Origin of the sequence: Vibrio anguillarum (genome assembly GCF_001989995.2) — a bacterium.
Taxonomy (GTDB): domain Bacteria; phylum Pseudomonadota; class Gammaproteobacteria; order Enterobacterales; family Vibrionaceae; genus Vibrio; species Vibrio anguillarum.
Genome location: NZ_JAHGUP010000040.1, coordinates 57,672 through 105,821, shown reverse-complemented (window position 1 = coordinate 105,821; position 48,150 = coordinate 57,672). Strand labels below are relative to the sequence as shown.

General features: G+C 42.9%; 44 protein-coding genes and 2 pseudogenes (1 of these 46 cut by a window edge). 13 read left to right on the top strand and 33 right to left on the bottom strand.

Annotated features, from left to right (window positions below; translation table 11 throughout):
* A partial coding sequence (locus tag PL85_RS11155) for a transketolase-like TK C-terminal-containing protein (protein ID WP_272871945.1) occupies positions 1 to 273 on the top strand: 273 nt, incomplete at its 5' end.
* Positions 274 to 386: 113 nt separating this feature from the next.
* On the opposite strand, the gene PL85_RS11150 is transcribed toward PL85_RS11155, so the two are convergent.
* Positions 387 to 1,004 (bottom strand): OmpA family protein, encoded by a 618-nt coding sequence (locus PL85_RS11150; RefSeq protein WP_013867846.1) that lies wholly within the window; start codon positions 1,002 to 1,004, stop codon positions 387 to 389.
* Between the two features lie 154 nt (positions 1,005 to 1,158).
* On the opposite strand from PL85_RS11150, the gene PL85_RS11145 reads away from it, so the two are divergent.
* Both PL85_RS11145 and PL85_RS11140 read left to right on the top strand, forming a co-directional pair.
* Positions 1,159 to 1,785, top strand: coding sequence for a thiol:disulfide interchange protein DsbA/DsbL (locus tag PL85_RS11145; protein ID WP_115340221.1), 627 nt, complete (start codon positions 1,159 to 1,161; stop codon positions 1,783 to 1,785).
* 19 nt (positions 1,786 to 1,804) lie between these two features.
* Positions 1,805 to 2,278: an FKBP-type peptidyl-prolyl cis-trans isomerase gene (locus tag PL85_RS11140; protein WP_017046439.1), complete on the top strand. Its 474-nt coding sequence runs from the start codon at positions 1,805 to 1,807 to the stop codon at positions 2,276 to 2,278.
* A 33-nt stretch (positions 2,279 to 2,311) separates the two neighbouring features.
* Here the strand turns inward: PL85_RS11140 and PL85_RS11135 are convergent, their stop codons facing one another.
* Positions 2,312 to 2,911, bottom strand: coding sequence for a beta-phosphoglucomutase family hydrolase (locus PL85_RS11135; RefSeq protein WP_115340222.1), 600 nt, complete (start codon positions 2,909 to 2,911; stop codon positions 2,312 to 2,314).
* A 194-nt stretch (positions 2,912 to 3,105) separates the two neighbouring features.
* Between PL85_RS11135 and PL85_RS11130 the strand changes: the two genes are divergently transcribed.
* Positions 3,106 to 4,878 (top strand): methyl-accepting chemotaxis protein, encoded by a 1,773-nt coding sequence (locus tag PL85_RS11130; RefSeq protein ID WP_174223875.1) that lies wholly within the window; start codon positions 3,106 to 3,108, stop codon positions 4,876 to 4,878.
* Positions 4,879 to 4,974: 96 nt separating this feature from the next.
* On the opposite strand, the gene PL85_RS11125 is transcribed toward PL85_RS11130, so the two are convergent.
* Complete coding sequence (locus PL85_RS11125) at positions 4,975 to 5,544, bottom strand: YceI family protein (protein ID WP_013867851.1); 570 nt, start codon at positions 5,542 to 5,544, stop codon at positions 4,975 to 4,977.
* A complete protein-coding gene (locus PL85_RS11120) occupies positions 5,541 to 6,080 on the bottom strand; it encodes a cytochrome b (protein WP_017047204.1) in 540 nt (179 codons plus the stop codon). The genes PL85_RS11125 and PL85_RS11120 overlap by 4 nt, the downstream gene beginning before the upstream one ends.
* 341 nt (positions 6,081 to 6,421) lie before the next feature.
* Here PL85_RS11120 and PL85_RS11115 point away from each other — a divergent pair, with 341 nt between their 5' ends.
* Together PL85_RS11115 and PL85_RS11110 are read left to right on the top strand one after the other, a co-directional pair.
* Positions 6,422 to 7,057 carry a hypothetical protein gene (locus PL85_RS11115; protein WP_026027861.1) on the top strand — a complete coding sequence of 212 codons (636 nt, stop codon included), beginning with the start codon at positions 6,422 to 6,424 and terminating at the stop codon, positions 7,055 to 7,057.
* A gap of 281 nt (positions 7,058 to 7,338) precedes the next feature.
* The gene (locus PL85_RS11110) at positions 7,339 to 8,130 is read left to right on the top strand and encodes an EAL domain-containing protein (RefSeq protein ID WP_013867855.1); all 792 of its coding nucleotides are present in this window, start codon (positions 7,339 to 7,341) and stop codon (positions 8,128 to 8,130) included.
* A 116-nt stretch (positions 8,131 to 8,246) separates the two neighbouring features.
* On the opposite strand, the gene PL85_RS11105 is transcribed toward PL85_RS11110, so the two are convergent.
* The 15 genes from PL85_RS11105 to PL85_RS11035 all read right to left on the bottom strand — a co-directional run bounded on the left by PL85_RS11105 (position 8,247) and on the right by PL85_RS11035 (position 27,486).
* Positions 8,247 to 9,839: an ABC transporter ATP-binding protein gene (locus PL85_RS11105; RefSeq protein ID WP_115340224.1), complete on the bottom strand. Its 1,593-nt coding sequence runs from the start codon at positions 9,837 to 9,839 to the stop codon at positions 8,247 to 8,249.
* Positions 9,836 to 10,879 (bottom strand): ABC transporter permease, encoded by a 1,044-nt coding sequence (locus PL85_RS11100; RefSeq protein ID WP_017046433.1) that lies wholly within the window; start codon positions 10,877 to 10,879, stop codon positions 9,836 to 9,838. Before PL85_RS11100 ends, PL85_RS11105 begins: the two co-directional genes overlap by 4 nt.
* A complete protein-coding gene (locus tag PL85_RS11095; protein ID WP_013867858.1) occupies positions 10,876 to 11,961 on the bottom strand; it encodes a microcin C ABC transporter permease YejB in 1,086 nt (361 codons plus the stop codon). The genes PL85_RS11100 and PL85_RS11095 overlap by 4 nt, the downstream gene beginning before the upstream one ends.
* 9 nt (positions 11,962 to 11,970) lie before the next feature.
* Positions 11,971 to 13,788, bottom strand: a complete 1,818-nt coding sequence (locus PL85_RS11090; RefSeq protein ID WP_174223876.1) for an extracellular solute-binding protein — start codon at positions 13,786 to 13,788, stop codon at positions 11,971 to 11,973.
* Between the two features lie 251 nt (positions 13,789 to 14,039).
* The gene (locus PL85_RS11085; protein ID WP_038148427.1) at positions 14,040 to 14,987 is read right to left on the bottom strand and encodes a DHH family phosphoesterase; all 948 of its coding nucleotides are present in this window, start codon (positions 14,985 to 14,987) and stop codon (positions 14,040 to 14,042) included.
* A gap of 315 nt (positions 14,988 to 15,302) precedes the next feature.
* Positions 15,303 to 15,923 (bottom strand): ATP-dependent zinc protease family protein, encoded by a 621-nt coding sequence (locus PL85_RS11080; protein ID WP_013867861.1) that lies wholly within the window; start codon positions 15,921 to 15,923, stop codon positions 15,303 to 15,305.
* A 28-nt stretch (positions 15,924 to 15,951) separates the two neighbouring features.
* The gene (locus tag PL85_RS11075) at positions 15,952 to 17,133 is read right to left on the bottom strand and encodes an amino acid aminotransferase (RefSeq protein WP_013867862.1); all 1,182 of its coding nucleotides are present in this window, start codon (positions 17,131 to 17,133) and stop codon (positions 15,952 to 15,954) included.
* 62 nt (positions 17,134 to 17,195) lie between these two features.
* A complete protein-coding gene (nrdG, locus tag PL85_RS11070) occupies positions 17,196 to 17,663 on the bottom strand; it encodes an anaerobic ribonucleoside-triphosphate reductase-activating protein (RefSeq protein ID WP_115340226.1) in 468 nt (155 codons plus the stop codon).
* Between the two features lie 23 nt (positions 17,664 to 17,686).
* Positions 17,687 to 19,807, bottom strand: coding sequence for an anaerobic ribonucleoside-triphosphate reductase (gene nrdD / locus PL85_RS11065; RefSeq protein WP_026028505.1), 2,121 nt, complete (start codon positions 19,805 to 19,807; stop codon positions 17,687 to 17,689).
* Positions 19,808 to 20,351: 544 nt separating this feature from the next.
* A complete protein-coding gene (locus PL85_RS11060; RefSeq protein WP_115340227.1) occupies positions 20,352 to 21,782 on the bottom strand; it encodes a transporter substrate-binding domain-containing diguanylate cyclase in 1,431 nt (476 codons plus the stop codon).
* Positions 21,783 to 22,013: 231 nt separating this feature from the next.
* Complete coding sequence (locus PL85_RS11055; RefSeq protein ID WP_115340228.1) at positions 22,014 to 25,160, bottom strand: efflux RND transporter permease subunit; 3,147 nt, start codon at positions 25,158 to 25,160, stop codon at positions 22,014 to 22,016.
* 1 nt (position 25,161) lies between these two features.
* Positions 25,162 to 26,181: an efflux RND transporter periplasmic adaptor subunit gene (locus PL85_RS11050; RefSeq protein ID WP_411848012.1), complete on the bottom strand. Its 1,020-nt coding sequence runs from the start codon at positions 26,179 to 26,181 to the stop codon at positions 25,162 to 25,164.
* Positions 26,182 to 26,237: 56 nt separating this feature from the next.
* Positions 26,238 to 26,696: a YeeE/YedE family protein gene (locus PL85_RS11045; RefSeq protein WP_013867868.1), complete on the bottom strand. Its 459-nt coding sequence runs from the start codon at positions 26,694 to 26,696 to the stop codon at positions 26,238 to 26,240.
* 10 nt (positions 26,697 to 26,706) lie between these two features.
* Positions 26,707 to 27,126 (bottom strand): YeeE/YedE family protein, encoded by a 420-nt coding sequence (locus PL85_RS11040; protein ID WP_115340229.1) that lies wholly within the window; start codon positions 27,124 to 27,126, stop codon positions 26,707 to 26,709.
* Positions 27,127 to 27,156: 30 nt separating this feature from the next.
* Positions 27,157 to 27,486 (bottom strand): ArsR/SmtB family transcription factor, encoded by a 330-nt coding sequence (locus tag PL85_RS11035; RefSeq protein WP_013867870.1) that lies wholly within the window; start codon positions 27,484 to 27,486, stop codon positions 27,157 to 27,159.
* Between the two features lie 132 nt (positions 27,487 to 27,618).
* On the opposite strand from PL85_RS11035, the gene PL85_RS11030 reads away from it, so the two are divergent.
* Together PL85_RS11030 and PL85_RS11025 are read left to right on the top strand one after the other, a co-directional pair.
* On the top strand, positions 27,619 to 27,804 hold the full coding sequence (locus PL85_RS11030; protein ID WP_017042380.1) for a YgaP family membrane protein: 186 nt from the start codon (positions 27,619 to 27,621) through the stop codon (positions 27,802 to 27,804).
* Positions 27,805 to 27,856: 52 nt separating this feature from the next.
* Positions 27,857 to 29,560 carry an FAD-dependent oxidoreductase gene (locus PL85_RS11025; RefSeq protein ID WP_115340230.1) on the top strand — a complete coding sequence of 568 codons (1,704 nt, stop codon included), beginning with the start codon at positions 27,857 to 27,859 and terminating at the stop codon, positions 29,558 to 29,560.
* A 41-nt stretch (positions 29,561 to 29,601) separates the two neighbouring features.
* Here PL85_RS11025 and PL85_RS11020 read toward each other — a convergent pair whose 3' ends face one another.
* From PL85_RS11020 to PL85_RS10980, 10 genes and pseudogenes are all read right to left on the bottom strand, one after another.
* The gene (locus PL85_RS11020; protein WP_013867873.1) at positions 29,602 to 30,957 is read right to left on the bottom strand and encodes a response regulator c-di-GMP phosphodiesterase, NosR family; all 1,356 of its coding nucleotides are present in this window, start codon (positions 30,955 to 30,957) and stop codon (positions 29,602 to 29,604) included.
* On the bottom strand, positions 30,933 to 32,591 hold the full coding sequence (locus PL85_RS11015; protein ID WP_013867874.1) for an EAL domain-containing protein: 1,659 nt from the start codon (positions 32,589 to 32,591) through the stop codon (positions 30,933 to 30,935). The genes PL85_RS11020 and PL85_RS11015 overlap by 25 nt, the downstream gene beginning before the upstream one ends.
* Positions 32,592 to 32,595: 4 nt before the next feature.
* Positions 32,596 to 33,927, bottom strand: a complete 1,332-nt coding sequence (locus PL85_RS11010) for a sensor histidine kinase (protein WP_115340231.1) — start codon at positions 33,925 to 33,927, stop codon at positions 32,596 to 32,598.
* Between the two features lie 26 nt (positions 33,928 to 33,953).
* Positions 33,954 to 34,553, bottom strand: a pseudogene (locus PL85_RS19090) (sensor histidine kinase); the annotation flags it as partial.
* Between the two features lie 65 nt (positions 34,554 to 34,618).
* Positions 34,619 to 35,261 (bottom strand): annotated as a pseudogene (locus tag PL85_RS19085) (PAS domain-containing protein); the annotation flags it as partial.
* Positions 35,262 to 35,270: 9 nt separating this feature from the next.
* Positions 35,271 to 35,852, bottom strand: coding sequence for a chemotaxis protein CheC (locus tag PL85_RS11000; protein WP_013867877.1), 582 nt, complete (start codon positions 35,850 to 35,852; stop codon positions 35,271 to 35,273).
* Positions 35,849 to 36,214: a response regulator gene (locus tag PL85_RS10995; protein ID WP_019282209.1), complete on the bottom strand. Its 366-nt coding sequence runs from the start codon at positions 36,212 to 36,214 to the stop codon at positions 35,849 to 35,851. The genes PL85_RS11000 and PL85_RS10995 overlap by 4 nt, the downstream gene beginning before the upstream one ends.
* A 36-nt stretch (positions 36,215 to 36,250) precedes the next feature.
* A complete protein-coding gene (locus PL85_RS10990) occupies positions 36,251 to 37,426 on the bottom strand; it encodes an HDOD domain-containing protein (RefSeq protein WP_019282210.1) in 1,176 nt (391 codons plus the stop codon).
* 4 nt (positions 37,427 to 37,430) lie between these two features.
* A complete protein-coding gene (locus PL85_RS10985; protein ID WP_096037108.1) occupies positions 37,431 to 37,736 on the bottom strand; it encodes an Hpt domain-containing protein in 306 nt (101 codons plus the stop codon).
* A gap of 164 nt (positions 37,737 to 37,900) precedes the next feature.
* Positions 37,901 to 38,875 carry a GGDEF domain-containing response regulator gene (locus PL85_RS10980; protein ID WP_094145712.1) on the bottom strand — a complete coding sequence of 325 codons (975 nt, stop codon included), beginning with the start codon at positions 38,873 to 38,875 and terminating at the stop codon, positions 37,901 to 37,903.
* Between the two features lie 138 nt (positions 38,876 to 39,013).
* Between PL85_RS10980 and PL85_RS10975 the strand changes: the two genes are divergently transcribed.
* Positions 39,014 to 39,451, top strand: a complete 438-nt coding sequence (locus tag PL85_RS10975; protein WP_017046416.1) for a DUF3069 domain-containing protein — start codon at positions 39,014 to 39,016, stop codon at positions 39,449 to 39,451.
* A gap of 117 nt (positions 39,452 to 39,568) precedes the next feature.
* Here the strand turns inward: PL85_RS10975 and modC are convergent, their stop codons facing one another.
* The 4 genes from modC to PL85_RS10955 are packed head-to-tail and all read right to left on the bottom strand — an operon-like array spanning position 39,569 to position 43,604.
* Positions 39,569 to 40,675 (bottom strand): molybdenum ABC transporter ATP-binding protein ModC, encoded by a 1,107-nt coding sequence (gene modC, locus PL85_RS10970; RefSeq protein WP_172859078.1) that lies wholly within the window; start codon positions 40,673 to 40,675, stop codon positions 39,569 to 39,571.
* A complete protein-coding gene (modB, locus tag PL85_RS10965; protein WP_017046414.1) occupies positions 40,675 to 41,364 on the bottom strand; it encodes a molybdate ABC transporter permease subunit in 690 nt (229 codons plus the stop codon). The genes modC and modB overlap by 1 nt, the downstream gene beginning before the upstream one ends.
* Positions 41,354 to 42,127: a molybdate ABC transporter substrate-binding protein gene (gene modA, locus PL85_RS10960; RefSeq protein WP_115340232.1), complete on the bottom strand. Its 774-nt coding sequence runs from the start codon at positions 42,125 to 42,127 to the stop codon at positions 41,354 to 41,356. Before modA ends, modB begins: the two co-directional genes overlap by 11 nt.
* Position 42,128: 1 nt before the next feature.
* Positions 42,129 to 43,604: a cobyric acid synthase gene (locus tag PL85_RS10955; protein WP_115340233.1), complete on the bottom strand. Its 1,476-nt coding sequence runs from the start codon at positions 43,602 to 43,604 to the stop codon at positions 42,129 to 42,131.
* A 157-nt stretch (positions 43,605 to 43,761) separates the two neighbouring features.
* Between PL85_RS10955 and PL85_RS10950 the strand changes: the two genes are divergently transcribed.
* The 4 genes from PL85_RS10950 to glgC all read left to right on the top strand — a co-directional run.
* Entirely contained in the window at positions 43,762 to 44,133 is a 372-nt protein-coding gene (locus PL85_RS10950; protein WP_026029118.1) for a YgiW/YdeI family stress tolerance OB fold protein, read from the top strand.
* A 136-nt stretch (positions 44,134 to 44,269) separates the two neighbouring features.
* Complete coding sequence (locus PL85_RS10945) at positions 44,270 to 44,794, top strand: hypothetical protein (protein WP_017046411.1); 525 nt, start codon at positions 44,270 to 44,272, stop codon at positions 44,792 to 44,794.
* 174 nt (positions 44,795 to 44,968) lie between these two features.
* Positions 44,969 to 46,879: a sensor domain-containing diguanylate cyclase gene (locus PL85_RS10940; protein ID WP_115340346.1), complete on the top strand. Its 1,911-nt coding sequence runs from the start codon at positions 44,969 to 44,971 to the stop codon at positions 46,877 to 46,879.
* Between the two features lie 168 nt (positions 46,880 to 47,047).
* Positions 47,048 to 48,150: the 5' portion of a glucose-1-phosphate adenylyltransferase gene (gene glgC, locus PL85_RS10935; RefSeq protein ID WP_115340234.1), read on the top strand. Its footprint extends 112 nt past the window's final position; only the first 1,103 of its 1,215 coding nucleotides appear in the window; its start codon is at positions 47,048 to 47,050; its stop codon lies beyond the right edge, outside the window.

Genomic DNA, 48,150 nt, shown 5'->3' with positions numbered 1-48,150 from the left:
GGTAAGAAAGTGCGCGTAGTTTCGATGCCATCGACCGATGCGTTTGATAAACAAGACGCAGCCTACCGCGAAGCCGTACTACCAGCAGCCGTGACTAAGCGTATTGCAATTGAAGCAGGTATCGCGGATTTCTGGTACAAGTACGTTGGTTTTGGCGGCAAGATCATCGGTATGACTACCTTTGGTGAGTCAGCACCGGCGGATCAACTGTTTAAAATGTTCGGCTTTACAACTGAAAACGTGGTGAAACAAGCACAAGAGTTGCTTGCTTAAGTCGTTTAGTTTTTAATGCAAAAGCCCAGCGAGTCATTCGCTGGGCTTTTTTGAGCTTGTCGCGTGTGAAAAGAGATACATCACTTAAAAGGCATGCCACCAAAAGGCATAACTTAATTATTGGAAACAATAAATAACACTTCCACACGACGGTTACATGCTTTACCTGCATTGGTTTTATTCGTACAAGCCGGAACGTATTCACCATATCCACGGGTAAAAATAGAGTCCATCGCCACATTACTTTTCACTAAAGTGTTCTTTACCGCTTTCGCTCGACGTTCAGACAAACCATCATTAAAAGTTGGCGCTCCACTACTGTCCGTATGGCCATCAATCACAATATCAATACCGGGTTCTGAGGCTAAATAACGTCCCATCATAGTAAGCCAGTCACCAGAACCAGAGGAGACGGTGGACGAGCCCGTTTCAAATTTCACCGTATCTTTCAATTTAACCATAATGTGGTTACCCGGGAGAACCTCGTAATCAACGCCATTCTTCAATAAAAAACTTTGCAAAGAATCATAACTACTCACGCGCTGCTGTCCCATCGGGCCTTGAACACCTGTTGAAGCAATCTTCGGCGCATAGCCCCATTCAGGGTAGAGCACGTCAAAATCACCTTTTGGCGCTGCATCCAATAGATTGTCGCTAAACATCCGATCTGCGGTGGCTAATGTTCCACACCCCGTTAACAACATCAATAACGGTAAGGCTAAATACTTCATTCAAGCATCACTCCATTCTCTTACTACCTAAACTGTATCGGCCAAGACTGTAAAACTTTATATATATTTGGTAGCAATTTCGTGGTTGTTTCTGTTTTCCTTGTCACGGTAAGCCGTTAGAATTCAAGTATTCTTTTTTAACTCAATACTCGTTATGAAAAAAAACACACGCTATTGGTTGACTCTCATCACAACACTACTGATTCTAGCAGGCTGCGGTGACAACACTACGCCACAAAAAGGGAAACAATATGATGAGCTTCCCGTAAGTCTTGCAACATACCGCCTGCCAGCCGTCACGGAAGTGTTTTCGCTGACTTGCGGACACTGTCGTTCAATGGAAAAGGTCATCCCAGAGCTAGAGAAAATAACAGGCGAAACATTTGGTAAACTGCATGTCACCTTTAACGAAGGCGCACAGATTGGAGCCATGATTTACTATTCAGCCGTGATGCAACTGGGAGCAATTCCCGATCATGCCATGATGGAACAGCTATTTTCGGTCGTGCAAATGGATGAAGAAGTAACGTTAAGTGAGCGTAAAGAAGCGATTGATTTGGCCTTCAGCCAACGAGGGCTAATCAGCCCGTATTCGTTAGATGATGAGCAGCAAAAACAGTTATTCCAAGAGATTCAGCTCGCTGATGATATTTCAGTAAAAGGCCAAATCAATGCCGTTCCAACCTTTATTGTGAAAGGCAAATATTTAGTCATCACCTCCGGTCATAAAGATGTAGCAGATATCGCGAATACCATCTCATATTTATTGACTCCCCCCTAATCCACAAGGCTTTAAAAATATGTCTAAATTTGTATTTCCAATTATTATTTTTTTACTGGCTGGCTTTTTTATCTATCGTACGTGGAATAACCACAAAATTGCCGATGAAAATTTTGCTAAAGGCCAAGCGTTTTTGGCTGAAAATACTCAGCAAGATGGCGTGATAACAACCGAAAGTGGCCTACAATATCTCGTACTCCAACAAGGTACTGGCACCGTTCATCCGAAAGCCAACAGTCGTGTAAAAGTGCATTATCACGGAACTTTACTTGACGGTTCGGTGTTTGATAGCTCAGTTGAACGTAACGACCCGATTGTGTTTGGTTTGAAGCAGGTGATTCAAGGCTGGCAGGAAGGCCTACAACTGATGGTGGAAGGACAAAAAATGCGCCTGTTCATACCCAGTAATTTAGGTTATGGCAAAAGTGGCAGCGGCCCTATCCCACCCGCATCCGTACTGATTTTTGATGTGGAATTAATTGAAATCCAGTAAAGCGGTGTTGAGCCGCATTACGCGGCTCTATTCTTAAGAAGGGACTGGATAAAACACCAGTTTTCCTTCCTCTACCATCACACAATCCATTCCTCCAGCGTGAGCGGCTTGTTTACCCAAATGAGTATCTTCAAACACCACACAATGCTTAGGTTCGAGATCCAATAAAAAGGCTGCACGCAAAAATGTATCTGGATTCGGTTTATGGTTTTCAACATCAGACGCCGTTACTACAGCATCAAAGCGATTTAATAGCCCAGACTTTTTAAGCAATGCGAGTGCACTTTGCCTTTGGCTTCCAGTCCCAACCGCAAGCTTCTTTTTACCATAAAACTGCTCAACAACTTCATGAGTACAAGAAATTACCTCTCCACTATTTTCGATAGAAGAAAATACCGCCATTTTAAATTGAGCGACCAGCTCTGGCACCAATTTGAGATCGTGCAGCTTATTGATTTGTGAAACGATTTTAGCGCTAGGCATGCCACCTAAACTGTGCAACCACTGTTCTGAGAATGGGAAGCGAAAATGTTGCGCTGTTTTTGACCAAGCCTCTAAATGCGCTGGCATGGTGTCAAGCAACGTACCATCCATATCAAAAATAAGTCCTTGGTAATTTTCTAATTCAATCATGTTTACAGAGCGCCTCTAACAAATTCTATGGGAATCAACAAAATAAAAGTTCCAATATTGTGTCACGATAATGAATGTAATTTATATTTTTACGTTCATTGATATACGCTTCATTTAATCCTAACATTCTAATTAAACATACTAATAATTACATTTTCATCAATTATTGTCATTTTACTTAGGTGTATAATCTCATGAGTATCAAACAAAAATTATATTCACTGGGTGCTATTGCGGTTATCGGGGTTCTGGTAATGTTAGCCACTACCACACATTTTTCCCAAACCACCGAAACGCTCAATCAAGCCATTAACTTAGTCGATAAACTTGAAATTAGACTGCTCAATTTGCGGCGCAATGAGAAAGATTTTCTTCTGCGAAACGACGTGAAATACCTTGAAACCTTTAAAAAAAACAGCACTCTTTTTTTAGATCTGGAACAGCAACTTTCCCCCATCCTGTTAGATCGAGATCTCCCCTCTAGTAGCCAACTCCGACAAGATCTTTTGGCTTATAAACAAGGTTTTGAAAAATTGGTGCAGGCTTATAGCCTATACGGATTAAATGAAAAATCCGGCCTTTTAGCCACTTATTTACAAGCATTGGAAACCATAAAACCTAATGCTGATGATGCATTACTTTTAGAGCTGATGGAGTTTGATCAAAGCGTGCAGGTTGGAGAGCTGCAAAACAGCACAGTGACCAACCGTTTTCCGGCATTAGCACAGGCCGCCCAACAGCTTGTCGATCAGAAAAAAGTGATTGGTTTGAAATATAATCAAGGGCTACTTGGTGAAGTACGTAACCTTTCTCATAATGTTGAACAACAGTTTGTTACCTTTTCTGAAGTGTTAAATAAAGAGATTACAACTATTGAGCAAGAACTTAACTATGTGAAGCAAGGGCTCAGTGCGTTAGTGATCGTACTGATCCTTGGATTTATTCTCCAAATAGCGCGCTCCATTAACGTACAAGTGAGTAAGTTGTTGTCAGTGATGCAAATGATTTCAGACAGCAATAACATCAGTTTGCGTGTTGAACTGACTGGCCGCAACGAGCTGGTATCGATCGCAACTTACTTTAATATCTTACTCGATAAGTTCGAAACTCTTATCGCTGGCTCTCAAACAAAGTCTCATCAGTTATCAAGCAGTACGTCTAGCATGCATAATGAATTAGAAGATGTGATTGAACAGTTTCACGCTCAGGCTGACCACACCACGACAATGGCAACGGCCGTTCAAGAAATGGTGTCCACCATCAGCGAAATTTCAGAAAGTACCAGTGTAGCGGTAGAAGGTGTACACAAAGCCGCGCACAATGCTCAGCAAGGGCGTTTGGTGGTGGAATCAACGGTAAAAAATGTCGATGAACTCTCACGAACATTGGAAAAAAGTCAAATCTCCATCGCCTCATTGAACAAGCATGTCGAACAAATTGGCGGTGCTGTTAACATCATTCAAGGTATCGCAGAGCAGACCAATTTACTGGCATTAAATGCCGCGATTGAAGCCGCTCGCGCCGGAGAACAAGGAAGAGGCTTTGCTGTGGTCGCCGATGAAGTCCGCGCACTTGCCAGCCGCACGCATCAGTCAACGGAAGAGATCACCAATGTCGTTTCTGCAATTCAAAGCCAAATGAGCACCGTTGTCACTGATATTGCACAATGCAATACTCAAGGCCATGCGACGCTAACGGCTTCAGGAGAACTGGATAATAGTTTACGTCAGATTCTCTCTGACATGGAAATGATACAAAGTAACTCTGAGCGAATCGCCTCTGCAATTGAAGAACAAGGCATTGTGATGAACCAAGTCAGTGAATCGATCACCGAACTTAACTCTATCTCTGATAATAATATGCACTCAGCTAAACAGTGTTTGATTGAAGTCGATATCGTTTCCAAACAAGCAAACGACATGGACAACGCGGTCGCCGAATTCCAGACTCAGAAATCCGTCAGTTAGCCAATGTATAGAGATAAAATATAGCGAGAGTTAGTGAAAAGGGTCTAGAGTTAGACCCTTTTATTCATGTTTGCTTAAAGCATAACAAGATGTGGATTACTTTTGTATTCCTTCAACATAGAGTTCCATATCGACGTAGCTTGAAGCGCCCATTACTGCAATATTGAAATCCGCGAGTTCGATACGTGTTGTCCCCGAAAAACCAGCGCGTTGGCCACCCCATGGGTCTTTACCTGCACCAATAAATTCTGCATCAATAGTAATGGGTTTGGTTTGACCATGCAGGGTAAGATCACCGAGCACTTCTAGTTTACCATTCCCTTTATCAACCACTTGAGTACTGGTAAACGTGGCTTGTGAATATTTTGATGCATCAATGAAATCAGCACTACGAATATGTTTATCACGTTCAGCATGGTTACTGTCCAAGCTGCGAGTATCCACATTAACTTTCACTTTTGAGCTTGCAAGGTCGTTAGGATCGTAGGAAAACTCACCATCAAACTTGTTAAAGCGGCCCTTGGTAAAGCTATAACCAAGATGGCTGACTTTAAAGTTAATTGAAGCATGCGCACCTTTGGTATCTATAACATAGTCAGCAGCGTTTGCACCTAGCGGCATGAGTGTTGCGAAAGCCAATCCAGTAGCAAGTAACGTTTTCTTCATTTAGAAGCTCCTATCATTTTTCGTAGCGTATCGTCTTTATCAATAAAATGGTGCTTGAGTGCGGCAACAGCGTGCACGCCTGCTAAAATAATCAGCGTCCAAGCTGCGTAAAAGTGAACCGTACCAGAGAGATCGGCTTGTCCTTCAAACAACAAGCCCATACTTGGTACAGTAAACCAATTGAAAACATCAATCCCTCGGCCATCTTCTGTTGAGATCAAATAGCCTGATACAAACAGCGTCATCAATAATAAATACATTAATCCGTGCGCCGCTTTAGCCGCAATGCGCTCATAGTGGCCGCCACCAATGGCAGGAGAGACACTCACCAACTTCCATAGTATGCGGAACAGGGTGACCGCGAGCAGCAACAAACCGACAGATTTATGCCAATGTGGCGCGGTGTTATACCATTGACTGTAATAGGTTAACTCAACCATCCAGATCCCAGCACCAAACATACCGATGATAACGAGTGCGGATAACCAATGGATAAGACGCGTGACTAAGTTGTAATTTTTAACTTCAGTTGTCATAAATTTTCTAAACCAGCAAGTGAAACAGCAACAAAGTGAATTGAATCTATATTCTAGCCTAAATTATTAACACAGTATTTACCATACTTTACATTGTGGACATACTTTAGTATTGATTGAGTTATTCGAAAAAACTGAAGGAACTTATTGTGGATATAGATAACCACGACTTAGGCTCAAACAACTTGAAACAACGGTAGCTTCAAATCATAAGGGTTTAACACCTGTAGAATGCTCGTATTAGAAGAATAGTGTGAAAGATCAAGAACTCGCCATTTGCTGCTCGTGCTTGTTGATAACTGTGGTAATCTTGCTTGGCTTTATTAAAGGAGAACAACGAGTTGCTACTGGACATACTCACGCAAAGCGTCAACGAATTTCAAGCTGACTGCCTAAAACTTTGTGAAAAGCACTACCCCACCATACACAACCAAGGAATGAGTGAACATCACTTAGGGCTGGCTTTTGCTCGCAGGTTGGCTCGTACACTCAGTGAATTTGGACACCCATGCCACTATTCTGTTATTGAATCAATCCCTCAGCGAGACATGCCACACCATTACCGAGTGAGCAGTGATGCAGGAACAGTATGGATCCTGACTCACCATATGGTCAGTGCTGGTAAAACCTGTCGAGAAAAGTTGATGCAAGACATTGCGCAGTGGAAATATGAGTACGCTTACGCGATTCAACCGAATGATTTATTGTTATTACTGACCGATCACTGGATCAGTCGTAGCCAAAAAAGTCGCGAGTTACTTCATTGGTGGACAGGGCAATTACCCGATGAAATAGATCAATACCTCGCACAAGGTATCACGCTGTATGAAAGTGACTCATTGCTAACTCAATCTTTAGAGAACCGTTTTCAAATTAGCCCTTGTTATATTAAATTTAGCCATCCTTTAAAACGCTCTAAAAACCAGCAACTAGTCCGAAAATACGTTCAATTATATGCCGTATTACAATGGGCGTAACGTAAACAAACCGCCCTCATTTTCTTCCAAGTTCTAGATTTTATCTTATTACCCTCTTCATTGGGCTGTCTTCTGATTTAGCACACACTCAATCAATTGAGCCTGCCGCATCACATTCACTAAATAATTCAATATTTGTGACGCTGTTTTGACAACCCACAAATTTTCATCTTAGCCAAAGGTACAATTGACAAAGGTCAAGGTGAGTCAATAATATGGCATGGCATATTGGCGCTCGGATGCTTCAAGCAAAAATTAATGATTAGGATGTCGAAAATTGTATGCTTTTAACTAACAAAACTCAGTTTTCAAAATGCATGTCTCTGGATTCCGATGGCCAGTTTATTGCTCATTACCAGCATCTTGTGCTGCGAAGCGTTTTCCAGCCGATATTCTCGCGGGATAACCGTATTGTGGGCGTTGAAGCCCTAGTGAGAATAACCGCCAATGGCAGCACGACCATTCGCCCCGATTGTTTTTTCCATTCCGACACTATTAATCCCATCGACAAACTTAACGTAGAAAGACTCAGCCGAGTTATCCACATCCGAAACTATGCCCTTTCCGAATATCGTCAATGCCAATTATTTCTAAACTTATTGCCTGTCGCAGGCGAATTGTTTGCAATCAGCGACATCAACAAAGCATTGCTATGCGATCGCCTCAAAGAACTGCATATAGAACATAATCAACTGGTCATGGAATTGATTGAAATCGATTCAGAGAATGAAAGCAAGCTGCAATGCGCAACGCAAAGTCTGGCTGCAAATGGTTTTAAAATTGCCATTGATGATTTTGGTACTCAAGCCTCAACACCACAACGGGTTAATTTGGTGACGCCTGATATCATCAAATTTGATCGAAGCTTATTACTCAAATATATGCAAGGTGATTGTGACCCACTTATGGATGGCATTACCCTTGCGAAACAGAATGGTTCCAATACCGTTGTAGAAGGCATCGAAACCCAAGCGCAACTCGAAGCAATGCAAAAACTCGATATTGATATGTTTCAAGGCTATTTTTTAGCCATGCCGGAAGCGATAGTACCAGCCATTAAGATGGCCATTTAATAACGATATTCTTTACATGCGCGTAGCGCCCCAACTTTACCGCTACTTTCAATATTCACTCACTGTTTTCCTAGCGACAACATCACGTTATTTAACTGTATGACATAGCGTGATGTTTAATAAGAAAAGGAAATAAGCTCTTGGGTATAAGGGTGCTGAGGATTGAGAAACAGCTGTTGCGTTTCCCCTTGCTCAACGACTTCACCCTGTTTCATCACCATAGTGTAGTGGCATAATGATTTCACCACATGTAAATCATGGCTAATGAACAAGTACGTTAATCCATATTTTTGTTGCAGCGATTTAAGCAAATCCAACACTTGCGCTTGAATCGTACGATCTAAAGAAGAAGTTGGTTCATCAAGTAAAATGAACTCAGGTTTAAGCACCAATGCCCGAGCAATCGCGATACGTTGTCGTTGCCCACCTGAAAACTCATTGGGATAACGGTAGCGAGTGGCTGGGTCGAGTTCAACTTCTCGCATCACATCACAAATCATTCGTTCAACAGTTTGTCTATCATAACGGCTATGAACCTCTAACCCTTCACCAATAATCTGCGCCACCGACATTCTCGGATTCAGTGCTGAAAATGGATCTTGAAAAACGACTTGCATCTTGCTGCGATAAGGTAACATAGCTTTCCTATCTAACCCTTGCAGCTCATTATTGTCGTAACAAATCGAGCCTTCCGAATGGACTAATTTTAGTATCGCCATGCCAGTGGTCGATTTACCCGAACCGCTCTCGCCAACAATTCCTAATGAATGTCCTCTTTTAAGCTTAAACTGCATGTCGGTGACAGCTTTAATATGCGAGACCGTGCGCTTGAATAAGCCGCCAGTGATGGGAAACCATACTTTGAGATGCTGAAGCTGCACTAGAATTGGGTTGTCAGGGTTTACGTCAACGGGCAAACCTCGAGGATCGGATTCAATCAATTTTTTGGTATAAGAGTGAGAGGGTGATGAGAACAGCGTTTTGGCATCATTCACCTCGATCACTTGCCCATTTTGCATCACTGCAACGCGATCAGCGATACGCTTAACAATACTGAGATCATGAGTAATGAACAACATGGCCATACCCAGTTCTTGTTGCAGGTTTTTAAGTAGATCTAATATTTGCGCCTGAACAGAAACATCAAGCGCAGTGGTCGGCTCATCAGCAATCAGTAATTCAGGCTCATTGATCAAAGCCATCGCAATCATGACTCGCTGGCGTTCTCCCCCAGAAAGTTCATGTGGATAAGCATTGATCTTAATTTCTGGCGATCGAATACCCACTTTTTCTAACCATACAATGGCCAACTGACGTGCTTTGCTGCCTCTTAGTCCTCGATGAATCTCCACAACTTCGATCAACTGTTTACCAACTTTGTGCAGAGGGTTGAGTGAGACCATTGGCTCTTGGAAAATCATACCAATCCGCCCACCTCGTATACCTCTTAATTGCCTCTCGCTACAGTTCAACGTATTGATACCATCAAAAAAGATCTCCCCTTGCAAATAGTGGGCAGCACTTTTCGGTAACAACTTCAAAATGGCATTCGCCGTCACTGATTTACCAGAACCACTTTCCCCCACCAGAGCTAAGGTTTCTCCTGCGGAGAGAGAAAGTGACACTGCTTTAATCACAGGTTCAATATTGTCTTTTTGACCAAACCCGACCGAAAGATTTTGGATAGAGAGTACGGTTTTACTCATCATCTTCTCCCTGTCGAATGCGGGTCAAAGGCATCGCGTACTGCTTCGCCGATAAAGACCAATAATGTCAGCATTAACGAGAGCACCACAAATGCTGAAATACCTAACCATGGAGCTTGTAAATTGGCTTTCCCTTGCGCCAATAATTCGCCCAAAGAGGGCGAGCCGACTGGCAAGCCAAAACCGAGAAAATCTAAGGATGTTAAAGTCGTAACTGAGCCTGAAAGAATAAAGGGCATCATGGTTAAAGAAGCCACCATCGCGTTAGGTAGCATGTGGCGAAGCATAATGCGGCGATCACTCACCCCCATCGCTTGCGCAGCCCGCACATAATCAAAATTACGACAGCGTAAAAACTCCGCTCTCACCACGCCCACTAAACTCATCCAACTAAAAAGCACCATAATACCAAGCAACCACCAAAAATTCGGTTCGACGAAACTCGATAAAATGATCAGCAGAAAAAGCGTTGGCATCCCTGACCAAACTTCAATAAAACGTTGCCCAAGTAAATCAAGCCAACCGCCATAATAACCTTGAGTGGCACCAACGATAACGCCTATCACTGACGAGACGAGTGTTAATACAAAGCCAAACAAAACCGAAATACGAAACCCGTAAATAATACGAGCCAGCACATCGCGCCCTTTATCATCAGTACCAAGCCAGTTCACTGAATCTGGCGCTGACGGCACTGCATTATTGATATTAAAGTTGATGGTGTCGTAACTAAATGGGATCAATGGCCAAACAATAAAGCCTTTTTGTTCAATCAGATCGATGACGTAAGGATCGGTATAATCCGCTTCGGTTTCAAACTCACCACCAAAACGAGTTTCTGCATATTGTTGAAAGGTGGGGAAAAACCACTGCTGATCGTACTCAACCAAAAGGGGTTTATCATTTGCAATCAGCTCAGCAAATAGGCTCACCACAAATAAAAGCGTAAACAACCATAGTGAATAAAAACCGCGCCGATTGGACTTAAAACCGTGCCAGCGCAATACGTTTAATGGGTTGGACAGCCTTTTTTTTACCATCATGAACGAGCCTCAAAGTCGATTCGAGGATCAACCCAAATATAGGTCAAATCGGAAATGATGCTGAGGACTAATCCAAGTAACGTCATGATGTATAAAGAACTAAACACTACAGGATAATCCCGTTGAATGGTCGATTCAAAACCAAGTAGCCCTATACCTTCCAGTGAAAACATCACTTCAATCAGCATCGAACCGGTGAAAAATATGCTGATAAAAGCACTCGGAAAACCGGCAATAATAATCAGCATCGCATTACGAAAAACGTGCTGATAAAGAATACGTCCTTCATCCAGTCCTTTTGCTCGAGCCGTCACCACATACTGTTTGTTGATCTCATCAAGAAATGAGTTTTTCGTTAGCATACTCAAAGTGGCAAACCCACCGATCACCATTGCAAAGATGGGCAAAGCCAAATGCCAAAAATAGTCGCCAATTTGTTGATACCAAGTCAGATCAGCAAAATTATTTGATACTAAACCACGCAGTGGGAACCAGCTGAAATAATTTCCACTGGCAAAAATAATGATCAAAATAATCGCAAACAAGAAGCCCGGAATAGCGTAACCGATGATAACCACTGCGCTTGACCATACATCAAACCTTGAGCCATGGTGAATGGCTTTTAAAATTCCGAGAGGAATGGAGATAAGGTAGATGATCAGCGTACTCCACAGCCCTAAAGAGATCGAAACGGGTAAACGCTCAGTGATCAAATCAATAACATTGCCTCCTTTGAATAAGCTGTCACCAAAATTAAAGGTTGCGTAATTTTTTAGCATTTCAAAATAACGGACATGAAGAGGCTTATCGAAACCAAACTGTTTTTTTATCGCTTCGACTACCTCGGGGTCTAAACCTCGGGAACCTTTATATCCTCCAGTGTTAGCCGACAGCGACATATCCACCTCTTGGCCGCCTCCAGTAAATCGCTCCATAATTCCGTCACCATGCCCTTCCATTTGTGCAATCGCTTGCTCAACTGGGCCTCCAGGGGCAATTTGGATGATAAAAAAATTAATGGTAATAATCGCCCACAGCGTGGGCACAACGAGCAGCAATCTGCGGAAAATATAAGCAGTCATTGCATCCTCTTAACGGCGTTTTTCTGGTAGCAATTGCGCTTTCTGCTCCGAAACCCACCAAGTATCAAGACCAATATCATATTTTGGCATCACGCTAGGGCGCTCGAATTTGTCCCAAGTTGCGATACGATATTGGCTCAGATACCACTGTGGGATCAGATAAAAATTCCATTGTAGAACGCGATCTAATGCTCGGCCTAAAGGCAATAATTTTTCTGGATGCTCTTGATTGGCGGCAATTTGTTCAGTGAGGAAGTCGACAACTGGGTCTGCCACTCCGGCGCGATTGTACGTTGAATCGATGTAGTTTGAATTCCAGATAATCAACAAGTTAGGACTTGGGTAAGGATTCGCCGCATAGGCCGACGAAAGCATGTCAAAATCTCTATCGCGCAAACGCTTAAGATATTGTGTGGTATCCACTGAGCGAATCTTCATCTCGATACCAAGCTGTTTTAGATTTTTTTGCAAAGGAATAGCAATGCGTTCCGTGGTCGGACTGTAGATCAATAACTCAAACTCAAACGCTTTACCCGTTTCTTTATGGGTCATCACTTTATCTTTCAGCTCCCACCCCGCCTCTTTGAGCAATTGAAAAGCGACTCGTAGTTGTTGACGAATACGACCAGACCCATCCGTCACTGGTGGTTGGTATTTTTGGGTAAAAACACGTTCTGGGATCTTATCTTTTAGTGGTGTAAGAATAGTGAGTTCATCAGTGGAGGGAAGACCTTTCGCTTCATACTCTGTGTTTTGAAAATAGCTACGCGTTCGCGAATATTGATCGTAGAACATATTTTTGTTCATCCATTCAAAATCCATCGCATAGGTCAAAGCCTCGCGCACTTTCGGATCACTAAACACTTCTCGTTGAATATTAAATACAAAACCTTGGGTTGAAGCTGGACTATTATGCGCGATCGCTTCTTTCTTGATGAATCCTTTATCGAAGTTCAATCCAGTGTATGAGCTGGCCCAAAACTTCGCCGAACTCTCTTGGCGAATATCAAATTCCCCAGCTTTAAATGCCTCAAGCATTACGGTATCGTCGCGGTAATAGTCGTATTGGATCTGCTTGAAATTATGCCGCCCAATGTTGACTGGTAAGTTGGCAGCCCAATAATCTTTCTGCAACTCATAAGTGACACTCTGCCCAGTTTGATAACGTACGACTTTGTAAGGACCGCTGCCGACTGGCGGTTCATTTAATGGTTCTGCTAAGTTTTTATCCTGCCAATAGTGCTTAGGCAACACTTGAGTTGATTGAGCCAAACTAAAAAGCTTTTCTCTATTAGGTTCTGACATCTCAATACGAACCGTTAAAGGATGGATCGCCGTTACCGATTTAACCGCTTTGTAAAACAGTCGATATTGAGGCACTCCTTCTGTCATGAACTTGTTGAACGTAAACTCAACATCTTGCGCGGTGATCGGTTTACCGTCTTGAAAACGTGCGTTCGGGTTGATATCTAGTTCTAGCCACGAATAGTCATCAGAATAACGGACTTTAGAAGCAATCAATGGATAATAGGTATCAATTTCGTCGCTGGGCGCAAACATCAGTGGATCATAAAGCTCACCACTGCCTGCCGCCGGAGCGCCTCGGGAAGCAAAGCGGTTAAAATTGTCGTAAGTACCTACCTCGCCATAAGTTACTTTTCCGTACTTAGGTGCGCTTGGATTAACATAATCGAAATGAGAAAAATTGGCGGGATATTTGGCTTGCCCAACGCCGGATAATGTTGTGGTTTCTACAACATCCGCAGTCGCCAAAGCACTCATCAGCAGCACAGTCACACCTAACAGCGTAGGCTTAATATTTCTCATACTAGAATCCTTCCATTGATAACTTCGCGACATTCCATCGGTGTAAACTATTAATAATTCAGTCACTTGGGTAAGTATAGAGAAAAATAAGATTTACGAAACCCCAAGCTGCAATTATAACGAAGCAACTTGGCATTGCTGGTAAGTGGTGCGTCTCAATAAGAACTGGTAACTTTGTGGTTTTAGGAACGAAACGTATAGAAAACGCCGCGATGAGATAAAAAGCCCCGCCATGCAGGGCTCCACCAGCTTCAGCCATCTGTGGTAATTTGGCTGATCAGCTCTTTTTCTACCTGCTCGGCCATTTCAAGAGCAATTTGGCACGTTCCAGCCGCTTGATGGCCTCCACCACCATATTTGAGCATTAATCCGCCTACATTGGTTTTCGAGCCACGATCAAAAATAGATTTCCCCGTAGCAAACACGATATTTTGCTTCTGAAAGCCCCACATTTTGTGAATCGAGATATTACACTGGGGAAATAAGGCATAAATGATAAACCGATTCCCCGCGTAAATAATTTCTTCACCCGTCAAATCAAGAATGACAAGGTTTTTATAGACTTTGGCACAACGTTGAATCTGCTGTTTAGATAGAATTTCATGCTCACGGTACAAAGTAACGCGCTCTTGAACGTCCGGCAGAGCAAGAATCTCGGCAATGGAGTGGTTCGCACAGTAGTCGATGAGATCCATCATTAACTGATAATTGGAGATACGAAATTCATGGAAGCGCCCTAAACCTGTTCTTGCATCCATCAGGAAATTCAGTAAATTCCATCCCGCAGAATCAAGTACTTCATCCCGAGTAAACTGCGCGGAGTCACCTTTGTCGACAGCAATCAGCATCTCTTGCCACTGAGAGGGAAACGTATCCAGTCCGCCATAATATTGCCATACTACATGCGCGGCAGACGGCGCGTTTGGATCAATAATATGATTCGGCCTTTCACCTTGATTGCGAATAGTTTCCGATAAGTGATGATCAAAAATTAAGTGAGCATTAGCGACGTAAGGCAGGTTAGTGACAATGTCACGCTCAGTTGTCGTCACCTTCCCATCTTGCATATCCTTTGGGTGAACAAATACGATCTCGTCAATTAGGTTGAGTTTTTTGAGCAACACGGCACAAACCAGCCCATCAAAATCGCTGCGTGTCACTAATCTAAATTTACTTTCAGCTTGTTGATGCTCAGACATAGACAATTTCCTTATTAGCAGTCATATCACTGCTCGGCGTGGGTTTAAGCAGTGTTTTGTATATCAGATCCTGAGTTAACACCTTTTAGGTTTACCAATGCAGGTGGTATGTTTTCATTTTAGACGCCATCGTCTTTTTAACAAACTTAACACAATGGTTTTTAAACATTATTCAACACAGCGCATCATTTTATTGAGCAAATATCGAATAAAGTAATGAGGAATGAAGACTGCTGTTACAACTAGGGAATTGGAGGTAAGAAAAAGCCAGCAACAAGTGCTGGCTGTTAGGTTGAGCTAAGAAGTGAGGTATCTCTATTTACGTTTATCCTGCACGTACTTTCGGCTCACATCAACAAGCGCTACATCTTTAAAGAAACTACGACCAAGTAACAGTGGATAAGTCAGATGTGTACGATCGGCAAGCGTAAATTCGGTTCTTTCTTTGAGATCACCAATTTCAATCCAAGCGACAACGACCGCACGTCTTTGTGTACCCTCTGCACTGGATTGCCGAATTCTAACCCAGCGTTCAACAGGTAAACTTATCTCATCACTTTTGATGTCATCGTGTTCAATCCTGAACTTGACCCAATCATTTCCATCGCGTTCAAAAGCAACAACATCCACGGCACTAATTGAAGAGGTGGCCGCCCCGGTATCGATACGCGCTTTGAAGCTTTCGTTCAAACTCGGCACATAAACCCACTCTTTTTCGCCCAAAATAAGCTTACCATCAGAGGTTTTTTTGGCCTTCACCACAACTGGCTCTTTTGAGGGTTTTTCAACCGGTTTTTGTGCCTCAGTATTTTGTTGTTTTGGCTCTTCAACTTTTGGCTTTTGCTCTGGTTGTGTTGAGGTTTGGTTTAGCGTACTACATGCCATCAAACCAGTACTCAACATTAAAAGAGCAATAAGTTTCAAGTGTTGTTTCATTGACCCACCTAATCAAACTGATAAATATTTAAGAGACATTCACTATGGCTTGAGCAACATACGGAATATGTTGTTCTGATAAGCCTGCAATGTTAATTCGGCCATCACCTACCCCATAGATTCCATATTGATCACGTAGCTGAGCCATCTGTTCTGGAGTAAAGCCTAGCACAGTAAACATCCCTTTGTGACTTTCGATAAAATCGAATTGTGAAGTATTGTGCTGATTTCTCAAATGATTACACAAGGTTTGACGCAGGTTTAACAAACGCTGTTGCATTTCACTTAACTCTTGCTTCCAAATCGCGGTTAATGCTTGATTTTGTAAAATAGTTTTCACCAGTGCAGCACCATGATCGGGCGGCATAGTGTAGGTCGAACGGGCTAACGTTAGTAATTTACCTTTTGCATTCGCTACATCTTGTGCGTTTTTACCGACAACAATCGCGGCACCAGTTCGTTCTCGGTAGAGACCAAAGTTCTTTGAACAAGAGGTAGTGATCAACATCTCTTCGACGTTGTTTGCCATAAAACGCAGCCCTTTCACATCCTCTTCAAGACCTTCACCAAACCCTTGGTAGGCAACATCAACAAAAGGGATGAAGCCATTTTTCTGCGCAAGACTGGTGATCGCTTGCCATGCGGCGAAATCAATATCCGCGCCAGTTGGGTTATGGCAGCAACCATGGATAAGCACCACATCTTTTGGCCCTGCTTGCGATAAATCATCAAGCATCCGTGCAGTATCGACTTGCTTAGTCTCGCGACAGAAGTAAGAATAATATTTCACTTTTAAACCCGCCGCTTCCATCACAGGTTTATGATTGACGTAACTTGGGTCAGTAATCCACACCGTCGTTTCTGGTTGCGCTACGTGCATTAAGTCACCGAGCATACGCAGCGCACCACTTGCTCCGGGCGTTTGAATCGCAGCCACACGATCAAGCACTGAAGTGCCAGACAATAATAAGTTCACCATGCTTTGGTTAAACTCTTCACACCCAGCAAGTCCAACATACGATTTAGTGGTTTGTGTGGCAATCACGTGCTCTTGCGCTTTGGCAATGGCGCGCATAATCGGCGTCTCTCCTTGGCTATTACGATAAACGCCAATGCCTAGGTCAACTTTTTCGCTGCGAGGATCGTTGCGGTATGCAACCGATAATGAAAGTATTGGATCGAGTGTTGGTGTTGGTAAATGTGAAAACATGAAGGTCACAACCCTTTGAAATTCAAGTAATGACCTTCAAGTTAGCACTAGATACATAATTTTTACAGTTTAAATTGATGGATTATTTGATTGGCACTGCCTCGCCATTCTAAGCTTGGATCGGCTTTATCCTGTTCAAAATTTCCATCAATCAAGACATCAACATATTCAATGACTTGTCTTTGAGCATCACTGAGTTCGTTTAGGGTATATCCCGTCCATAACCAGATATCTTTCCCCACACATTCAGTCTTTACTCGTTTAACCAACTGCAAAATAGAAGCAAGGTTTTGCGGGTGTAAGGGATCGCCACCCGACAAGGATAATCCTCGTCGCTTGATGCGCGTGTCGTTCAAATCAGTGATGATCTGCTGCTCTAGTTGCTGATTGTAAGTGTGGCCAGAATGCAGCGACCAAGTCCCTTTGTTGTAACATCCTTTGCACTGATGTTCACAGCCGGAGACGAACAGCGTACAACGCGTCCCCGGGCCATTCACAACATCAATCGGATGGTATTGGTGATAATTCATGCCAGCAGGTTACTCACTATCACTTACAAGTGTTTAACGCGACGTTTAACTTCTTCTTGTTTACCGAAGTTAAACGGACGAGCATCTGGGCTACCAAGGTAGCCACACACGCGGCGGGTTACGGAGACTTTGGATGAGTCGTGGTTACCACATTTAGGACAGGTAAACCCTTTACTCGTACACTCAAATTCGCCAGTAAAACCGCATTCATAGCACTCATCAATTGGCGTATTGGTCCCATAATAAGGAACACGGCTGTAACTGTAATCCCAAACGTTTTCAAGCGCTTCTATGTTTTTCTGCATATTCGGGAACTCTCCATAACAGATAAAACCACCACTTGAAACCTCTGGATATGGCATCTCAAAATCAATCTTATCGTATGGATTAACTTTCTTTTGCACATCCAAATGGAAGCTATTGGTGTAATAACCTTTATCCGTTACGCCTTCAATCACACCAAATTCTTTGGTGTCGATACGGCAGAAACGGCTGCAGAGATTCTCACTTGGCGTACCGTACAAACTGAATGCGTAACCGGTTTCTTCCGCCCATTGGTTAACGGCCCCTTTCAGGTATTTAATAATATCTAACGCGCGATCTCGCAGTTCACTATCATCATAAACATGTGTATCACTGCCATAGAGTGCAGTAATGGTTTCGTGCACACCGATGTAGCCCAAAGAGATAGATGCTCGGCCATTTTTGAATATATCGGCAATAGAATCATCGGCTTTTAAACGAACACCACATGCCCCTTCCATATACAAAATAGGTGCGACGCGTGCTTTGACTTTTTCAAGGCGGCTGATGCGAGTTTCTAAAGCACGGCGAGCCAGTTTTAATTTTTTATCGAGTAATGTGTAGAACTGTTCAATATTTCGGCCCGCTTTCAGCGCGATACGAGGTAAATTGAGACTGACTACTCCCAAATTATTCCGCCCTTCGTGAATCAGCTCACCACCTTCTTCATAGGTATTTAAGAAGCTGCGGCAACCCATTGGGGTTTTGAATGAACCCGTCACTTCAACTACTTTGTCGTAGTTGAGAATATCCGGGTACATGCGTTTGGTCGCACACTCTAATGCGAGTTGTTTAATGTCATAATTTGGATCTTCCGCTTTATGATTTAAGCCATCTTTGATGGCAAATACCAATTTAGGGAATACAGCCGTTTTACGATTTTTGCCTAAGCCAGCAATGCGATTTTTCAAAATTGACTGTTGAATCAATTTAGAGGCCCAACTGGTCCCTAGACCAAAGCCGAAAGTGACAAACGGAGTTTGCCCATTCGCGGTATGCAAAGTGTTGACTTCATATTCAAGTGACTGGAATGCGTCGTAGCACTCTTTTTCTGTACGGGACATAGCAAAGGCTTCGGGATGATGAATATCCCACTCTTTTGCTATTTCTAAATGTTTGTCGTAACTGGCTGTCACATAAGGTTCAAGCACTTCATCGATACGGTTGATGGTGGTGCCGCCGTAAATATGGCTCGCAACCTGAGCGATAATTTGCGCGGTCACTGCGGTGGCGGTTGAAATTGATTTTGGCGTATCAATTTCCGCATTACCCATTTTAAAGCCATGAGTGAGCATGCCTTTTAAATCAATCAGCATGCAGTTAAACATTGGGAAAAAGGGAGCGTAATCCAAGTCATGATAGTGGATATCACCCTCTTCATGCGCTTGCACAATATCACGCGGTAAAATGCGGGTTTTAGCGTAGTGTTTCGCCACAATACCAGCCAGTAAGTCACGCTGCGTTGGGATAACTTTGCCGTCTTTATTCGCATTTTCATTGAGCAGATCGGCATTACTTTCTTCGATAAGGCCTTCAATCTCTTGCGTCAAGGCACTTTGCTTTTCACGCGCGATATCACGATCGTGTCGGTACTCGATGTATGAACGAGCTAATGCTTTATAGGGCCCTTGCATTAGCTCGTTCTCTACTAAGGTTTGAATCTCGGCGATATGGACTTCATCGTAATCTTTGAGCTTCAGTTCTACCGCCAACGCCACATTGAGTGCGTAAATAGCGATCTCTTTATCAATATGTTCAGCTGCACTTTCCACGGCAGATTGAATGCGATCACGGTTGAACGGGGCTCTCGATCCGTCACGTTTGATTACGATAGGTTTCACCATTTCTCCTTACCCCTAGCATACTCACAGAGTTATCCACAAATACACTATATAGAGCAGTTTATTATCCGACTGACACAATATATTGTGGTGCATTTAACGAAAACTCCCAACTCAGGGTATTGATTTGGATCAATAAAAACCGAACATTGAACAAGATCAATGCGATCTTGGAGTAGTAGATCTCACTTAGAAAAGAAACGATGAAAATTGCAAATTTTTGATTTTTCCTCTTGAAATTTCACCGAACCTGATAGGCTAAGCCTTCGGATTCGATCAGTGAGGTATTGCGATGTTAAAATCAAAATGTGTATGTCGATTAGCGGCAGCAATACTCTTTATTCCCTCTTTCGCGACTTGGGCACAAAGTCTCACATTAGCGACATGGAATGTCGAATTCCAACACACTATTTCATGATTAATCGAGGTCATTTCGTTGCCAAAAAATATCATCCATACTTTTCTTGGAATGGCTTTTCTTGAAACACTGTCCTCGGGCGAGCCAAGTGATAATAGATGGCCGAAATGAAGTTAATTGGAATGATCAATCCGCACATTGATCAACTTTAACAACTACAGCACGATTTTTACCCGCCAACTTGGCTTGGTACATTAAACTGTCCGCAACAGTAAGTGAGACTTTATCAGGAACAAGATCGTAATAGGCGCCACCCAAACTGATACTGAGCGTGATGGTATCATTGGCTACTCGCATTGGATTTTCATAGACAGATTGACAGATATATTGAGCTTTCAATTTGACCTCTTCAAAGGTATAGAGAGTAAGAATAATGGCGAACTCTTCTCCACCTAAACGAGCAATAAAGTCATTATTGGATAACTTTCTCTGTACATGTCTAACCACATGAATAATGGCTTGATCACCCACTTCATGACCAAACTGATCATTGATTAGCTTAAAGTTATCAATGTCAAACACCAATAAGGTGAAGGAGACGGGAGTTCCTTGCAATTCTGCTATCTTTGATTGGAAGTGTCGGCGATTACTGATTTTTGTTAGCTCATCAGTTTGCGCCAATTTCTCTAGCAAGTGATTTGCTCTCTCTAAATCGATGGTTTTATGTATGACTGCGCGTCTTAACATCAAGATGTAAATACAGAGAACCATCAGAGCTACGCTAATGATGATCGGGATAAAATATTTTGGGTAAACCGTCTCCATGTAGATCCAGCGACTAAATAACTGCATTTTAGAGGCATCAGATACCTTATCTGTCGCATTTGCGAGCTTCTGCCAAAGAACGTCATTGCCCTCTTTCACCCCAAAGCGCAACGGCTCAGAATAGAGAAACTTAACTGGCACATATTTTTTCGGGCTATTTTCTGTAAACATAAAGAGATTAGCGATTTGATAATCGCTAATAAACCCTTCTAATTTTGCACTGGAAGCGGCATACAACATATCTTCATTCGTGGCAAAGTAGACCAAGTTTAATTTAGGTAAATATTGAGCTGCGTAATACGCCTCATAGCCACCCAATACAACGCCAACCTTAATATCGATTTCACCTGAAAATATTTTGTCAAAATCCGTACCGAGTAAGTATTGATCTAAGAATACGTGCGTCTCGATCGCCATAATTTCAGGTCCAAAATCGAGGAACAGATCTCGCTCAGGTGATTGAATTAGACCCGCATGAACGTCGGCTTGCCCATGTTTAACCAGCTCTAGTGATTCGTTCCAGCTTACTAGTTTAAATTCAACATCGAACCCGCTTTGCTCAGCAACGACTTTCCAATAATCGACTAAGATTCCGGCAGGCTCTCCTTGCTTATTAATATACGAATACGGTTTCCACTTGGCTGAGCTTGTAATAAGCAGAGGTTGAGAAAGATCATGCTCGCTGGAGAGCGGTTCACCGACTTCTGCCGTAGAAGCGATGACTGGAAGCTGCAGCGCCAATACAGCCATCACTCGAGAAAATATCATCAATAACGCAGATTTCAGTTTCATGTTTTCCTAACTGGGGAGTTTAGTTGACTCAAACACGATTAAGCTTGCACCGCTTTTCTTGTTATGAAACACCTTTAGTTATAATCATAGCGAATTTATCCGTAATCTACCTATTTAAAACTGCATTTTTAATATCCATTGCCTGCTGACATTTTAAAGCTGATAAAAAGGGCGCTGACTACTCAGCGCCCTTTTTATAGTTAGAGCAAGGGAATAGTTAGAACAGAAAGATCAATGACGCATAACCGTATAATACAAAACAGGAATAACTAATAAAGTTAAGACGGTAGAAACAAAGATGCCGAAAATCAGGCTAATGGCTAAGCCATTAAAAATGGGATCATCTAAAATAAATACCGCCCCGATCATGGCCGCTAAAGCGGTAAGCATGATGGGTTTAGCACGAACAGCCGCAGACTGAATAACCGCTTCGGAAAATGCCACACCTTCTTCAACCTGCTGATTAATGAAATCAACCAGCAAGATGGAGTTACGTACAATAATCCCCGCGAGTGCTATCATCCCAATCATCGACGTGGCGGTGAACTGAGCACCAAGTAACGCATGGCCGGGCATGACGCCAATAATCGTCAGTGGAATTGGAGCCATAATGATCAACGGAACAAGGTAGGACTTAAACTGCGCGACAACCAGTAAGTAAATAAGGATCATCCCAACCGCGTAGGCAATGCCCATGTCGCGGAATGTTTCATAAGTGATCGTCCATTCACCATCCCAGAAGATTTCGACACCATTTAACCCTGTAGGTTGGTGGATATAATACTGTTCCACAGGTAGACCAAGTGCATTGATGTTGAACACCATTTCAAACATACCGTATAAGGGGCTGTCTGTTTCACCCGTCATATCCGCCACCACCATCACCATTGGTAACAGGTTTTTATGCACAATGTAGTCATCCATTTGAGTTTGGCGAATAGTGACTAAATCAGACAATGGATATGCACTGCCCGCAGTGCTCGCTACTTTCATGTTCAACACTTGATCTAATCGGACTTTGACGTTTTCACTAGCTTGCACTTGAATGGGGATTGGGTACTTGCTGTGCTCACTGTGCAAATAGGTGATCGGCTTTCCACCGACGGCCGTCGCCAAAGCATCGACTATCGAAGCATAAGGTACTTGATAGTGTGACGCTTTGCTGCGATCAATCACTACTTGCCATTTTTGATGCACTTCCGGTAGATACATATCGATATCGACAATATCCGCTGTTTCGCGGAAGATCCCGCGTAGCATCCTTGCCACTTGTGCCCGAATCTCATGTGTCGGACCATAAACTTCCGCTAAAATAGGTGACCAAACGGGTGGCCCCGGTGGAACTTCAACGACTTTGACTTTACCGCCAAATCGGCTGGCAACCTCATTAAGCTTGAGGCGTACTTCACTTGCAATCGTATGACTATCTTTATCGCGCTCTTTTCGCCCTAACAGGTTCACCTGAATATCACCTTGGTTGGCTTGATTGCGCATAAAATAATGACGAACAAGGCCATTGAAGTTGATCGGTGCGGCTGTACCTGCGTAAATCTGATACCCACTGACTTCAGGCACGCTATTTAACACCGTGCCAAGTTCAAATAAAACGCGTTGCGTTTTCTCAAGCGACGCCCCCTCAGGCATATCCAATACCACTTGAAACTCTGATTTATTATCGAAAGGCAGCATTTTTAAAACCACGGCCTTTGTGATTGGCAGTAATAGGGAGCCAGCAATAAGCGCAAATACCGCAAGCATCAAGAAAAGCCGGTTACGTCTTTGTGCAGCCGAGACCACGAAAGGATTCATGATTCGGTGAAAGATGCCTTGAGTTGATTGAGATTGTGCTTGATGCGATGAAGGCTTAAGAAACTTGGCCGCTAACCAAGGTGAAAAGACAAATGCAACCGCCAATGAAATCAGCATTCCCATCGAAGCATTGATGGGAATTGGGCTCATATACGGGCCCATAAGCCCAGAGACAAAGGCCATTGGCAATAGTGCGGCAATCACGGTTAAGGTGGCAAGGATTGTGGGTCCACCCACTTCATCAACCGCCGTAGGAATGAGATCCACCAGCTTGCGCTTACCTAACGCCATATGACGGTGGATATTTTCCACAACAACAATGGCATCGTCCACTAAAATGCCAATAGAGAAAATTAACGCAAAAAGCGAGACCCGGTTGAGTGTAAAACCCCATGCCCATGATGCAAACAGTGTCATCATCAAGGTGACAACAATAGCCATACCGACCACGATAGCCTCACGCCATCCCATCGCAATAACCACCAAAATAACGACTGCAGTGGTTGCAAAAATCAATTTACCGATCAATGTATTGCTTTTATCGGCGGCGGTTTTCCCGTAGTCACGCGTGATTTCAACACTGATTCCGTGTGGAATTAACTGATTTTCAAGTTCTGCAACTCGAGCTTCAACCATCTCAGCCACACGAACGGCGTTTTCACCTCCTTTTTTAGCGATGGCTAAGGTAACTGCTGGATAAATACCTTGCTTATCACTGGTCCAAACTTGTTGGGTTGATGTATCAACACCCAATTGAACCGTAGCGACATCCGCTAAATATACCGGTGTCTGGTTATGCAGCCCAATCACCAATTGCTTTACTTCTTCAACTTTTGTTAAAAACTGACCAATTTGGATGGGAAACTGCTGATTTTCATGCGTCAGTTTCAACATTGGAGAGCTGTGGTTCGCCGCAGGAAGATGCTGATTCAGTTGATCTAACGTGATGCCAAAGCTGTTCATTTTAACGGGGTCTAAACGTACATCAACAATAGTAGGGTGGCGACCTATCGTATAAATATCTCGTGTACCATCAATGCGTTTGAGCTCTGTTTCTAAACCATGGGCCACTTGCGTTAACTGCTGGTTGTCCAAAGTACCCGTTTTATCGGATAACGTAATGCTGACGATAGGCACATCTTCAATGCCTTTAGGTTTAATGATCGGCTCGCCCACCCCAACGCCTTTTGGCATCCAATCTTTATTGGAATAGAGTTTATTATAAATACGAACCACGGCGTCGTTTCTAGGAACGCCGACATCAAAGATAGCCACAATCATCGCACCATCGGGTTGTGAAAAAGAGTAAATTTTATCAATTCCCTCAATTTCAGAGATGATCTGCTCTGCTGGGTTCGTCACTAAACTTTCCACTTCCGCCGGAGAAGCTCCGGGAAAAGGAATATACACATCGGCAAAGGTCACATCGATTTGCGGCTCTTCTTCTTTAGGAGTAACCATTACCGCAAAAACGCCCATCAGTAACCCAACAATCGCGAGCAACGGCGTCATCGCTGAAGTCTGAAAAGCTTTGGCAATACGTCCTGAGACGCCTAAACGATTATCCATATCACTCACCTACTTGTGTAAATACACGGCTTGCAACCGTATCGCCTTGTTCCAAGCCAGATAATACTTCCACATATTCACCATAGGTTTGCCCTAATCGCACTGGATTTAGCAGTCGTTTATCATCAACGATGCGATATACGGCACTCAGTTCTGCTCGGCGAATCACAGCGGCAACAGGAATGAGCATCACCTCACGTTGACCATAATTAAACTCTGTCTTGACCCACATTCCTGGCATCACTTGCCCGGACTTGTTAGTTTGATCTGCACGAGGCAGCTCAAGACGGATTTTGAATGTATGTGATTGAGGGTCTGCATAACTGAATAAGCTGTAATCGATTGGGGTTATTTTATCGCCCGTAGGCATAATGACTTGGAATTGAGCAACATTGGTGACTGCAGGCTGATAGCGCTGCGGAATGGCCGTTTCAACACGCAACTCATTGAATGAGAAACCACTGAGCAGCGCAGTACCCGGAGCCACCGTTTCACCCAGCTCTACATGTCGCTCCGTCACGACACCATCATAAGGGGCGGTAATATTGGTGTATCCAAGTGACTCCTTCGCCTGCACGACTGCGGCTTTTGCCGCCTTGACGGCCGCAGCAGCACTTCGAGCTTGAGCTTCAGCGCCATCCATTTGGTCTTGTGAAATCGCACCTTTAGGAAACAGCAGTCGATAACGCTTTAGTTGAGCTTGAGCTTCACGATTTCGAGCCTCTGCACTGGTTAACTGAGCTTGAGATGCGTCTAAAGAAGCCGATTGCTGAATAGCGCTGATTTCTAATAGCACGTCGCCCTTTTTAACAAAATCGTTAACGTCGACATACACACCAACGACTCGACCAGAGGTTTGAGCCGCAACTGTCCCTTTGTTAACTGGCTGGACAACACCTTCAAATGCAATCTGCTGTGGTATCTGCTCATAGGTCACGATATAACGATCATCAGCATAGCCAACGGCCCAATAACCGCTCGTGATTAAGGCAATACACGCAATCCAAATTCGCCTTTTCATACCCATCCCTCATGTTGATCGTTACGATTCCACTTGCTTATTGAATTCTAGTTAGATTAAACCGTTTGCGTTTGCTGTTGTTTATTATTCTTAATGCAGATCAACAAATTAGTTGCACCAAGCCCAACCATCATTGAGACAAAGAATAGCCATACCTCAATATTACCCAGTGCAAGGCTTGATAGTGCTGGCCCTGGACAGATGCCCACTAATCCCCAACCTAACCCAAAAATCGCAGCACCAGAGATAAGCCGGGTATCAACACTGCGAGTCGTCGCTAAACAGAATTTTTCTGCGTTTATAGGCTGCTGTCTTGCTTTAATAACGATGAAATAGGTCGGCATAAAAACGGCCAATGCACCTCCCATCACAAACATTAAGCTTGGATCCCAAGCACCAGCCACATCCAAAAAACCTACGACTTTGGCTGGATTGGCCATTCCTGAGATAACCATACCCGCACCAAACAAAATACCTGCCACTAACGAGGTTAATCTAAACAACATCTGATTCATTTTGACTCACTTATAGAAGATGAAGGCGTACAAACACAGTAATGGCAGCAACGCCCATGGAGGTACCTGTCGCCGCAATAGAGCGAGTGGATAGTCGACCAACACCACAGATACCATGGCCACTGGTGCAACCATTTCCTAATCGAGTGCCTACCCCAACTAATAGGCCAGCAAGCGCCAAAACACCGTTATTAAAGTTAAAAGTTTGCGGCACTTGTGCATTTAAAAACCAAACGGCAATAGCACCACCAGTTACCATGCCAAGTGCAAATAACAAACGCCATGCAAAATCACGCGTTTTAGGCGTCATCAATCCCGTTAATACCCCACTTATCCCAGCAATTTTGCCGTTAAACAGCAACATGAGTGAAGTTGATATCCCTAGTAAAACACCACCTAACAACGATTCCCAAGGAATAGAAAACAACATTATTTATCCTTTTAACCTATGACAAATGAACTAATTACAAAAAACGGTCTGCAAACTTTGAATAAGCTGTACAACCCGCGGATCCGATAGCGAATAGAAGACTTGCTGTGACTCCTTTCTTGCTTTGATCATATTTTGCTTACGAAGCACGGTTAAATGTTGCGAAAAGGCTGATTGACTTAACATCGAGCTTTGCTGCAATTCTCCAACGCCCACCTCACCATTAATTAACTGGCAAAGCACCATCAAACGCTCAGGGTGGGCCATCGTTTTAAGCAACTCTGAAACCTCTATCGCATTTGTTTTCATTTGCTCCACATTGACTGATGTGATCTCCATCATTCCCCCTTCGCATTGCATTTAATTAGATAATACTAATGAATGAGGTTTAGTCAACGCTTATTTAGCTTATTCAAAATTAGATAAATTAACATTAGACATTACTAATCAATAAATTTATAGTGACTTTAATTTACAACGGAGGGTAACAACATGACGATTGAAAATGGGGTAAGAATATTGGCGGGCAGCATGGTACTGCTGTCGATCGTTTTAACTGTGTTTGTCCATTCAAACTTTATTTGGCTAACGGTATTTGTTGGAGTGAACTTAATTCAAAGCGCTTTCACAGGGATTTGTCCAGCGGCCTTTTTCTTGAAAAAGCTTGGCCTGCACTGAGGATTTACTTACCTTACCATGCCGCTTTTGTTTAATTTTACTGGAGTAATTTATGACTAAGATTGTGATTATTGGTGGTGTCGCGGGTGGTGCATCCGCAGCGGCTCGTGCTCGTCGACTCAGCGAAGAAGCTGAAATCATTATGTTTGAGCGGGGCCCCTTCGTTTCATTTGCTAACTGTGGCTTGCCATATCACATCGGCGGTGACATCAAAGAGCGCAGCAATTTGCTGCTACAAACACCGGAAAGCTTTTTAGCGCGTTTTAATGTAGATGTGCGCACTATGAATGAAGTGCTGCGCATTAATCGTGCAGCGAAAACCATCACTGTACGCAATCTGCTGGATCAGTCAGAGTACCAAGAAAGTTATGATTTTTTGCTGCTTTCCCCTGGAGCGGGTCCTATTGTCCCGTCGATTCCTGGGATTCAAAACCCACTGACCCATTCGCTGCGCAACATTCCAGATATGGATAAAATCATCCAGACGCTGCAAATGAATAAACCTGAGCATGCAACTGTCGTCGGCGGTGGTTTTATCGGTTTGGAAATGATGGAAGCGTTCCATCACCTTGGTATCAAAACCACGCTGATCGAAATGGCTGATCAAGTAATGACACCTGTCGATAGTGAAATGGCGGGCTTTGCTCATGCGGAAATTCGCGCTAAAGGCATCGATTTACGTTTAGGTGTTGCCTTGAAATCGGTCGAATATAAACCAGCGACGACGTTACCTAGCACAGAATCGGGTGAAACTCTGGAGCACAAACACATCGAAGGTGAACTGGATCTTGTGCTCAGCAATGGTGAAATACTCACCACTGACATCCTGATTATGGCGATTGGTGTGCGTCCAGAAACCAAACTGGCTGCTGAAGCGGGCTTACAACTCGGTGAACTTGGTGGCATTTGGGTGAACGAACAGATGCAGACCAGCGATCCAGCGATTTACGCCGTCGGCGATGCGATCGAAGAAAAGGATTTTGTTACAGGCAAAGAAACGCTGGTTCCACTCGCAGGTCCTGCCAATCGCCAAGGTCGCATGGCAGCTGATAACATGCTTGGTCGTAACGAAACCTATCAAGGAACACAAGGAACCGCAATCTGTAAAATATTCGACTTAGCCGTGGCATCCACAGGCAAAAATGAGAAGCAACTAAAACGTGACGGCGTTGATTACGAAAAAGTGTACGTTCACACAGCCAGCCATGCGAGCTACTATCCGGGCGCTGAAGTGGTGTCGTTCAAAATGCTGTTCGATCCAAAATCAGGCAAAATCTTCGGGGCACAAGCGGTTGGTAAAGATGGCATCGACAAGCGTATCGACGTGATGGCTGTCGCTCAACGTGCAGGTATGACAGTAGAACAACTACAACACTTAGAGCTGACTTACGCGCCACCATACGGCAGCGCGAAAGATGTGATTAACCAAGCAGCTTTTGTCGCGACAAATATAATGAAAGGCGATGCAAAAGCCATCCATTTTGATCAAATCGATTCGCTAAGTGACACGCATATTATTTTGGATGTACGTAATCCAAGTGAACGTGAAAATGGTAATCATCTCAAAGGCGACATCAATATTCCGGTTGACCAACTTCGTCAACGTATGGATGAACTGCCCAAAGACAAAGAGATCATCATTTATTGCCAAGTCGGGTTGCGCGGTAATGTAGCCTACCGCCAACTGGCCAATAATGGCTTTAAAGCACGTAACTTGATTGGTGGGTTCCGTACTTATCTGTTTGCAAAACAATAAAAGATTCAATTGAGTGCTGCTGATGCGGCACTCTTTTTAAGTTAACCGATGTAAACCGCGATTGGCATATTAGTCTGTTCTTCAAGCTCTTTTAATTTCGCCAACAAAGCTGAGTTAATTTGATTGCCAGCGGTCAACATTAAGTTTCCATTGGGTAAGTACAAATCACGCTTAATTTTCATACCCGGTTTCACTTCACTCAAACCAATGCACAATTCTAGGCCATCCTCCAAGTGTTTTAACGAAGTTACTACCATTAAAAAAGCATCCACGACTGTGGGGTCATATAAGGTTCCAGCCTGCTCTTTTATATAACTCTGCGCACTTTTGGTATGCATACGACGTGGATTATTTGGTGATGCAATATAGTAGTCATAATCTTTAACCACTTTAATAATACGTGAACACAAAGGTATTTCTTCACCATGTAAATGGCCTGGCTTACCAGTACCGTCATACAACTCATCTTGGTGGCGAATGATCTCAACTAGTGGTTCAAAGCGCTTAATTCGGCCTAAAATCTCGGCACCTAATACAGAATTGGCATTAGGACTCTGAGGAATTGAGGTTTCTGGATCAACAATCAACTTTTCAAGTTCTTTATCTTTCGCGCCGATTAATCCTATTTGGTGCATCAAACCACACAAATAGACATGACTCACTTGGCTTTCAGGTAGTTTTAACCGCTGCGCTACTACCTTCGCTTGGTTAGCAATACGCTCTGCGTGATCGGCTGGGTGTCCCGTTCGATATTGAATGATCGCAGTAACCATACCCAATATGTCTTTAAACGTCTTGTTACGACTTATCAATAAATGTTCTAACTTTTTATTAGATGATTGCAGCTCTAACGTTCTCTCTTTTACCTTCTGCTCTAAATCTTGATTAAATTCAGCCAGCTTACGATTATTGTCTTCCAAGGCTAGATTCACCACTTCGAGCTCGCTATTGCGTTTTTCTAACTCGATAGCCAAATGTTCTCGCTCTTTTGTCAGACGATAAAACTCCGCTGCTTTTGAAACGATCAATTTTAGGTTTTCGTTATCCCATGGTTTGCCAATATAGGTATGAATTCCGCCGGAATTTACTGCCCTGACGGTTGACTGAATATCACTATATCCAGTAAGCAGGATACGAATCGTCTCAGGATATAATTCTTTTGATTTTGCGAGAAAATCGGCACCATCCATCTCTGGCATCCGCATATCAGAGATAATAATAGAGACCTCATGTTGCTCTAAATATTCCAAGGCTTCCTTTCCGCTATTAAAAGAAACTATGTCATAATCTGTACGCAAAACCCTCGTTAGTGATTTTAGAATTTCGCTCTCATCATCTAGCAGCAGAAGGCTAAGTCTATCACCACCAATCGCTATTTTTTGTGCGACATTTTCCATCGTTCCTCCTCCATTCTAGACAAATAACTGACCACGTCGTCTGATGATAATGCCTGACTCACCAAATGCCCCTGGATAATGGAACAGCCCAAGGTTTTCAATTTATCCGCTTGCTCCTGAGTATCAACCCATTCGGCGATCACTCCCATTTCAAGTGATTCAGCACTGTCTATCATTGCCCTCAGAATAACTTCATTGGACGCTGATTTGCCAATTGCTTGAACAAATCGTCCATCAATTTTAAGTACATCGAAAGGCATTTCGCACAGATATTCATAGCCCGCATATCCAGTTCCAAAATCATCCAGTGCACAGCTCAATCCCAACCCTTTCAGTTTACTGAGTTCTTGTTTCGCCTGAATAAAATCCTCAATAAAGTCATGCTCCGTTATCTCTATTGACAAGTTATTCAAACCGCAACTGAGCTTTGTAGTTAGCTTAGTCAATAATTCGTAAAATTGCCCATTTATCAACATGTTCCCAGGCACATTAACACTGATATTTCGATCTTTAATTAGTTTCTGATGTTGTTTGATGAACATCAGTACGTCTTCCAATATTTTTTCGGTCAACACTTTAGTTAAACCATACTGCTCAATTATGGGTAAGAAACTGGCTGGATATTGCCACTCATTCTCAACTGTTTTGCGCCTAGCTAATGCTTCAAATCCACAAACATCACCAGTTACCGTCGATAGTTGCGGCTGATAAAACGCGCAGAAATAGCGTCTATCGATATCGTTTAATACAGAAAATAGCGCCAATAACTCTCGGGATTGAGGATCATTATCGAGCCAGTAAATCGGCAGTTGATGATGCAAACGCACTCGCGAGCGTTCATTAAGGTCAGCAATAGATATATCATCGACTTGATGCAACGATTTAACATCACAGAGCAAAACCGTGTATCTGGTTTTAATAAGATGTGTGTCGACTTCAACAGGCTGAGAGAGCCGCGAACATAGGCGCATCACAACTTGATAACCTTTGGGGCTGTATGGAATGCACATAAACAGCTTATCTTTGTAGCGATATATGGTTTCCGGCTCTGTATTACCATCACTCAGATGCCACGCCAGCGTTTTAATAAATTGATTACCAAGCGCTCCGCCGTATTGATGGTTAATTTCGTCTAAATTAGCAATATTCACCATGACCAAAGCGTATGAGGAGTCACCATGTTTTTTCAATTCGATAATCTGTTCATCTAACGTACGCCGGTTTTTTAAGTTCGTCAGCACATCACTACCTAGCAATGCTTCACGCTCCAATAAACTCAAACGTATGGTTTCAATCAGCTCCTCTCTATCCCATGGTTTTTGGAGAAAACGATGCAATTTCCCTTCGTTCAAAGCACGAGACAAACCTTTGATGTCAGCTTGACCAGATAGAATAATGGTTACAACATGAGGATACTTATTGCGAATATTGACGACCAGCTCTGTCCCATCCATATTAGGCATTCGATAATCAGAAATCACAATTTCGATAGGGTGCCGCTCTAAAATAGTCAGAGCCTCAAGGCCGCTACTCGCACAATGAACCACAGAAAAATGCGGTTTGAATTCACGAGTTAAAGCTTTAAGTACCGCTGGCTCATCATCTACAAGCAGAATTTCTTTATATCGAAACATACAATTACCCCAATCCTTTCATCGAATGATGAGGTGCAACATAAAGCGGTAAACGAATATAGACGCAGGTTCCTTGACCTATCGTCGACTGAATTTCAATTTTCCCGAGGTGCTCTTCTATGATTTCTTTCGCAACAGATAATCCAAGTCCTGTGCCATCACCGATACGCTTGGTGGTAAAAAAAGGATCAAAAACGTACACTAAATCTTCCGGACAAATGCCTTTACCGTTATCGCATACCGATAGACAGACACTAGATTTATTCTCGATTAATAAGCTGTTTTCCATATACAAGGCGACAGTGACTTCACCATCAGTATGAGAGAATGACTGTAACGCATTGACTAACAAATTAATCAGTACTTGTTGGAGCTTATGGGTTTGCCCTAGAACATAAAATGGTATTTGAGGAGGTTCATAATTTAAGCGTGCTTTCAGCTTCATTTCACCCAACACCATATTAGTCGCAGAGCTAACCACGTCTCTTAAATCGACCATTCCAACTGATAATTTGGACTCGTGATAATACACATTCAAGCTCGCTACAATGTTTTTAATACGCGAAAGCCCCTCTAAACTTTCCACAATGATAGACTCGCTATCATCAAGTATTTCTGCCAACTGACGGTCGTTGATCTGCTGGATCTCTGGGTGTGCCTTCACTTGGGCAAGATAGGAACTTAACGTGTTGAAATTACTCATCACAAAGCCGAGTGGATTATTGATTTCATGCGCAACACCGGCGGCCAATTTACCTAAAGAAACCCTTTTTGCATCTTGCTCATTTCGTTGAAGATCACTACTACTCTCCCGCATAGACGACAGTAATTTTAAGGCCATCTCAACCAGTAACATGCCTTCTTGGATTTTTTCTAATTCACTTAAGTCAAAAGCATTCAGCGTTGTTCGCGCAAGAAACAGGCTATAGCGCCGCGTCAGTGAGGAGACGGAAAAGGTAACGCCACTTTTCCAAGCAGGAAAGTCATTGTGGTAGTCTGAGAATTTCCCCGTATCATTGGCTAAATCAGGAAAGTAACTAAACTCCGTATCGGCTAAGGTTGGGTATGTGCCTAACTTCATTGCATCGGTGATTGGAAAACTAGAACGCAGTATCTTGAGCCTCTGCTCAGAATTGTAAGAAAATAGCACGATATGTGTATTAGGGAATAAAGGCTGAACATGAGTAATAAACTGATCTAACTTGTCTTCTTGTGATTGATTTGAAAACATAACTCCTAGCAAAGAAAGTACGACGTAGTGAAATGTTGAGTCCAAGCTGTGTTCTTCTTGAAAGCGTCTATTCTCTTCCTGTTGCTGGGTTTTACTCACATGCATACTCCCTAATCAGATAACGATCATTTTCACTCTATTGCTAGTGTAGCCAATTCGACTGCGTCTATCGGTAACGTAATGATGAATTCAGTACCTTTATTAACTTCGCTATGAACTGCAATGGTGCCTTTATGACCTTTGATGATCCCGTACGAAACTGATAAACCTAATCCTGTGCCGGACCCAACCGCTTTGGTGGTAAAGAAGGGTTCAAAGATGCGATCTTTAATCGCATCAGGAATACCGCTTCCCGTATCTTTAATGCGAATTTCAACCTGTTTCTCATTTAACTTGGCTAATGAGATGGTGATGGTGCCTTCTCCGACAATCGCCTGACTTGCATTGACAAGAATATTAAGAAGGACTTGGTTAATCTGCATTGGCTGGCAATACACTTCAGGCACGTTTTCTTGATATATTTTCTCTAAAGTAATGTTGTATTTGATTTCGTTATTGATGATTTTCAGCGTTGATTCGATACAGTTTTCCAAATTTGCGTAGCTCCATTCAGAACCATCAACGTGTGAAAACTCTTTTAAATTTTTCACAATGGCCATTACTCGAGATGAACCTTCTAGTGATTCTGAAATCAAATCAGCCGTATCTTCTAAAATAAAATCAATCTGTTTCTCTTGTAGTAATGACTCACACTTTGCCGCTAAAACGGTATTATTTGCTTGTGAAACCTGTTGTTTTATCCCTTCTAAAACGGCGGCTAGCGTTTGAAAATAGTCACTCAGTGTTTGAATATTGGATGTGATAAAACCCACTGGATTATTGATCTCATGAGCAATGCCTGCCGAAAGCTGCCCAATAGAGGCCATTTTCTCTGATTGCAGTAGTTGTCCTTGAGCATCTTCGAGTTTTTTAATCAACACTTTTTGCGCTTGATGTTCTTGCTCTAATTGATAAGAAATGCGTTTAAGTTCCTGCTGCTGGCTAGCTTGTATCGTTACATCATAGACGCATATACAAACATGCTCGATGGTCCCATCTTCACTATGAATAGGGATGATCTCCAAATCTTGATACATCTGATCTTCTTCGCCCGATACAGGGCGGGAGCTTTTAAAGGGCAGTAGATGAGGCTTTTGCTCCCAGCTACTAAAGCTTGAAGTTTCAATCACCAATGCCGTATCAATTTTTCGTTTAAGGTAGTCTGCGGAATGGGGAAATAGTTCAAGTATGTTCTTTCCTTGCATCACATCACCATCAAAAATGACTCGGGATTGGAAATAGTCATTCGCTTTCACGATAATGTAATCCTGCCGTACTATGCACAACGCAAAAGAGAGTTGATCCAGCAGATCAGAAAGCAGTAAGCGGCTTTTTCCCATTCCAAACTCCTACATCAACTCATCGAGGTGAATGAGTACCTTATCTAATTCGTTGTCTGCAAAACAGATGATGGTTTTAGCAGAGAATGACGCTTTTTCGACTAAAAAAGAGATTTCCATAATTAAAGATAGCTTCCACTGAGAAATGGGGAGCGGCTGTGTTGACGGATAAAACAGCACTGGAGACTGAATTTTAGTTTTTATGTCTATTTGCTGACATAGACCCTTTAGACTTGCACCAGATAAAATATTCGAGATATCTAAAATGCTCTCTTCTAGGCTCACGACATCTTGAGCATCACCTGTTGATTGTTTTAGATCGCTCACTATCTGTTCACAGCCTTTTCTGCTCATTAAGGTCACTAACTCACCATCCATGCCACCAAAAAAAGACTGCCGAGTGTAGTAATAATCGGTTTCATAAGATTGCAGTTGCGCTAAATCCTCATCCGTTGCCACTCCAATACTGGGTACAGATATAGTGACGTGTAAATTAAGTAAGGTAGCCAGTTTATTTGCTGCTCTGCCCATTGAGATATTCATAAATTCTTGCAGGGCGTCTTTATGGTCTTCTGAAAGTGCCATTGTCATAATAGTCCTACCTCGTGCAATGTTTGTTTTAGCTGTGCTGGGTCAAGTGGTTTTTGCAAAAAGGTGACTGCACCGAGTTCTCTTACGCGCTGCTGAGCAAAAGGTTGAATATCGGCACTAATGACAATGACAATACTTTTAGCATCAATGCTATGCAAATATTCAAGGACTTGGAAGCCATCCATTTCTGGCATGGTCAAATCTAAAAACATCACTTCAGCGCACCCATTTTGGTAATTGACTAGGGCTTCTTTGCCATTTTGGGCTTCGTTGATTTCCACATCCCACTCTTCAGGAATCGCCCTCATTACCGCTTTTCTCGACATCTTTGAATCGTCTGCTATTGTAATTTTAATTGCCATGCTCGCTCCCTCTAACCAAAAAAAGTAATTATATAATTACTCAATAAATATGGGTTTTAGCTCAACTAATACGCTTGCAATGGAACTTGGTACACCGTCAATCAGTGTTTGGTAGCTCTCATTTTCCTTACATGCTTCTATACGATTTGCAAGCCCCACAATACTGCCAAGTACAACAGATTTGTCATCTGAAAAAAAATCACTCTTACTTTGATTAAGAACGATCTCTCCAATCTCTGAACCGTATCCCCATATCATCAGCATATATGCCGTTACTATGTAGTAATCAGCATATTCTTGTTGAAGCTCCAAGAAAGAATCAACATTATGGATATCAGCGCCTTCCTCCATCAAAATCAATTTTCCGATTGCGGTAAGCAAGCTTGAGACAAACACCCGATCTTTATCTTGTAGGGAGTACCCCAAGTTTTTAGCCAGTAAACGGGATATATAGCTCACCCTCAGCGCCTGTTCTGAAATATCTTGGTGAGCCTTTTTTGAAACTAAGCTGTTAGCGTGATGGCTCAATAACGATATGGCGATACTCTCCACTAAAGTTGCGCCTAAACGTCCAACAGCTTCCGATAATGAATCTGTGGTTCGACGAAAACCCAAGTAAGAAGAATTGGCAATTTGAAACACTCGTGCAACTAATACAGGCTCATGGCTAATGGTGTCTGCTATCGATTGAAGATCACAAGTAGGAGAGGCAATAGTTTGTTGTAAACGGTGTATCGAATTGGGTAACACCGGAAGATCTTTCAAGCTTCCGAGTTTAGTTCGACACTCACTGTTAAACGGCATTTGATAAAGACGTTCGGTACATTCAAATAAGCGTTCAAAGTCCTCTTGTGTGAATGGCTTAGGCAGAACGAAGTGGGAATACGCATGCGCTTTTTGAGGCAAATTCTCCTGCGTATTCCCAGTTAAAAGAGCTCTCACTACTTGCGGGTAAGACTGCTTTACCTCTTTTAAAAGCTCATCGCCACATTTATGCGGCATGAGTAAATCTGAAATGATAATGGCTGGCGGTTGGCAATTATGCTTATTCCATTCTGACAACCAATCTAGTGGCTCTGAAACGAGTATAATTTCCCATTCTGGACGAATACGCCTGATCAAACGAGCAATGGCTTTAAGCATAAAAACATCATCATCTATGCACATGACTTTCAAATGTACTTTTTCCATTTGATTCTCACTTAGCTTCATTGTTTTATTTATTCATATATTGGTTGATTTCGTCCAACAACAGCTTACTTTGATCATTGATCGAACTGATTGAAAACTCGGTGTCTTGAGTAACATTGGTTAGATTATCAGTTGCGACTTCAAGTTTCTGGAATTCAGACGCTAATACATCCGCTCCGACAAACCGAGATGACGATTTCATGGTGTGTGAAATGTGGTGAATCACCTCAACTTGGTTGCAACAAAGCGCACTGCTAAGTTTGTTCAAAGCTTCCAACAGGCTTTTTCGATAGCCGCACAGCATCTCATTCACATTCTCTTCACCAACCATATCCGCCACCCTCTCTGGTGAAAAATACTGCAATCCGTCCATAAAGTGCACCCATAAGCCAAAAAAGTTGATATATGCATCCTGACTTCTAATCCAAAGCGTTAGTACTAGTGTAGACCATATTGCTTAAGTGCTAACAAAAAAGAGCGAGTGAAGTGTATGTATTAGCTTAATACTGCATTGGTAACATCGTAAGAAATAAAGCAATTTCTACCTTGATGCTTTGCTTGGTACAAGGCTTCGTCGGCCAGATTGTAAATATTAGCGATAGACTCAGTACCATTCGGCGTTAACGAGATGACACCTTGAGATAAGGTGACATGATCAGCAATTTCGCTGTATTGATGAGGATAGTGTGCCTTGATCATTGATTGTTGGATTCGCTCAGCGGCGATCAGTGCTTGTTCATAATTGGCATTACCCAGCAGCACTAAAAACTCTTCACCGCCATATCGCCCTACATACTCACCAGTGCGCACAAATAACTGATTCACCGTTTGCGCAATGCTAATCAAGCAGTTATCTCCTTCTATATGGCCGTAGTTATCGTTAAACCGTTTGAAATAGTCCACATCGATTAAAATGAGGCTCATTGGAAATTTGTGCCGCCCATGCCAACTGATCATCTCTTTAAGTTTGTCATCTATAAATCGACGATTAAAGACTTGTGTTAAGCCATCTTCATTTGCTTGCTGCTGCAAAACACGATTTAGCTCTTCAAGTTTAACCGTTGCGCGTTTAAGCTCTCGACGCATACTTGCAATACGCTGCATGGCTAATAATTTGGAGTTGAGTACCAGTTTATCGACTGGCTTGGTTAAGTAATCATCACCGCCTGCCTCTATCGCTTGCGCGATCATCGACGGTTCATCATGCCCACTTAAAAAGATAATCGGCACCCATTCATGGTATTGCTGACGTATTTTTTTCGATAATTCAAAACCATTCATGCCGGGCATCGAAATATCCATCAGAATCAGTTCTGGATCAAATTGGCAATAGCTATCCAATGCCGCTTGCCCACTGGCAACCGCCTCCACGTGATGACCGAGCTGTTTAAGACGAATGGTGAGTTGCATTCGATCCAGTTGTACGTCATCGACCAGCAAGATCCTCATAGAAGAGCCCGAACTTACCATCTGTAACCCCTTTAAATTTCAATCATATGCTTACGTATAACATAGATTTATTCACTTTCTTTGTTTAATTTTGCGCACAACATTGACTTTTCGCTATAAATTTTTAGCATGTAGCTTTTCCCCTAAAGAGATATCTTCATGTCTGAAGTAAAGCAAACCGAACAACCTGTAGTGGACTTAGACGCCATCTCGCCAGAATTGCGCCAAGTAATTGAATTTGATCAAGTGCCACAAGAGATGTACTACATGGTCGTGTCTATACATGAAGTCTCTGAAGAAGCGGTACGCGAGTCTTGGAACTCTCTACCAGCCAGTGCGCAAAATGTGTTGGATAATTTTGAACAGTTTCATGCGTTGATCTCTGTCAGCCAAGCTTTTGCTGGTGTCAATGTCATGGAGGAGTTCCCAACATTGAATTTACCGAAAGAGATGACAGACCAAGATAAAGAAGAGTACCGAGCAGAGCTTCTTGATCAAGTGCTGCATAACTGTGTGAAAGATATGGTTAAACAGATCAAAAAAGCACGCCGCGACCCGATTCTAAAACGCGACTTTAAAGACGTGTTTGCAAAATAAAACGCACACCATTGAGCATAAAGCCGTCAATTTTATATGACGGCTTTTTCTATTGAGCCTGAACTCGGGATAAGAGAGGCTTAGGTTATCGAATCAATACATTAATAATGAAAAACATTAATGCGTTAAGACAATATCACGCTGCGACACGCTCACGCCTTTAATTTGCACATACAGCGAATCACCAACATTCAGTTGTAGCTCATCGGCCGCCCATTTGGTTACCGCAGCCCACAGGTAACACCCTTCGCCTAACTTGAGTTTTATCCCCACACTCTGTTTATCAGTACCTAGAGGCTGCTTTTCAAGCTGGCAAATCTGCGCAGGCAGAATATTACGAATTGACGTCCGGTTTGGCTTATCAAGCGCCACCGAAACATCATTTGCACGGATCTGTAATCGCAGTGCAGAGCCTACCTCGCCTTCCACATATTGCACCCAAAGTTTGACATCATCTGCAAGCGAGACCTGTGTGAGCGCATAATCTTTGTTGTGCTGGCAGATGTGGGCAGAAAACAGACTACTTTGGTCGGCAAATGATTGCCAAGGACGCATATAATTTGAAGACCACACTTGCTCTAGCTCACCGCTTATCAGCACAGCGCCCTGTTCTAACACAACTAAATAATTAGCCAGACGCAAAATTTCATTCATGCTGTGCGTCACATAGAGAATTGGAATATGTACGCTATGAGCCAGCTCTTCCAAAAAAGGCATCACTTCACGTTTGCGCGGCATATCGAGCGATGCCAACGGCTCATCCATCAATAAAATATCTGGCTTGGATAGTAAGGCTCGGCCAATCGCTACTCGCTGTTTCTCCCCACCCGATAAATCATGCGGATAACGTGTAAGTAATGGCGCTAAAGCCAATAATTTTACGATAGCGGCGAAGTGGTCGGCATCCTTTTTTTTGACACCATAGTTTAAATTGCCATGAACGGTGTAATGTGGAAACAATCGAGCATCTTGAAAAACGTAACCAACATTGCGCTTTTCAACAGGCAAGTTAATCTTTTTTCGTTGGCTAAATAGGATGCGGCCATTGATCTCGATTTCACCAAGTTCAGGCTTCACCAATCCACTAATAATATTGATGAAGGAGGTTTTCCCCGCCCCTGAACGCCCGAAAACAGCACAAATACCACGGCTTGGTAAAACCAAATCCGCATTAAGCTTGATATCACCTAACTGTTTTCCAAATTGAATCTTTAACCCACTCATCATTGAGTCCCTAAGCGCCGAGTCATTCGGCGGCTAATCACTTCAGAAATGAATAACGAAGCCAAGGCAATCGCGATCGAGATAATACACAAACGCATCGCTTCCATTTCGGCTCCTGGCGTTTCTAAAAAGTTATACATCGCAAGAGGAAGCGTTTGTGTTTCACCGGGAATATTGGACACAAAGCTAATGGTGGCTCCAAACTCACCTAGGCTGCGAGCAAAAGAGAGCATCGCGCCAGTGATCAGCCCGGGTATCGTTAAGGGTAATGTAATGGTCAAAAAAACTTTGAGTGGTGAAGCGCCTAAGGTTCGAGCCGCTTGCTCTAACTTAGGATCGACGCTTTCAAGGCTTAAACGAATCGCACGAACCATCAAGGGCAGTGCGATGATGACACACGCCAACACGGCTCCACGCCAACTGAAGCTGAAACGCAAGCCAAACATATTATCAAGCCACTGCCCAATTACACCTTGTTTACCCATGGTGATCAACAGAAGATACCCTACGACCACTGGCGGTAAAACGAGCGGCAAATGCACTAGGCTATCCAATATACTTTTACCCCAAAACTGCTTTCTGGCGAGTAGCCACGCAAAAAACATTCCCAGCGGTAAAAGCCAAAGCACGGTATAAATCGCGACTTTTAAGCTCAGTTGCAGTGCAACCCATTCGTACTCAGAAAGCAAAGGAATCCGTTCCTGTCATCACGCTAAAACCGTAGTTCTGTAAGATACTTTTTGCTTGATCGCTGCGTAAAAAAAGCATGAATTGATTCACCGTATCACGCTCAGTTAGCTGCACTAAAGGATAATGGATGGCGCTGTGTAGGCTTGAATCAAATTCGTGTACCACTTTGACCTTATTGCTCATCAATGCATCCGTCTTATATACAATACCAAGTGCGGCTTCTTGACGTTCCACTAGCGCAAGCGCTAAACGTACGTTATTGGTTTGAGCCAGCATAGGGGCGAGCGCCGACCACACTTTTAACTTTTCTAGTGCCTCTTTGGCATACATTCCCACAGGCACCGCCATTGTGTTACCTATCGCTAAACGTGAACCGTTCAAGGCGTCAAGCCATGCCGCAACATCATTTACTACCAGCGAATTGAGCTTCGACGATTGAGGGGCGATAAGCACCAGCTGATTTCCAGCCAACAATGTGACCTTATCGCTCGTCACAATGTTCTTGTTAAGCAAGTGAGTAACCCAGTTATCATTGGCTGAAATAAAAATATCCGCTGGTGCACCTTGCTCAATTTGACGAGCAAGCGCGGATGAACCCGCATAAACGGGCACAATATCTAACGGTTGTTTCGGCTGGTAAGCCGCAATCAATTCATTAACCGCATTCGTCATGGATGACGCTGCATAAACAGTGATTTTCTCTTGTGCATAAACCGCCGTACAGCACAGCATGGCGACGATAGAGAGCAGTATTTTTCTCATGTTAACGCTCCGTTAATTCTGGCCATAATAAGGCCAAGTTCAAATGCTCTTCAATCGCATCCGCAATGCGGTTAATGGCTTGTTCTTTTTGCGCCACATGATCGTAATAACTTATATCAGCGGCACCAGCCCAGCGACAGATAAGCTCAGTTGCAGGAAAACTATCAAAAATTCCGTGCATGTAAGTCCCCAACACTTGCTGGCAATCACTTAATAAACCGTCACGGTTGCCATTGTCTAACGTGATGATTGCTGAGGATGATGCATCATCGAGCGTTGTGCGTCCAACGTGGATCTCGTAGCCTGAGACCTTCGCTTTACCTTGCGGTAAAATAAGCTCGCCTTGAACATTCCTGAGCGTTTTTTCAGCAGTGAGTTCTGTACTGACGTTCAACAACCCCAGTCCTTCACTTTCGCCCGCTTCACCTTCAACGCCGAGTGGATCGCGAATTACCCGACCTAACATTTGGTAACCACCACAAATGCCCATCACTTTGCCTCCGAAACGCAAGTGACGTTTGATATCCTGATCCCAATCTTGCGAGCGAAGATACGCAAGATCGTCCCTTACAGATTTACTGCCCGGAAGCAGAATCAGATCCGCATTTTCGATCCGTTCACCCTTTCCCACATAACGTAAGTCAACATCAGGATTTAAACGCAACGCATCAAAATCAGTATGGTTACTAATGCGAGTCAACACTGGCACCACAATATTCAATTTACTGTTGCTGCTGAGGGTTTGCGCTTGAGTGATCGCATCTTCAGCTTCTAAATCAAAGCCATGTAAATAAGGCAGCACACCAATGACGGGTTTACCCGTTTTTGCTTCTAACCAATCAAGGCCAGATTGCAGTAACGCAATATCACCTCGAAAGCGGTTAATCACAAACCCTTTTACACGCAGCTGTTCCGATTCAGAAAGCAGTGCTAACGTGCCATACAGATGAGCAAATACACCGCCTCTATCAATATCGGCAATGATAATCACAGGTACATCGGCCGCTTCAGCAAACCCCATGTTAGCAATGTCGTTTTCGCGTAGGTTGATTTCAGCCGGGCTTCCCGCCCCTTCAATCATGACACTTTGATACTCGGCTTGTAACCGAGCGTAGGAATCAAGCACAGTATTCATCGCGACTTTCTTATAATCGTGATAACCCGTTGCTTCCATATTAGAGAGCGCTCTGCCTTGCAGGATAACCTGCGCACCCGTGTCTGAATTTGGCTTGAGTAATACAGGGTTCATGTGTACCGATGGCTCAACGCCACACGCTTGAGCCTGAACAGCTTGCGCTCTCCCGATTTCGCCACCATCGGCCGTCACCGCACTATTGAGCGCCATGTTTTGCGGCTTAAAAGGGGCTACTTTTATTCCTCGACGTGCTAACACTCGGCATAAGCCTGCAACTAGCACACTTTTTCCAGCGTCGGAAGTGGTGCCCTGCACCATCAATGACCTTAATGTTGATTCCATATTAACTCTACGATAGGCGTTTGCTGGTAATCATACCGTCACAGCTGCTACTCACTCAATAAAATGAATGGAATATTAATGTTCCGCTCAGAGTGTGTTCAACATCTTAGTGTTTAAATCGCTTCATCAAAACAACAAACCCATAGAGGAATTAAAAATGAAACGTACAACACTAGCCCTAGCAGCTTCGATGATTATTGCTCCTGTTTTCGCTTTTGCAGGTAACCATAACCAAAACAGTAATACCATCAATTACAATGGTCCTATCGAACTTACGTCTGTGGAATCGTTGCTAAAAGACACCAATATGTTTACAGAAAAGCATGTTGTGGTTGAAGGAAAGTTGATTCGTCAAATCAGAAAAGACACATTCGTATTCAGTGATGGCAACGGTGAGATTCAAGTAGAACTGGATGATGATATCCACTTCACAGCACCACTCAATGCCGAGACTAAGGTTCGCCTTTATGGCGAATATGAAGGAGGACTGACACCTGAAATCGAAGTGGATCAGATCCAAGTTCTATAATCATTACTGTTTATTGCTCTCTTGATGGTAAAACACAAAAAATAAGATGGATTTTTTTGTGAAAATGGCCTGTAATTTGCAGGCCATTGCTGTATCTTATTCAGCTTAATTTTCATCTTTTCAGGACGAAGCGTACATGTATAAAAAAGCGTACTCACTAGGCCTAGTCGGTTTGTCATGCGTTCTTTCTTTCTCTGCGCAAGCTAACAATTTTAATTATAACTTCTTTGAAGTCAGAACCGCTATCAGCCCTGAATCCTCAGGTGCAGAATTTAGTACTTATTTAACCGATAACACACACCTGGTCGCTCGTTACGATTCGAGATTTGACGGAGATTGGGATGCCGCTGGCGGAATTGGCTTTAACGGTCCAATAAACCAATTTGCTGATGTCTACGGACAAATGCTTGTTCACCACATTAGACCTACCGATGAACAGGGTGGCAAAAGCGAAACCCAGTTGGAGTTTAATATTGGCAGCCGGATCTGGTTATCGAGCCAAATTGAAGCCAATATTAAACTGGGTAAGAACGATGAACACTCGGTATTTTGCGCTGGATTACGTTTTCACTCTACCGAACAATTATCGTTAGGAGCTGAAACCAAAAACAACGGCGTTTACGGCCCACAGATCGTCATGAATGTTCGTTTTCAGTTCTAAAAACGTAAAGCGGCCTTCAGGCTTAAGCGCATGATGCTTCTTCGCTACTTGTGCGCTTCTTTTTACTCTTTGTATCAACAGAATTACCCCACAAATTTGATGTACTCCACGATATCAGATATTTGGAAGCGACTTCTCATATATCAGCGATATACTATGCACTCAATAACTTATATGTTTCGCTCTTTCTATAAATACTTAGCTCAATGGCTATTTGTTAGTGTCGTGCTTGGGGTTGTGCCCTTTCTTTATTTCGTCAAAGAATTCGACAAAGCTCACGAACAAACTGTGCAAATGATCGAACAAAAAAGCCATTCTCAACTCGAATACAATAAGCACGAACTGCTTACTGCGTTTAATGACGTTTACAATTCCACTCAAATATTGTCAAACAACACCATGTTGTACAGCGCATTACGTCTTCCCTCCACCGAAAATATCGAAGCGGTACAGGCGTTTTGGTTATTAGCAGCTCGTATTCAAACCCTTTATTCTCGGCTCAGGCTTTTTGATATAGCGGGTAACGAATTAATTCGCGTGAATCAGAGTAATGGATCAACAGAAGCAGTACCAAGATCACAACTAAAAAACAAATTGCACCGAGACTATTTTCAGTATGCGCAAAACCTTTCCCCAAACCAAATTGGGATCTTCGGTGTTGATAGTGAAAGAGAAGAAGAAAATTATGGTACTACTTCCCAGATAACCGCAGTATTTAGGATTATTGCACCAATAGATTTTGATGGAAAAAGGCAAGGCTATTTTGTAGCAAATCTTAATTTAACCCAGTTGTACAAAAAATTTAACCAGAGGTTAAATTCACTGAGTCGCCCAGACATCATCAGTTTCAAGGGGCAGTATATTCATCATGAAAATGAGATCTTATCTCAACAAGAAAACCCGTCGAAATACCACCTGATGAATGTGAACAGTGTCGCCCCTATACTCTGGAAAAGTATGCAAGAGCAAGCTTCTGGCACGGTATGGGATAACAACCGCTGGTATAGTTTTACTCAGGTTCCTTTGCAATCCATATTCCCTGAAATGGAGCCAATTTACCTAATTCAGTCATTAAATGGTGATGCGCTCAATAAATTGCTTTCTGCCACAGAGCTAAAAATTAGCTTTCAAGCGGTTGGCATCGCGCTATTGGTAATGACGATTGCCGCCGGTTTTATTCGTTGGAACGCAAACCACGATAAAAACAGTATTGAGAGCAAACTGGCTAGAGCGGCGATGAATGGTATGTCCGCTATGGTGATTACCGATCGTAATAACCGCATTATCAAAGTAAACAATGAGTTTACCCGGATCAGCGGCTACACCTTAGCCGAGGTAAGAGGTAAACAACCTTCCGTTTTTTCCTCCGGTAAGCACAATCAAGCTTTTTACATGAATATGTGGAAAGTGCTGCAAGACGAAGGGCTATGGGAAGGTGAAGTCATTAATAAGCGTAAAGATGGCTCAATGCAAACCGAGATCTTACGTATTCAAACCATCCGTGATTCAGACGGAATTATTCAGTTTTATGTGGCCTCCTTTGTTGATATTAGTCATCGCAAAGAGCTAGAAAATCGCCTGCGTGAGCTCAGCGAGAAAGATGCGCTCACCAACATTTGGAACCGCAGGAAATTTGATCAAGAAATGCGTTCAGAATGCTTACGCGTAAAACGTTACCAAGCTCAAGTGCAGTCGTGCTTAGCGATTATTGATATCGACCATTTTAAACGTATTAATGATAAATTAGGCCATGCAGAAGGCGATAAGATCATTCGTTCTGTCGCAACACAATTAAGTGAGCACCTAAGAGAAACGGACTTTTTAGCTCGCATCGGAGGCGAAGAGTTTGCCATCATTATGCCTCATACACCACTGGCAGAAGCTGAGTTGGTCATGCACCGTTTACGAGTAGCCGTTCACTTAAATCATCGTTTAGAAGTGTCGATCAGCGGTGGCATCACTGACATTACAGAAAAACCAGAAGAAGTGTATAAACGGGCCGATATTGCATTGTATGAGTCAAAAGCTTCGGGGCGTAATCTTGTCTCGGTATTGACCAGTGTCGAGATGGAAGAATTTGCTTAACAATTAGCACCATTTAAGTGCATCGAGAAATAAAATGGGTTTATTTTCGTGCAATTATCGCAAACTTAGTTTGTAACGTATTGTTCGCTATCATTTTTACTTTTGGCTTAAAACTTGTACTACTCTCTAATATGGTAAATAGATTGCACATATTTAGGGAGAAATAAGATGCAAGAAACACTAACCGTTGTGTTAGCAGGTGGCGTCGGTTCGCGGCTATCTCCGCTAACTGATGACAGAGCAAAACCGGCTGTACCCTTTGGTGGAAAATATCGAATCATTGATTTTACACTCACCAACTGCCTACACTCAGGGCTGCGAAAGATTTTGGTCCTGACTCAATATAAATCTCATTCATTACAAAAACATTTACGTGATGGCTGGTCTATTTTCAATCCAGAACTCGGCGAATTCATTTCTGTGATCCCCCCGCAGATGAGAAAAGGCGGAAAATGGTACGAAGGAACGGCGGACGCTATCTACCACAATATGTGGCTACTTTCACGCAGTGATGCCAAACACGTCGTTGTTTTATCTGGTGATCATATCTACCGGATGGACTATGCGTCTATGCTCGAAGCTCATAAGCAAAAAAATGCTGCACTGACTATCGCCTGCATGGATGTCCCAAGAGAACAAGCTTCTGCCTTTGGCGTGATGAATGTAGATAATGACTTCAAGATCACCTCATTCATCGAAAAACCAAGTGACCCACCCTCCATGCCCAATAATCCTCATCGCAGCTTAGTTTCTATGGGGATCTACATTTTTGATATGGAAGTATTAAAAAGTGCTTTGGTTCACGATGCAGAACGGGAAAACTCGAGTCACGATTTTGGCAATGACATCATTCCCAAATTGATTGAAAGCCATGCTGTTTATGCGTATGAGTTTTGCGGTGACCGGGGGCGAGTCGCTAAAGATTGTTACTGGCGTGATGTCGGTACACTTGATTCTTTTTATAACGCTAACATGGATTTACTCGAACCCGTTCCACCAATGAACTTATACCAAAAAAACTGGGCCATTCGTACCTACGAAGCGCAATACCCACCTGCGCGCACGGTTTCTTCTGCAACAGGTAACGAAGGTATATTCATTAATTCGATCATTTCAAACGGTGTGATTAACTCTGGAGGTTCTGTACAACACTCCATTATTTCTTCAAACGTCAGAATTGATGATGGTGCAACAGTGGTCGATAGCATTTTATTTGATGATGTTGAAGTCGGCGCAGGGTGTCAGCTCATGAGATGTATTATTGATAAACA

Bases quoted from the DNA above. Each gene is read 5' to 3' on its own strand.
- PL85_RS11150 (WP_013867846.1), bottom strand. From the start codon at position 1,004: ATGAAGTATTTAGCCTTACCGTTATTGATGTTGTTAACGGGGTGTGGA.
- PL85_RS11145 (WP_115340221.1), top strand. From the start codon at position 1,159: ATGAAAAAAAACACACGCTATTGGTTGACTCTCATCACAACACTACTG.
- PL85_RS11140 (WP_017046439.1), top strand. From the start codon at position 1,805: ATGTCTAAATTTGTATTTCCAATTATTATTTTTTTACTGGCTGGCTTT.
- PL85_RS11135 (WP_115340222.1), bottom strand. From the start codon at position 2,911: ATGATTGAATTAGAAAATTACCAAGGACTTATTTTTGATATGGATGGT.
- PL85_RS11130 (WP_174223875.1), top strand. From the start codon at position 3,106: ATGAGTATCAAACAAAAATTATATTCACTGGGTGCTATTGCGGTTATC.
- PL85_RS11125 (WP_013867851.1), bottom strand. From the start codon at position 5,544: ATGAAGAAAACGTTACTTGCTACTGGATTGGCTTTCGCAACACTCATG.
- PL85_RS11120 (WP_017047204.1), bottom strand. From the start codon at position 6,080: ATGACAACTGAAGTTAAAAATTACAACTTAGTCACGCGTCTTATCCAT.
- PL85_RS11110 (WP_013867855.1), top strand. From the start codon at position 7,339: ATGCTTTTAACTAACAAAACTCAGTTTTCAAAATGCATGTCTCTGGAT.
- PL85_RS11105 (WP_115340224.1), bottom strand. From the start codon at position 9,839: ATGATGAGTAAAACCGTACTCTCTATCCAAAATCTTTCGGTCGGGTTT.
- PL85_RS11100 (WP_017046433.1), bottom strand. From the start codon at position 10,879: ATGATGGTAAAAAAAAGGCTGTCCAACCCATTAAACGTATTGCGCTGG.
- PL85_RS11095 (WP_013867858.1), bottom strand. From the start codon at position 11,961: ATGACTGCTTATATTTTCCGCAGATTGCTGCTCGTTGTGCCCACGCTG.
- PL85_RS11090 (WP_174223876.1), bottom strand. From the start codon at position 13,788: ATGAGAAATATTAAGCCTACGCTGTTAGGTGTGACTGTGCTGCTGATG.
- PL85_RS11085 (WP_038148427.1), bottom strand. From the start codon at position 14,987: ATGTCTGAGCATCAACAAGCTGAAAGTAAATTTAGATTAGTGACACGC.
- PL85_RS11080 (WP_013867861.1), bottom strand. From the start codon at position 15,923: ATGAAACAACACTTGAAACTTATTGCTCTTTTAATGTTGAGTACTGGT.
- PL85_RS11075 (WP_013867862.1), bottom strand. From the start codon at position 17,133: ATGTTTTCACATTTACCAACACCAACACTCGATCCAATACTTTCATTA.
- nrdG (WP_115340226.1), bottom strand. From the start codon at position 17,663: ATGAATTATCACCAATACCATCCGATTGATGTTGTGAATGGCCCGGGG.
- PL85_RS11060 (WP_115340227.1), bottom strand. From the start codon at position 21,782: ATGAAACTGAAATCTGCGTTATTGATGATATTTTCTCGAGTGATGGCT.
- PL85_RS11055 (WP_115340228.1), bottom strand. From the start codon at position 25,160: ATGGATAATCGTTTAGGCGTCTCAGGACGTATTGCCAAAGCTTTTCAG.
- PL85_RS11050 (WP_411848012.1), bottom strand. From the start codon at position 26,181: ATGAAAAGGCGAATTTGGATTGCGTGTATTGCCTTAATCACGAGCGGT.
- PL85_RS11045 (WP_013867868.1), bottom strand. From the start codon at position 26,696: ATGAATCAGATGTTGTTTAGATTAACCTCGTTAGTGGCAGGTATTTTG.
- PL85_RS11040 (WP_115340229.1), bottom strand. From the start codon at position 27,126: ATGTTGTTTTCTATTCCTTGGGAATCGTTGTTAGGTGGTGTTTTACTA.
- PL85_RS11035 (WP_013867870.1), bottom strand. From the start codon at position 27,486: ATGCAATGCGAAGGGGGAATGATGGAGATCACATCAGTCAATGTGGAG.
- PL85_RS11030 (WP_017042380.1), top strand. From the start codon at position 27,619: ATGACGATTGAAAATGGGGTAAGAATATTGGCGGGCAGCATGGTACTG.
- PL85_RS11025 (WP_115340230.1), top strand. From the start codon at position 27,857: ATGACTAAGATTGTGATTATTGGTGGTGTCGCGGGTGGTGCATCCGCA.
- PL85_RS11020 (WP_013867873.1), bottom strand. From the start codon at position 30,957: ATGGAAAATGTCGCACAAAAAATAGCGATTGGTGGTGATAGACTTAGC.
- PL85_RS11015 (WP_013867874.1), bottom strand. From the start codon at position 32,591: ATGTTTCGATATAAAGAAATTCTGCTTGTAGATGATGAGCCAGCGGTA.
- PL85_RS11010 (WP_115340231.1), bottom strand. From the start codon at position 33,927: ATGCATGTGAGTAAAACCCAGCAACAGGAAGAGAATAGACGCTTTCAA.
- PL85_RS11000 (WP_013867877.1), bottom strand. From the start codon at position 35,852: ATGACAATGGCACTTTCAGAAGACCATAAAGACGCCCTGCAAGAATTT.
- PL85_RS10995 (WP_019282209.1), bottom strand. From the start codon at position 36,214: ATGGCAATTAAAATTACAATAGCAGACGATTCAAAGATGTCGAGAAAA.
- PL85_RS10990 (WP_019282210.1), bottom strand. From the start codon at position 37,426: ATGAAGCTAAGTGAGAATCAAATGGAAAAAGTACATTTGAAAGTCATG.
- PL85_RS10985 (WP_096037108.1), bottom strand. From the start codon at position 37,736: ATGGTTGGTGAAGAGAATGTGAATGAGATGCTGTGCGGCTATCGAAAA.
- PL85_RS10980 (WP_094145712.1), bottom strand. From the start codon at position 38,875: ATGGTAAGTTCGGGCTCTTCTATGAGGATCTTGCTGGTCGATGACGTA.
- PL85_RS10975 (WP_017046416.1), top strand. From the start codon at position 39,014: ATGTCTGAAGTAAAGCAAACCGAACAACCTGTAGTGGACTTAGACGCC.
- modC (WP_172859078.1), bottom strand. From the start codon at position 40,675: ATGAGTGGGTTAAAGATTCAATTTGGAAAACAGTTAGGTGATATCAAG.
- modA (WP_115340232.1), bottom strand. From the start codon at position 42,127: ATGAGAAAAATACTGCTCTCTATCGTCGCCATGCTGTGCTGTACGGCG.
- PL85_RS10955 (WP_115340233.1), bottom strand. From the start codon at position 43,604: ATGGAATCAACATTAAGGTCATTGATGGTGCAGGGCACCACTTCCGAC.
- PL85_RS10950 (WP_026029118.1), top strand. From the start codon at position 43,762: ATGAAACGTACAACACTAGCCCTAGCAGCTTCGATGATTATTGCTCCT.
- PL85_RS10945 (WP_017046411.1), top strand. From the start codon at position 44,270: ATGTATAAAAAAGCGTACTCACTAGGCCTAGTCGGTTTGTCATGCGTT.
- PL85_RS10940 (WP_115340346.1), top strand. From the start codon at position 44,969: ATGTTTCGCTCTTTCTATAAATACTTAGCTCAATGGCTATTTGTTAGT.